The organism is Embleya sp. AB8 (assembly GCF_049739465.1).
Taxonomy (GTDB): domain Bacteria; phylum Actinomycetota; class Actinomycetes; order Streptomycetales; family Streptomycetaceae; genus Embleya.
Window position 1 is genome coordinate 1 of the sequence record NZ_JBMHHY010000032.1, and the last position, 56,218, is coordinate 56,218.

General features: G+C 71.4%; 52 protein-coding genes and 1 pseudogene (1 of these 53 cut by a window edge). 28 read left to right on the plus strand and 25 right to left on the minus strand.

What is annotated here, in order from left to right; translation table 11 throughout:
- Window positions 1-525 precede the first annotated feature (525 nt).
- Window positions 526-1,098 (minus strand): LGFP repeat-containing protein, encoded by a 573-nt coding sequence (locus ABIA38_RS36805; protein ID WP_424643318.1) that lies wholly within the window; start codon window positions 1,096-1,098, stop codon window positions 526-528.
- A 597-nt stretch (window positions 1,099-1,695) separates the two neighbouring features.
- Between ABIA38_RS36805 and ABIA38_RS36810 the strand changes: the two genes are divergently transcribed.
- Window positions 1,696-2,271, plus strand: a complete 576-nt coding sequence (locus tag ABIA38_RS36810) for a hypothetical protein (RefSeq protein ID WP_424643319.1) — start codon at window positions 1,696-1,698, stop codon at window positions 2,269-2,271.
- Window positions 2,272-2,411: 140 nt separating this feature from the next.
- Window positions 2,412-2,822 carry a hypothetical protein gene (locus ABIA38_RS36815; RefSeq protein ID WP_424643320.1) on the plus strand — a complete coding sequence of 137 codons (411 nt, stop codon included), beginning with the start codon at window positions 2,412-2,414 and terminating at the stop codon, window positions 2,820-2,822.
- 127 nt (window positions 2,823-2,949) lie between these two features.
- Here the strand turns inward: ABIA38_RS36815 and ABIA38_RS36820 are convergent, their stop codons facing one another.
- Window positions 2,950-3,222: a hypothetical protein gene (locus ABIA38_RS36820; protein ID WP_424643321.1), complete on the minus strand. Its 273-nt coding sequence runs from the start codon at window positions 3,220-3,222 to the stop codon at window positions 2,950-2,952.
- 169 nt (window positions 3,223-3,391) lie between these two features.
- On the opposite strand from ABIA38_RS36820, the gene ABIA38_RS36825 reads away from it, so the two are divergent.
- Entirely contained in the window at window positions 3,392-5,023 is a 1,632-nt protein-coding gene (locus ABIA38_RS36825; protein WP_424643322.1) for a M4 family metallopeptidase, read from the plus strand.
- 196 nt (window positions 5,024-5,219) lie between these two features.
- Here the strand turns inward: ABIA38_RS36825 and ABIA38_RS36830 are convergent, their stop codons facing one another.
- On the minus strand, window positions 5,220-6,878 hold the full coding sequence (locus ABIA38_RS36830) for an SGNH/GDSL hydrolase family protein (RefSeq protein ID WP_424643323.1): 1,659 nt from the start codon (window positions 6,876-6,878) through the stop codon (window positions 5,220-5,222).
- 368 nt (window positions 6,879-7,246) lie between these two features.
- On the opposite strand from ABIA38_RS36830, the gene ABIA38_RS36835 reads away from it, so the two are divergent.
- On the plus strand, window positions 7,247-8,464 hold the full coding sequence (locus ABIA38_RS36835) for a helix-turn-helix domain-containing protein (protein WP_424643324.1): 1,218 nt from the start codon (window positions 7,247-7,249) through the stop codon (window positions 8,462-8,464).
- A 13-nt stretch (window positions 8,465-8,477) separates the two neighbouring features.
- Here ABIA38_RS36835 and ABIA38_RS36840 read toward each other — a convergent pair whose 3' ends face one another.
- Complete coding sequence (locus ABIA38_RS36840; RefSeq protein ID WP_424643325.1) at window positions 8,478-8,675, minus strand: DUF397 domain-containing protein; 198 nt, start codon at window positions 8,673-8,675, stop codon at window positions 8,478-8,480.
- Window positions 8,676-8,710: 35 nt separating this feature from the next.
- Window positions 8,711-9,454: pseudogene (locus ABIA38_RS36845) on the minus strand (helix-turn-helix domain-containing protein); the annotation flags it as partial.
- A gap of 312 nt (window positions 9,455-9,766) precedes the next feature.
- Here ABIA38_RS36845 and ABIA38_RS36850 point away from each other — a divergent pair.
- From ABIA38_RS36850 to ABIA38_RS36860, 3 genes are read left to right on the plus strand one after another with little or no spacing between them, the layout of a single operon-like run.
- Window positions 9,767-9,928 (plus strand): hypothetical protein, encoded by a 162-nt coding sequence (locus ABIA38_RS36850; protein ID WP_424643326.1) that lies wholly within the window; start codon window positions 9,767-9,769, stop codon window positions 9,926-9,928.
- Window positions 9,916-10,383 (plus strand): hypothetical protein, encoded by a 468-nt coding sequence (locus tag ABIA38_RS36855; protein ID WP_424643327.1) that lies wholly within the window; start codon window positions 9,916-9,918, stop codon window positions 10,381-10,383. The genes ABIA38_RS36850 and ABIA38_RS36855 overlap by 13 nt, the downstream gene beginning before the upstream one ends.
- Window positions 10,380-10,706, plus strand: a complete 327-nt coding sequence (locus ABIA38_RS36860) for a hypothetical protein (protein ID WP_424643328.1) — start codon at window positions 10,380-10,382, stop codon at window positions 10,704-10,706. Before ABIA38_RS36855 ends, ABIA38_RS36860 begins: the two co-directional genes overlap by 4 nt.
- An 85-nt stretch (window positions 10,707-10,791) precedes the next feature.
- Here ABIA38_RS36860 and ABIA38_RS36865 read toward each other — a convergent pair whose 3' ends face one another.
- The 5 genes from ABIA38_RS36865 to ABIA38_RS36885 form a co-directional block, all read right to left on the minus strand.
- Window positions 10,792-12,129 carry a class I SAM-dependent methyltransferase gene (locus ABIA38_RS36865; protein WP_424643329.1) on the minus strand — a complete coding sequence of 446 codons (1,338 nt, stop codon included), beginning with the start codon at window positions 12,127-12,129 and terminating at the stop codon, window positions 10,792-10,794.
- 309 nt (window positions 12,130-12,438) lie between these two features.
- On the minus strand, window positions 12,439-13,245 hold the full coding sequence (locus ABIA38_RS36870) for an amino acid ABC transporter ATP-binding protein (RefSeq protein WP_424643330.1): 807 nt from the start codon (window positions 13,243-13,245) through the stop codon (window positions 12,439-12,441).
- Window positions 13,242-14,156: an amino acid ABC transporter permease gene (locus ABIA38_RS36875; RefSeq protein ID WP_424643331.1), complete on the minus strand. Its 915-nt coding sequence runs from the start codon at window positions 14,154-14,156 to the stop codon at window positions 13,242-13,244. Before ABIA38_RS36875 ends, ABIA38_RS36870 begins: the two co-directional genes overlap by 4 nt.
- A gap of 115 nt (window positions 14,157-14,271) precedes the next feature.
- Window positions 14,272-15,177: an ABC transporter substrate-binding protein gene (locus ABIA38_RS36880; protein ID WP_424643332.1), complete on the minus strand. Its 906-nt coding sequence runs from the start codon at window positions 15,175-15,177 to the stop codon at window positions 14,272-14,274.
- A gap of 263 nt (window positions 15,178-15,440) precedes the next feature.
- Window positions 15,441-16,352 carry a UbiA family prenyltransferase gene (locus tag ABIA38_RS36885; RefSeq protein WP_424643333.1) on the minus strand — a complete coding sequence of 304 codons (912 nt, stop codon included), beginning with the start codon at window positions 16,350-16,352 and terminating at the stop codon, window positions 15,441-15,443.
- A gap of 86 nt (window positions 16,353-16,438) precedes the next feature.
- Here ABIA38_RS36885 and ABIA38_RS36890 point away from each other — a divergent pair, with 86 nt between their 5' ends.
- Genes ABIA38_RS36890 through ABIA38_RS36900 form a run of 3 tightly spaced genes read left to right on the plus strand, consistent with a single transcriptional unit; the run spans window position 16,439 to window position 19,107 of the window.
- On the plus strand, window positions 16,439-17,527 hold the full coding sequence (locus ABIA38_RS36890) for a type III polyketide synthase (RefSeq protein ID WP_424643334.1): 1,089 nt from the start codon (window positions 16,439-16,441) through the stop codon (window positions 17,525-17,527).
- Between the two features lie 6 nt (window positions 17,528-17,533).
- Entirely contained in the window at window positions 17,534-18,097 is a 564-nt protein-coding gene (locus ABIA38_RS36895; protein ID WP_424643335.1) for an isoprenylcysteine carboxyl methyltransferase family protein, read from the plus strand.
- The gene (locus ABIA38_RS36900; RefSeq protein WP_424643336.1) at window positions 18,094-19,107 is read left to right on the plus strand and encodes an NAD(P)/FAD-dependent oxidoreductase; all 1,014 of its coding nucleotides are present in this window, start codon (window positions 18,094-18,096) and stop codon (window positions 19,105-19,107) included. The genes ABIA38_RS36895 and ABIA38_RS36900 overlap by 4 nt, the downstream gene beginning before the upstream one ends.
- A gap of 197 nt (window positions 19,108-19,304) precedes the next feature.
- Here the strand turns inward: ABIA38_RS36900 and ABIA38_RS36905 are convergent, their stop codons facing one another.
- Window positions 19,305-20,819 (minus strand): PLP-dependent aminotransferase family protein, encoded by a 1,515-nt coding sequence (locus ABIA38_RS36905; RefSeq protein WP_424643337.1) that lies wholly within the window; start codon window positions 20,817-20,819, stop codon window positions 19,305-19,307.
- A gap of 47 nt (window positions 20,820-20,866) precedes the next feature.
- Here ABIA38_RS36905 and ABIA38_RS36910 point away from each other — a divergent pair, with 47 nt between their 5' ends.
- Both ABIA38_RS36910 and aspS read left to right on the plus strand, forming a co-directional pair.
- Window positions 20,867-22,312 (plus strand): MFS transporter, encoded by a 1,446-nt coding sequence (locus ABIA38_RS36910; RefSeq protein WP_424643338.1) that lies wholly within the window; start codon window positions 20,867-20,869, stop codon window positions 22,310-22,312.
- 239 nt (window positions 22,313-22,551) lie between these two features.
- Window positions 22,552-23,880: an aspartate--tRNA(Asn) ligase gene (aspS, locus tag ABIA38_RS36915; RefSeq protein ID WP_424643339.1), complete on the plus strand. Its 1,329-nt coding sequence runs from the start codon at window positions 22,552-22,554 to the stop codon at window positions 23,878-23,880.
- 108 nt (window positions 23,881-23,988) lie between these two features.
- On the opposite strand, the gene ABIA38_RS36920 is transcribed toward aspS, so the two are convergent.
- Window positions 23,989-25,500, minus strand: a complete 1,512-nt coding sequence (locus ABIA38_RS36920) for an RNA polymerase sigma factor (RefSeq protein ID WP_424643340.1) — start codon at window positions 25,498-25,500, stop codon at window positions 23,989-23,991.
- 1,214 nt (window positions 25,501-26,714) lie between these two features.
- On the opposite strand from ABIA38_RS36920, the gene ABIA38_RS36925 reads away from it, so the two are divergent.
- Genes ABIA38_RS36925 through ABIA38_RS36935 form a run of 3 tightly spaced genes read left to right on the plus strand, consistent with a single transcriptional unit; the run spans window position 26,715 to window position 29,466 of the window.
- Window positions 26,715-27,596, plus strand: coding sequence for an SIS domain-containing protein (locus tag ABIA38_RS36925; protein ID WP_424643418.1), 882 nt, complete (start codon window positions 26,715-26,717; stop codon window positions 27,594-27,596).
- A 37-nt stretch (window positions 27,597-27,633) separates the two neighbouring features.
- Window positions 27,634-28,566 (plus strand): 1-phosphofructokinase family hexose kinase, encoded by a 933-nt coding sequence (locus ABIA38_RS36930; protein ID WP_424643341.1) that lies wholly within the window; start codon window positions 27,634-27,636, stop codon window positions 28,564-28,566.
- Window positions 28,567-28,608: 42 nt separating this feature from the next.
- On the plus strand, window positions 28,609-29,466 hold the full coding sequence (locus ABIA38_RS36935; protein WP_424643342.1) for a class II fructose-bisphosphate aldolase: 858 nt from the start codon (window positions 28,609-28,611) through the stop codon (window positions 29,464-29,466).
- A 505-nt stretch (window positions 29,467-29,971) separates the two neighbouring features.
- On the opposite strand, the gene ABIA38_RS36940 is transcribed toward ABIA38_RS36935, so the two are convergent.
- The 7 genes from ABIA38_RS36940 to ABIA38_RS36970 form a co-directional block, all read right to left on the minus strand.
- On the minus strand, window positions 29,972-31,351 hold the full coding sequence (locus tag ABIA38_RS36940; protein WP_424643343.1) for a cytochrome P450: 1,380 nt from the start codon (window positions 31,349-31,351) through the stop codon (window positions 29,972-29,974).
- Window positions 31,348-31,968, minus strand: a complete 621-nt coding sequence (locus ABIA38_RS36945) for a GTP-binding protein (RefSeq protein WP_424643344.1) — start codon at window positions 31,966-31,968, stop codon at window positions 31,348-31,350. The genes ABIA38_RS36940 and ABIA38_RS36945 overlap by 4 nt, the downstream gene beginning before the upstream one ends.
- Window positions 31,949-32,281, minus strand: coding sequence for a DUF742 domain-containing protein (locus tag ABIA38_RS36950; protein ID WP_424643345.1), 333 nt, complete (start codon window positions 32,279-32,281; stop codon window positions 31,949-31,951). The genes ABIA38_RS36945 and ABIA38_RS36950 overlap by 20 nt, the downstream gene beginning before the upstream one ends.
- Window positions 32,282-32,295: 14 nt before the next feature.
- On the minus strand, window positions 32,296-32,703 hold the full coding sequence (locus ABIA38_RS36955; protein ID WP_424643346.1) for a roadblock/LC7 domain-containing protein: 408 nt from the start codon (window positions 32,701-32,703) through the stop codon (window positions 32,296-32,298).
- Window positions 32,700-34,169 (minus strand): ATP-binding protein, encoded by a 1,470-nt coding sequence (locus ABIA38_RS36960; RefSeq protein WP_424643347.1) that lies wholly within the window; start codon window positions 34,167-34,169, stop codon window positions 32,700-32,702. The genes ABIA38_RS36955 and ABIA38_RS36960 overlap by 4 nt, the downstream gene beginning before the upstream one ends.
- 367 nt (window positions 34,170-34,536) lie before the next feature.
- Window positions 34,537-35,139, minus strand: coding sequence for a septum formation family protein (locus ABIA38_RS36965; RefSeq protein WP_424643348.1), 603 nt, complete (start codon window positions 35,137-35,139; stop codon window positions 34,537-34,539).
- Window positions 35,140-35,296: 157 nt separating this feature from the next.
- On the minus strand, window positions 35,297-35,911 hold the full coding sequence (locus tag ABIA38_RS36970; protein WP_424643349.1) for a CGNR zinc finger domain-containing protein: 615 nt from the start codon (window positions 35,909-35,911) through the stop codon (window positions 35,297-35,299).
- A 194-nt stretch (window positions 35,912-36,105) separates the two neighbouring features.
- Here ABIA38_RS36970 and ABIA38_RS36975 point away from each other — a divergent pair, with 194 nt between their 5' ends.
- A complete protein-coding gene (locus ABIA38_RS36975) occupies window positions 36,106-36,621 on the plus strand; it encodes a hypothetical protein (RefSeq protein ID WP_424643350.1) in 516 nt (171 codons plus the stop codon).
- Between the two features lie 14 nt (window positions 36,622-36,635).
- Here the strand turns inward: ABIA38_RS36975 and ABIA38_RS36980 are convergent, their stop codons facing one another.
- Entirely contained in the window at window positions 36,636-37,490 is an 855-nt protein-coding gene (locus tag ABIA38_RS36980; protein WP_424643351.1) for an IclR family transcriptional regulator, read from the minus strand.
- Window positions 37,491-37,711: 221 nt separating this feature from the next.
- Between ABIA38_RS36980 and ABIA38_RS36985 the strand changes: the two genes are divergently transcribed.
- From ABIA38_RS36985 to ABIA38_RS37015, 7 genes are all read left to right on the plus strand, one after another.
- Entirely contained in the window at window positions 37,712-37,819 is a 108-nt protein-coding gene (locus ABIA38_RS36985) for a putative leader peptide (RefSeq protein WP_424643352.1), read from the plus strand.
- A 190-nt stretch (window positions 37,820-38,009) separates the two neighbouring features.
- Window positions 38,010-39,167, plus strand: a complete 1,158-nt coding sequence (locus ABIA38_RS36990) for an ABC transporter substrate-binding protein (protein WP_424643353.1) — start codon at window positions 38,010-38,012, stop codon at window positions 39,165-39,167.
- On the plus strand, window positions 39,160-40,209 hold the full coding sequence (locus tag ABIA38_RS36995) for an ABC transporter substrate-binding protein (RefSeq protein ID WP_424643354.1): 1,050 nt from the start codon (window positions 39,160-39,162) through the stop codon (window positions 40,207-40,209). Before ABIA38_RS36990 ends, ABIA38_RS36995 begins: the two co-directional genes overlap by 8 nt.
- Complete coding sequence (locus tag ABIA38_RS37000; RefSeq protein ID WP_424643355.1) at window positions 40,206-41,066, plus strand: ABC transporter permease; 861 nt, start codon at window positions 40,206-40,208, stop codon at window positions 41,064-41,066. The genes ABIA38_RS36995 and ABIA38_RS37000 overlap by 4 nt, the downstream gene beginning before the upstream one ends.
- Window positions 41,063-41,917 carry an ABC transporter ATP-binding protein gene (locus ABIA38_RS37005; RefSeq protein ID WP_424643356.1) on the plus strand — a complete coding sequence of 285 codons (855 nt, stop codon included), beginning with the start codon at window positions 41,063-41,065 and terminating at the stop codon, window positions 41,915-41,917. Before ABIA38_RS37000 ends, ABIA38_RS37005 begins: the two co-directional genes overlap by 4 nt.
- The gene (locus tag ABIA38_RS37010) at window positions 41,918-42,832 is read left to right on the plus strand and encodes an ABC transporter substrate-binding protein (protein WP_424643357.1); all 915 of its coding nucleotides are present in this window, start codon (window positions 41,918-41,920) and stop codon (window positions 42,830-42,832) included. It abuts the gene before it with no gap.
- Window positions 42,829-43,908 (plus strand): LLM class flavin-dependent oxidoreductase, encoded by a 1,080-nt coding sequence (locus ABIA38_RS37015; protein ID WP_424643358.1) that lies wholly within the window; start codon window positions 42,829-42,831, stop codon window positions 43,906-43,908. Before ABIA38_RS37010 ends, ABIA38_RS37015 begins: the two co-directional genes overlap by 4 nt.
- Before the next feature lie 114 nt (window positions 43,909-44,022).
- Here the strand turns inward: ABIA38_RS37015 and ABIA38_RS37020 are convergent, their stop codons facing one another.
- Window positions 44,023-44,817 (minus strand): SDR family oxidoreductase, encoded by a 795-nt coding sequence (locus ABIA38_RS37020; protein ID WP_424643359.1) that lies wholly within the window; start codon window positions 44,815-44,817, stop codon window positions 44,023-44,025.
- Between the two features lie 208 nt (window positions 44,818-45,025).
- Here ABIA38_RS37020 and ABIA38_RS37025 point away from each other — a divergent pair, with 208 nt between their 5' ends.
- The 3 genes from ABIA38_RS37025 to ABIA38_RS37035 all read left to right on the plus strand — a co-directional run bounded on the left by ABIA38_RS37025 (window position 45,026) and on the right by ABIA38_RS37035 (window position 46,633).
- Window positions 45,026-45,589: a TetR/AcrR family transcriptional regulator gene (locus ABIA38_RS37025; protein WP_424643419.1), complete on the plus strand. Its 564-nt coding sequence runs from the start codon at window positions 45,026-45,028 to the stop codon at window positions 45,587-45,589.
- 61 nt (window positions 45,590-45,650) lie between these two features.
- On the plus strand, window positions 45,651-46,349 hold the full coding sequence (locus ABIA38_RS37030) for a glycerophosphodiester phosphodiesterase (RefSeq protein ID WP_424643360.1): 699 nt from the start codon (window positions 45,651-45,653) through the stop codon (window positions 46,347-46,349).
- Window positions 46,350-46,459: 110 nt separating this feature from the next.
- Window positions 46,460-46,633, plus strand: a complete 174-nt coding sequence (locus ABIA38_RS37035; RefSeq protein WP_424643361.1) for a hypothetical protein — start codon at window positions 46,460-46,462, stop codon at window positions 46,631-46,633.
- Between the two features lie 24 nt (window positions 46,634-46,657).
- Here the strand turns inward: ABIA38_RS37035 and ABIA38_RS37040 are convergent, their stop codons facing one another.
- Window positions 46,658-48,298, minus strand: a complete 1,641-nt coding sequence (locus ABIA38_RS37040) for a SulP family inorganic anion transporter (RefSeq protein ID WP_424643362.1) — start codon at window positions 48,296-48,298, stop codon at window positions 46,658-46,660.
- 574 nt (window positions 48,299-48,872) lie between these two features.
- Between ABIA38_RS37040 and ABIA38_RS37045 the strand changes: the two genes are divergently transcribed.
- Both ABIA38_RS37045 and ABIA38_RS37050 read left to right on the plus strand, forming a co-directional pair.
- Entirely contained in the window at window positions 48,873-49,667 is a 795-nt protein-coding gene (locus ABIA38_RS37045; protein ID WP_424643363.1) for an MBL fold metallo-hydrolase, read from the plus strand.
- 101 nt (window positions 49,668-49,768) lie between these two features.
- Complete coding sequence (locus ABIA38_RS37050) at window positions 49,769-51,598, plus strand: serine/threonine-protein kinase (RefSeq protein ID WP_424643364.1); 1,830 nt, start codon at window positions 49,769-49,771, stop codon at window positions 51,596-51,598.
- A 97-nt stretch (window positions 51,599-51,695) separates the two neighbouring features.
- Here ABIA38_RS37050 and ABIA38_RS37055 read toward each other — a convergent pair whose 3' ends face one another.
- The 3 genes in view from ABIA38_RS37055 to ABIA38_RS37065 are tightly spaced (at most 60 nt apart) and all read right to left on the minus strand, a layout consistent with a single transcriptional unit that may run on beyond the window.
- Window positions 51,696-52,871 carry a hypothetical protein gene (locus tag ABIA38_RS37055; RefSeq protein WP_424643365.1) on the minus strand — a complete coding sequence of 392 codons (1,176 nt, stop codon included), beginning with the start codon at window positions 52,869-52,871 and terminating at the stop codon, window positions 51,696-51,698.
- Between the two features lie 60 nt (window positions 52,872-52,931).
- A complete protein-coding gene (locus ABIA38_RS37060) occupies window positions 52,932-55,532 on the minus strand; it encodes a right-handed parallel beta-helix repeat-containing protein (RefSeq protein WP_424643366.1) in 2,601 nt (866 codons plus the stop codon).
- A gap of 17 nt (window positions 55,533-55,549) precedes the next feature.
- On the minus strand, window positions 55,550-56,218 hold the 3' end of the coding sequence (locus ABIA38_RS37065; RefSeq protein WP_424643367.1) for a hypothetical protein. The gene runs 7,260 nt beyond the window's last position; the window shows 669 of its 7,929 coding nt (coding positions 7,261-7,929); its start codon lies beyond the right edge, outside the window; it ends in the stop codon at window positions 55,550-55,552.

A 56,218-nucleotide genomic window follows, 5' to 3' on the forward strand; every position in this document is an offset into this window, starting at 1 on the left:
CAGTGACGGCCACGTAGTGGACGGGCAACAACGGATGCGGAGCACCAAGCAAAGACCCCGGCCCCGGAGGGGACGTGCAACGACGAGGCGGTGGCCACCTGCCACGACCCGGCCCCGCCGAACGGGCCCAGGGCCACCACGCCAGCAGCCCAACACCCCGACGCCCAAGCGGCCGACCGCCCCCGACCGCGAATCGGGGAAGCCGTCCCGGGCAGTGACGGCCACGTAGTGGACGGGCAACAACGGATGCGAAGCACCAAGCAAAACCCCGGCCCCGGAGGGGACGTGCAACGACGAGGCGGTGACAGCCGCCACGACCCGGCCCCGCCGAACGGACCCAGGGCCAACCACGGCACCAGCTCAACAGCACGACGCCAAGCGGACAACGGCCCCCGACCACGAACCAGCCAAGCCGACCAAGGCAGCAACGGCCGCGCGCAGCGGACGTGCGCCGGACCAAGACCCCGCCGCCTCTCGCGGACTCGGGGTCTTGGTCCGGCGTTTCGTCGAAGGTGGTGTTGCGCCTCAGAGCCCTACGTACACCGGGATGGTCCAGCCCTGACGACACGGGCGGCGGAAGCCGATGTCGCAGCCTTCGACCGAGATGCGGTACTGGCCGGGGGTGAGGTTGTACCAGTAGGTGGTGCCGTCGTAGCGCCCGCAGTCACCGCTGCCGCCGCCATGCGCGATGCACTCCTGATCGCCGTTGATGTTGTTGCCGTCGCGCGTGATGTTGATCAGCCAGTCGTTGTAGTTGAACGGGTCGCTGAGTCCCCAGTCGAAGCGAAGACCACTGCCCCAGCGCTGGGCGGAGACCACCATGTTGGTCCCCTGACTGGGCGACCAGGCGATCGTGCCGCGCTCGAACTGCTGGTACAGCCCGTTCCCGACGTTGTAGGCACCGGTGGTGGGGCAGCCGAACGAGCCCCCTTCGCTCCCGAATTGGTTCCATCGTGCCCATAACGGCTGCGGCACCGAGTACCCACATGCCGCAGCGCTGCTCGGCGTGGCCTGCGCCATCGGCGCGGGGGTGGCGAAGACCGTAGCGGCTGCGACTGCCGCGCCAACGGCCATCATCCGGAACGTAGTTCGTGTCATGGTGATTCCTTCCGTCCAAGTGTGCTGCCTGATGCTCGATGCCCTGGCCGCGCGGGCGGGGCAAGGCAACACCACCCGCCGGTACCGACCCAATTCGGAATCTAGCCGCGCCACAGGCTCCGTAACCCAAACCCGGTTCGCAGTAAGCGGAGTGTGTCGATGCCTTGGCCCGCTACCCGGCCACACCCCATCCCGAAGGACGTCGAACGTCATCCCTGCGCGCGACCCCACGACCACCACGCCACGCCCCGCGGAGCGGCGGCAGACCTGTTCCCGCCCGGACGTCAGGGGTCGGACCTCGGATCTCGGACCTCGGACATTGAACATCGGACGTCGGCGGGCAGCCCCACTGTTCGCCCTCGCCAGCCGCCAGCTGGCAGCTGCCGGCCGCCGGCCGCCGGCAACTCGGCGCCGGCCGAAAGCGGCGGCAGACAGGCAACCGCGTTACCACCGACCTTGGTTGGCCGCCTCAGGTCCAGTCTGCGGTGGTAGCCGTCCTGCGACCTGAGCCGTATTCGGATCGTACGTCGTGGGGTGCTCCGTGCCTCGACCCACGGGCGACGCGGGCTGACGGGCGCCGCCGCCAAGATCGTCGGCATGCAGCGAATTTCCTCCCTCCGCACTGTCCCCGACGTCCCCCGCTGGGCCCGCAACGCCGCGTTCGTGGCAGCCCTGACGACCCTGCCGTCCAGCCTGTGGCGGTTGCCGATGGCGTGGGGCTGGATGATGGGGTTCGGCCCCTCCGCGAAGGAGGAGCTTCACGTACCCGGCTGGGGATCGGTGTACATCGTGGCCCTGACCGTGTTCTCCGAGATCTTTGCCTTCCTGACCCTCGGCTTGGTGCAGTCCTGGGGCGAGGTGTGGCCACGCTGGGTACCGCGCCTGCGCGGTCGCCGGATCCCGATCAAGGCGGTGGCGATCCCGGCACTGGTCGGGGCCACGCTGGTCATGGTCTATTCCGCGGGATTGATCCACAACATGTTCGTCAACCCGGCCCCCGATGCCCCCCACGGCCTGGACGTGGTGATCCTCAACGTCTGCTACGCGCCGATCATCCTGTGGGGACCGCTGCTGGTCGCCGTCACCGTGCACTACTGCCACCGCCGCCGGAAGGCGGAGTCCGTCGGCGCGCGGCAGTACGCGGCGGACCGCACGCAACCGCTGACCGCGTAGGCCGCACGACCACCCCGTCCCCGACGCCAGAGCCGCCCGCCCGCCGGGCCGCCCCGTCGGCCAGCGGTCCAGCCGGCCAGTCGGCCGGCGATCGTGTACGTATCCGGGAGTGTCACCCCGGTGTGCAAGGGTCCCCTGTCATGATCTCCGCCGCTGAAGTGATCAGCCGCACCGGTGCGGACGGCGCTATGCCCTTGCTCACCCTCGACGAGTTCTTCGACGGCAACGACAACGAGGAATGCATCGCCCCCAACCAATGGGGCTACGGCCGCCCCCCGCTGTCCGTCCTGGTCGAGCGCCTGCGAGCGATCGAGCAGCATGCGGAAGTCGCTTGGGTACGCGTGCAGTTGCACCCGGAGACGCTGGAGATGGACGAACTCGCCGGGGAAGCCATCGCCATCTGCACCACCATGGCGGCCGACGAGAGCACCTGCAGCGCGTGGATCGAGGGCTTCGAGTCGGACGGCATCATCCCGCAACTGGTGGACGACTACTGCGACATCCCGGAGGTACCGGACGGCGCGACGGTGTGGTCCGTGGTGTGGGATTAGCGTCCGCCGAACAATCGTGGCTCACCAGGCCGGGATCGGATCAGTAGGGCGAACGAGGCGTCGACACGCCGAGGCATGGAGGATGGAGCCCGTACGCACGGACCCGCGCGTACGGGATGTCCCGGCGCTACCGGGAGGTCGTCCGGACGCGGGTGAACAGGCGTCCGGCCAGGTCCGCTCCGACGATCGTGCCGTTGTCGTCGCGGGTGAAGAAGCCGCGCTGGCCCTGGAGTCCGCCGCTGGTGACGATGTACTCGTCGCCGTTACCGGGCAGCAGGCCGAATCCGGCCGCCGGCAGGTCGGCGGGCATCTCGGTGTCGGACGCCGCACGGAGCTCCGGCTTGATGGCGCAGGCGATCGTCAGCCCGGAACCGTCGGTGTCGATGGTGATCGTCATCATCTCGTTGCCGTAGTCCCCGACGACTTCGTGGGCGCGCGCCAGTTGGGGACCGGCCGGGACATTCCTGGGCCATTCGGGTGACTTGTGCTACCGGGCAGGTCGTAGCGGGGCACTGATCGACGTGATCACGTGTCCATGAATCGATCCTGTCGTGCGATGAGGAGTCCCCTTGCGCCACACATCTCCCCAGGCCCCCCGCCGAGGACGCGGCCGGCCCGCCCGAACGGTGGCCGCCCTCGCCATCCTCGCCGCCACGATGCTGATCGGCCTGCAACCCACGAGTGCGGCCACCGCCTCGCCCGTTCCCGCCGTCCCCGGCCAGGGCGCCCTCCCCGTCCCGCTCTCACCCGAGGAACACGCCGCGCTGCTCAAGGAGGCCGCCGAGATCGCCGCCGGCCTCGCCACGGCAATGAACCTGGACCCGCGCGAGGTGCTGCAGCCCGCCGACGCCGGCCAGGACGCCGACGGCACCACCCACTTCCGCTACAACCGCACCTTCGCCGCACTGGCGGTGCTCGGCGGCGATCTGATCGTCCACCGAACCGGGCAGGGCGCCCTCACGGCCACCCGCGCCCGCTCGGCGCCGATCGCCGTCCCCACCACCACACCGGCGATCCCCGCCACCCAGGTCATGGCCACGCTGCACGCACCGGCCCTGCCCCGCCTGGTCGTCTGGGCCGGCGCGGCAACCCCCGTACTGGCCTGGGAATCCGTCCTGGAGGGAACGCAGGACGACGGCACCCCCAGCGAACGGCACATCGTCACCGACGCGACCACGGGCGCGCAGCTGTACGCCTTCGAGGCGGTGCGCTCCGACGTAGGCCAGGGCCAGGGCCAGTACAACGGCACCGTCCCCGTCAGCACCAAGCGGAACTTCCTGCAGTACGAGATGAACGACACCACCCGCGGCAACCACCGGACCTACGACCTGGCACACGCCGAGTCCGGCCAGGGGTCGCTCTTCACCTCCTGGAACGACAAGTGGGGCAACGGCACGCAGAGCGACGCCCGGACGGCCGGCGTCGACGCCCACTACGGTGCGGCCCGGACCTGGGACTACTTCAAGGAGGTGCATGGACGCACCGGCATCCGCGGTGACGGCGTCGGGGCCTACAGCCGGGTCCACGCCGGCGACAACCTCAAGAACGCCTTCTGGGCCAACCGCTGCTTCTGCATGACCTACGGCGACGGTGCCGGCAACGCGAAGCCGCTGACCGAACTGGACGTGGCCGCCCACGAGATGACCCACGGCGTCACCGCCGCGACCGCCGGGCTGGAGTACGCGGCCGAGTCGGGCGGCCTCAACGAGGCCACCAGCGACATCTTCGCCACCGCGGTCTCCTTCCACGCCAACAACGCCCACGACGTCCCGAGCTACCTGCTGGGCAAGCTCCTGGACTTCTTCGGTAACGGTGCCCCGCTGCGCTACATGGATCGGCCCTCGCGGGACGGGCACTCGCCGGACTACTGGTACGCCGGCATCGCCGGGATCGACGTCCACTACTCCTCCGGGCCGGCCAACCACTTCTTCTACCTGCTCGCCGAGGGCAGCGGTGCCAAGACGATCAACGGCATCGCCTACGACAGTCCCACGGTGGACGGCAAGGCCGTGCCGGGCATCGGCCGGCTCAACGCCGAGCGGATCTGGTACCGGGCGCTCACCACCTACATGACCACCACCACCGACTACTCCGGCGCCCGCGCCGCCACCCTCCAGGCAACCACCGACCTCTTCGGCCCCGGCAGCACGACCGCCGCCACGGTCGCCGCAACCTGGGACGCGGTGAACGTCACCGTCTGAGATAGCCGACCGGCCCCCGGCGCGTCACCGGCAGGTCCCCGCCCGACAACATTCGGACGGGGACCTGCCTTCGACGTGCGGCGCTTCGGATGGGTTTCGGGACCGAAGTTCGAAGTGGGTCGGGAGTGGTCACCACCTGCCGCCGCCCGGTCCACAAGCGAATCGACCCCGCGCCCGAATCCGGAGGGCTACCCCCTTACCAGGCCGTGCCGCCGAAGGGTACCCAGAAGTAGTACGTGTCCATGTTCGCCTCCGCCATCGGGAGCTTGTTGTTGCCGCCGCCGGTGAACGCGACCCATCCGGCGTCGTACGGAGCGCCGCCTCCACCCGGTCCGGACGACTGCCCGGAGGGATGACCACCGCCGCGTCCGGGGACCACGGGAGTCGTGATGACGTCCGGCTGAGTCGGCGGCGGGGGTGGCGTCGTCGGCGGAACGGTGGGCGGCGGCAGTCCGGGCTGGTTCGGGTGTGCGGGTTGGGTGAACGGGGTGTTCACCGGGACCTCGTTGAGCGACAGTTCGCCCACGATCAGCGAGGCGTAGAACTTCGCGAGGGCCTGCTGACCCTTGCGGTTGGGGTGGAACGACTGTTCCAACGCGTTGAAGGGCGAATATGTCTGCGCGAAGGCCGTGCCGTCGATGACGAGTTCGTTGACCCAGGGGTCGCGGCTGCCCATGAGATGTCCGTTCAGGGCGTTCTCGACGTTGAGGTAGTCGCATTGAACGCCGTTGGCGGCCAGGATCGCCGACGCTCGCTTGATCGACTGGGCCAACTGGTGGGCGAGGGGTTGGATCTCATTGACCTCGGCGACGCTCAGATACTTGCGGAGGAGGCCCGTCGGCGCGACGTTGGACGCGAGCCCCTGCGCGTACGTGGTCAAGGCCACCAGCGCGTGCGGTGCCTGGAGGTGCGTGTCGCGGACGATCTGGATCAGGCGGGCGGTGACCGTGCTCGGCGGTGAATGCACCACCTGCGGGGGTTGCGGGGTGCCGTCCGCGAACTCCGTGGCGGCATCGCGCTCGGCCAACAGCGGCGCGGAGCGGGCGATCAGGTCCTTGAGCGCCTGAAGATCCTTTCCGGTGAGCGCCTTTTCCATGATCGGCCCGAAATCGACGTCGTTGCCGCCCAGGCCCACCACGACGAGATCGGTGTTCGCGTCGATGCCGGTGCGCTGCGCCGGGTTGTCGCGGTTGTTGTCGTGTTGGGCGTTGTAGAAGTGCGAGGTGGTCGCGCCGGAGGAGGCATTGAAGGTGACGTGGATGGTCACCCCCGGGTTGGCCTTGCGCACGGCGTCGACAGCGAGCAGTGCGGCGGCGTTGGCCGAGCGATGCCGCATGTCCTGCTTGTAGTCCTCCTCGGTCTTGCCCTTCGCGGGCACCCAGACGTATCCGCCGTTCGGCAGGACCAGGAGTTCCTTCGGGGGTACCAGTTCGCCCTTGGCGTTGTAGTAGTCGCCGGCGCCCTCGCCGGACATCCAGGAGTCGCCGACGAAGACGATGTTGAAGACCTTGCCGCCCGGGACGGGAGGCGCCTCGTTCGCGCCGTAGGCGGGACCGCCGGGGCCGGCCGGGTTCTCCACCGAGTTCGTGCCCTCGATGTCGACGAGTTCGCCGATGTCGGGAACCGTGCTTGAGCCCGCCGGGGGCGGCGGCGTGCGCGGCGGGGTGCTCGGGGGCGGGCCCGTCCCGGTTCCGGTGTCGGGGGGCTTGGGGGTGGCCAAGGCCGGTGTTGCCATCGGCAACGCGAACGCGAACGCGAGTGCGGCGGTGGCCATCAGGCCGACGACGCGGCGCCCACCGCCGGCCCGGAGCGGTGGCCGTCGAGGGGGTTCGGCAACTTCGGGGGGTGCTGCCATGGTTCGTGGTCCTCCCTGGGAGCAGGTCGGTCGGAACGACATGTACGACGAGCACGGCGAACGAGGATGCGGTCGCACGTCAGCGACAGCCGGGGGGACGCCGCACGTTCGGACCACGCCAGTCTGTTGCCGTCGTCAATCGGGTGGGAGGGCGCGAACTGCACTGGCGCGGCTGGTCTTTTCGTGCCTTGCTGGGTGCCCGGCGCCAGATTCGCCAACCACCGATGCGCGTGCGGCCGACCGACGAGCGATCGCCCGCCGTGGGCGTCGAGTACGCGTGTGGGGTCTGCGAGGGTTCGTTCGCGGCGGCCCGGCCGGCCCGACGGCGTACCGTGGGGGCAGCGTCCAGCTCGTCGGGAGTCCTGGCCATGCGAGAGAGCATCGGGGACCGCATCGCGCGGTTGCGGCTGCGGAGGGAACATACGCAGGAGTCGCTCGCCGCTGCGGCGGGCGTATCCGTCGATGTGGTCCGCAAGTTGGAGCAGAACCAGCGGCTCACGGCGCGACTGTCCACACTGAACGCGCTGTCAGGTGCGCTCGATGTGGAGACGTCGATGCTGATCGGACAGCCGACCACGTTCGAGAGTGCGGGGGATCGGGATCCGCGCCCGAGTCTGTTGGCGCTTCGGCAGGCGGTGACGCCCGTTTCCGAGCTTCTGGATGACGAAATCGCGGTCGCCGATGGGGAATCGCCATCCGTCGTCGACCTCCGGGATGCGTTGCGGTCGACGGAGGTGATCCGGCGCGAAGGGAAGTTGTCGGAGATCGCCACCGTCCTGCCGCGCCTGATCTCGGACGCCCGTTCGGCGGCACGCGAGCACGCCGGCGCCGATCGTGCCGCCGCGTTCGCGGTCCTGGCGGAGGCGTACCAGGTGGCGGCAACCACCTTGGCCGCGCCGGGGAAGGAGGATGCCGCGTACACGGCGATCGAGCGCGCCGGGGTCGCCGCCCGGAACTCCGATGACCCGCAGCTGGAAGTCATCGGCATGTCGACGCTGTCGTGGATCTTCAGCAAGCAGGGCCGGATAGACGATGCACAGCGGGTGGCCCAGGCGACCGCCGGGAAGATCGAACCGTCGTTGACGAAGACCCCGCTGATCGACGTCGCGTTGTGGGGCATCCTGCTGCTGCGTGCCGCCTCGGCTGCGGTACGGGCGGAACGCAGGGACACCGCCGCCGAGTTGCTACGGCTGGCCAACGCCGCTGCCGCCCGGATCGGCACGGACCGGATGGACTACGCCACGCCGTTCGGGCCCACCAACGCGGGCGTCGCCACGGTCAACGCGTTTGTGGAGATGGACCGGCCCGAGCAGGCACTGACCGAAGCGCGCCGCATCACCGGCCTGGACAACCTGCCGCCCACCTGGCAGGCGCGCCACTATGTCGACCGTGCACTGGCGCACATCGACCTCGCCAACGACGATCACGCAACCCGCGCCATGCTCAAGGCCGAACAGACCGCCCCGGAGTGGATGCGCTACCACGCCACGTCCCACAGAGTCGTTGCGGACATGGTCTCGCGCAAGCGGCGGCCGTCGACGCCGCTACTTGCCCTTGCCGGCCGCTTGCAGCTTGGCGTCGGCTAGGTTCCAGCGTTTGTCAGCTCCGGATGGCGTCGGTCAGGGCTGTCCATGCCGTCGCGTCGATCGTCAGGTGCCCGATGCTCGGGTCCTTCGAGTCGCGTATCGGGACGATGCCCGGGAGATCATCGCGGACCTCGACGCAGTTGCCCCCATCCGAGTTGCTGTAGGTGCTCTTACGCCACGTCGTGGCGTTTGCGTCTCGGGTTCCTTGCATGCTTTCAACTCCTTGATGACTGCCCGGATCATCGCGGCCGACTCTCTCGGGGAGAGGGCGTAGGCACGTAGACGATCGTATGCCGCTTGGTGCTCTGCGACAGTAGCGGAATCCTCGCGCAACTGGCCGGTGTGGCTGCCTTCCAGGTATGCGACGGGCTCACTGTCCGGGAGCGTCAGCAGCGTCAGTGATCCGCCCAACTGCGGGTGGGCTCCGGAGTCGAACGGTAGTACTTGGATCGTGCCGTATTGGGTGTCCACCCGAGGCAAGAGCACTTCGAGTTGCGCGCGCATGACGGCTGGGCCACCGATCACGCGACTGATGGCCGCCTGGTCAAGAATCGCGCCGTAGCGCGGCGGGTGTTCACGAGTGAAGATGCTTTGCCGATTGATGCGTGCGGCAACTTTTCGTTCGATTTCGGCGTCCGACCACCAGGGCACAAATCTACTGAACTGCGCGCGGGCGTACGCAGGGATCTGCAACAACCCGGGCACGGTGTGCGCCGCGTACTCCAGGATCGCCTCCGCCTTCGCCGCCAGTGCCATGAATCCCCGGTAGCGGTCCGGGAATTGGTCGTGCTCCACCATCTGGTAGAGCCGCACGAACAGTCCGTCCGTCTCGAACGCGATATCCAGCTTCGCCGGCATGTCCGGCGGGATGGCGCTCTCGCCGGTCTCGTACCGAGACATCGCGGCCTTGCTGTAGCCCAGGATCGAAGCACACGCCGTCAGCGACATGCCAACGCCCTTGCGCTTGACCCGAATTTCACGCCCGAACATCTGCCGTGGCGAGCCTTGGGGATCGAGGTCTTTCTCTTGATACCGCACGGGTGTTCCACCCTTCCGTTCCACCGCAAATCGGTAACGGTGCCGAGATGCACAGGCTAGCTCTCCCGCCTCATGATGGGGACGCAGAGCGACAAACTGTGTACGGAAGGCGCAAGGGAGAGGTAACTCCTCTTGCTCGGAGCAGGGAGTGGGGCTCAACTTTGGCGAGTCGCCCCACTCCCTGTGTGCCTCTGACAGAAGGGACACGTGTCCACGATGACATATCAATTCGGGTGGACTCAACGCGGTTCGGTGCCTTTTCCGGTGGTGGAACGGGACCGGCAGGACGAGCGGTTGGGTGTGTTGGTTCGGGAGTGGGTCGAGGAACGGGATGCCGAAGTCCCCGGGCCGGTACCGGTTCCGACGTTGTTCGGGCGGCTGCGGCTGCGGCTGCGGTTGCGTAGGTTGTGGCGGTGGGCGCGGTGACGACCCGGCAGCGGATTGTGTGGAGTACGCAGGCGGACATCGACAAAGGCCGCGCGTTCTTTGAGCGTTATCGGCATGCGTGGTGTCGTGACGGTTATTCGGGCCGCGAAGGTGTGCTGATGGACGTGCAGGGGAAGCAGGTTCATCTACGGCTGCGAAGCGGGACCGAATTCACCTGCGATGTAAGGGACTTGGTGATTCTGCGGCTGTCGCCGCCGATTCTGTACCGGCAGGTTCGGTACGTGGGTGGGGGAGACGTGACCGCGCGGCCGGAGGGCACGCTCATCGAACTGTGTGCCGTGGACGGGGGCATGCTGGCGACCGTGCAACCGGCGGACGGGCCCGCCTGGTTCGCGTTGTTGTCGGACCTGGAGCGGGTCGGCTGTTTGTTGGGTGCGGTGGCGGGATGGGCGGATCCGCCATTTGTGCTCGATGGGGGTGATGAGACGGCGTGACGGAATTCCCGTACGACGTGGGCGACTTTGTGTTTGTGTTTCACTCGGACGGTGATCAGATCGGGGCGGGGTTCGTCGTGGCCGTTGATACGTCCGGCGGGCGGGTCACCGTGGATATGCGGAATGGGTGGCGTGCCTCGTTGCCGCTGTCGTTGGTCGGGCCGGCGCCGGCCCGACCACCGGCCGGACCTGGCTCGGACGAAGGCGACAGCGACAGCGACGGCGACGGCGGTTCGCGGGATCTGTGGCAGGAGATTCTGGCCGCGCAACAGGCGTGGCGAGTACGGGCGTTACCCGACGGGGCGTTGGCTCGTTGGCAGTAGGCAGCCCCGGCCCCACAATCGACGCACGACGTGGGGTCGGGGCTGTTCCGCGTTTGTTCGGTCAATCGCTCCCGGTCCTACAGCCCTACAACACCCGCGTCGGCGGCATTCCCGATCGGCCCGATTCCGGGGTCTTCACCGCCAGGATCTGGTTGACGCCGATTCGGTTCTGTTCGAAGGACAGTGCCGAGGCGGCCATGTACAGGCGCCAGACGCGGACTCGGCCCATTGTGGTCAGCTTGGCGGCCTGCGGCTGGGCCGCCTCCAGGTTGGCCACCCAGGCACGCAGCGTGGTCGCGTAGTGCTCCCGCAAGGCCTGGACGTCGCGGACCTCGAAGCCGGCCTCCTCCAGGACCGACACCGTGCTGCCCAGCGGGGCCAGTTCGCCGTCGGGGAACACGTAGCGGTCGATGAACTCGTCGACCTGGTACGCCTCTTCATCCGGCGCCGGGCGGCGGCTGATCTGGTGGTTGAGCAACCGGCCGCCGGGGCGCAGGAGGTCGTACAGGGTGTCGGCGTACTCGCGGTAGCGGACTCGGCCCACGTGTTCGGCCATACCGATCGAGGAGATCGCGTCGTAGGGGCCGTCGGCGTGTTCGCGGTAGTCCTGGACCCTGATCTCGACCCGACCGGTCAGGCCCGCCTCGGAGACACGTTTGCGGGCCAGGTCGGCCTGTTCGCGCGAGAGCGTGATGCCCACCACCTGTACGCCGTAGTGCTCGGCGGCGTGCAGGGCCATCGAACCCCAGCCACAGCCCACGTCCAGCAGCCGCATCCCGGGGCGCAGCGCCAACTTGCGGCAGATCAGGTCGAGTTTGGCCCGCTGGGCATCCTCGAGGGTGGCGTCGGGGCGGTCCCAGTAGGCGCACGAGTAGACCATCGACGGGCCCAGGATCAGCGCGTAGAAGTCGTTGCCCACGTCGTAGTGGTGCCGGATCGCCTCCTGGTCTCGGCGCAGGCTGTGCAGCATGCCATGCCTGCGGCGGACCTCCTCGGCGGGCGCCGGCGGCGGCAGCGGCAGGCCGGTCAGGGTGAGCGCCTCGCCGATCGGGCGCAGCGCGGCGGCGGTACGACGAGCCCGGTCGGCGAGGCGTGCCCGGGCGGCGGCGGTCACCGCCCCGGCCGGAACCCGGCCCGCACCCGGTACCGGTTCATCCCGGTGCAGCGCGACCCCGGTCAGCCGACCCAGAGCCTCGTACAGATCGCCGTCCACGTCCAGGTCGCCGGACACCCAGCCCCGCGCGAAGCCCAGTTCCCCCGGCTTCCAGAGCAGTCGGCGCAGCGCGCGCCGGTTCCGGACGACCAGGGTCGGACCGTCGGGCGGTCCGGCTTCACTGCCGTCCCAGGCCCGGATCCGGATCGGCATGGGGCGGCCGAGCATTCCCTCGGCCAGAGCGGTGAGGCGGTCGGCGGTGTGTGGCATGACGTATTCCTCTGCGGTGTGGTTCCCCCGGACTCCAGAGCCGGGTTGCACCCATGCCCCTACCCCACCGACCCGCAACCCCGAACGGAATTGCTCCGTCCGGGGCGACCCGCCGGCAAGGATGGACCACGACCCTCGCACGACGTCACCACAGGATCACCGCGGGCTCACGACGGGATCACCGCAGGCTCACCACGGCGTCACCACCAGGGGGACTTTCGCGCCGCGCCTCACCGCGCTGCGCCTCGCCTCACCGCGCCTCGCTGCCCCTGACCACGCCTCACCGCGCCTCACCGCACCCCCGCGACCTCACAACACCTTCGACAAGAACGTCCTAGTCCGCTCGTGCTGCGGATTGCTCAGTACCTCGCGCGGCACCCCGGACTCGACGATCAGGCCGTCGTCCATGAACACCAGCGAGTCGCCGGCCTCGCGCGCGAAGCCCATCTCGTGGGTGACCACGATCATCGTCATGCCGTCCACGGCCAGGCCGCGCATCACGTCCAGCACCTCGCCGACCAGTTCGGGGTCGAGCGCGGAGGTCGGCTCGTCGAACAACATCAACTTGGGGTCCATCGCCAGCGCCCGGGCGATCGCCACCCGCTGCTGCTGGCCGCCGGAGAGTTGCGCGGGGTAGGCGTCGGCCTTGTTGGCCAGGCCGACCCGCTCCAGGAGTTGGTGCGCGCGGGCCCGGGCCTCCGGCTTGCCTATTCCCTTGACCTGGACCGGCGCCTCCATGATGTTGCCCGCCGCGGTCATGTGCGGGAACAGGTTGAAGCGCTGGAACACCATGCCGATGTCCCGGCGCTTCAGCGCGACCTCGCTGTCCTTGAGCTCGTAGAGCTTGCCGTCCTTCTCCCGGTAGCCGACCAGATCGCCGTCCACCCACAGTCGGCCGGCGTTGACCTTCTCCAGGTGGTTGATGCAGCGCAGGAACGTGGACTTGCCCGAGCCCGACGGGCCGACGATGCACATCACCTCGCCGGCCGCGACCTCCAAGTCGATGCCCTTGAGCACTTCGAGCGGGCCGAACGACTTGCAGACGTCCTGGGCCCGGACCATCGGCCGGCCGGGGTCCGCCGCGCGGGGGGCGGGCTTGTCGAAAGTGGTACTCATCGGGTCTTGACCCCCGGATGCCGGACGGTGAACACGTTGGCCATGATCCGCTGGAGCGGGGTGGGCGGCAAGGCTCGACTGGACCCGCGCGCGAAGTACCGTTCGAGGTAGTACTGGCCGATGCTGAACACCGTAGTAAGCAGCAGATACCAGAAGCAGGCCGCGAAGAGCAGTTCCATCACGGCGAGGTTGTGCGTGTACACGTCCTTCGCCTTCTGCAGCAGCTCGGGGTAGACCACCGCGCTGGCCAGCGAGGACGTCTTGAGCATGTTGATGAACTCGTTGCCGGTCGGCGGCACGATCACTCGCATCGCCTGCGGGAGCACGATCCGGCGCAGGGTGCGGCCCTTGGACATGCCGAGCGCCTGCGCGGCCTCGGTCTGGCCCTCGTCCACCGACTGGATGCCGGAGCGCACGATCTCCGCCATGTACGCGCCCTCGTTGATGCCGAGGCCGAGCAGCGCCGCCATCAGCGGGGTGATCACGTCGTTGGTGTTCTGGCCGAACATGGTCGGGAAGACCAGCGCGAGGTTGCCCCAGATGAGCAGCTGGACCAGCACCGGCGTACCGCGGAAGAACCAGATGTAGAACGATGCGACGGTCGAGGTGACCGGGTTGCCGGACAGTCGCCCGATCGCCGCGATCACGCCGAGTACGAGCCCGACCGCCATCGAGTAGAGGCTGATCAGCAGCGTGTTGCCGGCGCCCTTCATGATCTGCGCGTCGAACAGGTAGTCGCCGGTCACGTTCCAGTGGATCTTCGCGTTCGCGAACGCGTTGATCAGGAGGCCGACCAGCGCCAGGACCACGACGGCGGCGACCCAACGGCCGTAGTGCGGCACGGGGATCGCTTTGATGGGTTCCCGCTTGACCGGCTCTTTGTCGGCGGCGGGTTGGGCAGGCGTGGTCACGGGCGAGTGACCTCCTCATGCAGCGCGAGTGCGGAAGCGGTCGACGGTGGACCGGTGGGCCGGCCCACCGGGTCCGGCCCGGCCACCTTCGGGCGGCGCGGGCCGGACCCCTGGGTCAGGAGGTGGCGCCGTTGATGGTGACCTCGGTGACGGCGCCCGCCTCGACCTTCCAGTTGGCCAGGACCTTGGCGTACTCGCCGTTCTTGATCAGGGCTTCGAGGGCCGACTTCAGCGCCTGCTGGAGCTGCGTGTTGTCCTTGGCGACGCCGATTCCGTACAGCCCGGCCTCGATCTGGTCGCCGGTGACCTGGAAGTCGTTGCCGCCGCCCGAGGTCTGCGCGTTGTAGGCGGCCACGGGGAAGTCGTTGAGGTCGGCGACCGCGGCGCCGGACTTGAGCTTGAGCAGGGCCTCGCCGTCGTGCTCGTACTTCTGGATGGTGATCGCGCCCTTGCCCGCGTCCTGACACTTCTTGGACTGGGCGGTGGCGACGTCCTCGTTGGTGGTCGCCTGCTGGAGCGCGACCGTCTTGCCGCACAGGTCGTCGAGCGACTTGATGTTCTGCGGATTGCCCTTCTGCACCAGGATCGAGGTACCGGCGCGGAAGTAGTCGACGAACGACAGGCCCTGGCCCTGGCGTTCCTTCTTGTCGGTCATCGCGGACATCACCAGGTCGAAGCGCTTGGAGGTGATCCCGGTGATCAGCGAGTCGAACTGCGAGTTCTTGTACTCGTACTTCACGCCGAGCTGCTTGCTGAGCGCGGCGGCCAGTTCGGGGTCGACGCCGACCGGCTTGCCGTCCTTCATGAACTCGATCGGCGCGTACGCGACCTCGGAACCGATGGTGACCTTGCCGGACTTCTGGATGTCGGGCGGCAACATCTTGAAGAACGGCGCGTTCTCGTCCTTCTTGCCCTGCCCGCTGCTGCCGCCGCTGTCCCCGCAGCCGGTGAGCAGCATCGAGCCCGCGACCAGCGTGGCGGCGGTCGCGAACAGGCGGCGGTGGGTGAGACGTCGGCTCATGTGCGGGTTCCTCCAGATAAGGCGGGACAGAGTGGCCGGCACGGCACGAGGTGGCTCGCGGTGCCCGATCGGCGGGTGAGGTAGGCGAATCCGGGATCGAGCCATGGGCATGAATGATTTCCTGGTGCTCGGAACCTGGACAATGGGACAGAATGTTAAATACGAAGATCCAATTTGACAGGATGTCAAGCAAGGGTCTCGTTATCTCATGCGTTCGGCTGCTTTTCCAGGACATACCGAAACGGCTCTGCTGGGCCATGGGTCTACGCGCATTGGCGGGATGATCGTCGGGTGAGCCGGGCGGTGGATCGTGCGATGCCCGTACCCCGTCGCAACAGCAGACTCACGTCGATCGCGGCGACGGCCACCGATGTGGCGAACGGGACGCGGGGATGCCGCCCGCCGAGCAATGTGCCGGCGGCGGCCAGCGTGGCCGCGCCGACCAGTGCCGCCCGACCCGCCCGATCCGAACACCCGTACGCCAACAGGGCTGTTGCGGCCAGCAGCGGCAGCGGGGTGAGTACCCGGATCCCGGTCGGCCCGAGTCGATGCGGCAGGCCGCGTACGCCGTTGGCCCGATCGTCGGCCAGGTCCGGCAGCGCGTCCGCCAGATGTGCCCCGCAGCCGAGCAGGGCCGAGGCCGCGACGATCCACCACGTGGGCGACGGCCGACCGGGCAGACCGAACGCGACGAACGCGGGCAGGCTGCCGAAGCCGATCGCGTAGGGGACCCAGGACCCGGCGGTGCCCTTGATGCCCAGGTCGTACGCCCACGCGGCGCCCACCCCGAGCAGATGCACGGTGCCGGCCGCGGGCCCCGACGCGTACGACAGCGGTACGCACACCACCAGCGCCGATCGGGCGGCCAGCGCCACCCGTTCGGCCCCGACCAGGCCGGCCGGCACCGGCTTGCCGGTCCGCCCGGCGGCCCGATCGTGGGCCGCGTCCACCGCGTCGTTGCACCACCCGACGGACAACTGACCGCTGAGCACGGCCGCGCCGACCAGCGCGCAGCCCCCGGCATCCCGACCGGCCGCGGCGGCGAGCGCGGTGACCAGGGTGGTGACCGCGACGGTGGGGCCGGGGTGGCAGGCGAGCAGGAGGCCGAGCGCCGGGGCGGATTCGCGGCGGGGCGGGGGCGGAGGAGGGCCGGTCGGGGCGGCGATGTCACTCACGTGGGTGTCCTTTCGACGGTGCGGGCGAGGCGGGGGTGCGGTCCGTGGCTGGGGTGGTCGGTGCGGGGCGTTGGTGCAGTCGGTGCATGGGGGCGGCGCGGGCGGGCAAACAACGTGCCATGACCCGCATCGCCGCAGTCCGTGGCGCACTGCCGCCGCATCGATACCCGCAAGCCGAGATCACCGAAGCGTTCGCGGCCATGTGCCTGCCGGCGGGCGCCGATCGGCGCGTCCTGGAGCGGGTACACGCGGGCGCCCGCGTGGACACCCGCCATCTGGCCCTGCCGCTGGACCACTACGCCAAACTGGACGACTTCGGCGCGGCCAACGACGCCTACCTCGACGTCGCGGTCGAACTCGCCGCCGAGGCGCTCGAATCCGCGCTCGGCGCCGCCGGACTCGGCGCGCGCGACCTCGACCTGATCGTGTTCACCACGGTGACGGGCCTGGCGGTGCCCTCGATCGACGCCCGCCTCGTCGGCCGGCTCGGGCTGCGCCGGGACATCAAGCGGCTACCGGTGTTCGGGCTCGGCTGCGTGGCGGGCGTGGCCGGGATCGCCCGGGTACACGACTACCTGCGGGGCTGGCCCGAGCATGTCGCGGCGCTGGTCTCGGTCGAACTGTGCTCGCTCACCCTCCAGCGCGACGACGCGTCGATCGCCAACCTCGTCGCGGGCGCCCTGTTCGGCGACGGCGCGGCGGCGCTGATCGCGTGCGGCGACGCCCGGACCGGGCCGGGGCACGGGCCGCGGGTGGTCTCCAGCCGCAGTCGGATGTACCCGGACTCGGCCCGGGTGATGGGCTGGGACATCGGCGGCTCGGGCTTTCGCATCGTGCTGGACGCGACGGTGCCGGCCGTCGTGCGCGAGTATCTCGCCGACGACGTCCGCCTGTTCCTCGCCGAACACGACCTGACCACAGCCGACATCACCGCGTGGGTCTGCCACCCGGGCGGTCCGAAGGTCCTCGAAGCGATCGAGGAGGTACTCGAACTCCCCTCCGGAGCCCTCGACTCGACCTGGCGATCGCTCGCCGCGACCGGGAATCTGTCCTCCACCTCGGTGCTCCACGTACTGCGCGACACGATGGCCGCCCGACCCGATCCCGGCACGCCGGGCCTGATGATCGCGATGGGCCCGGGGTTCTGCTCCGAACTCGTCCTCCTGGAGTGGTAGATCGCGATGCACTGGGACCTCGGGCACTTCGGGCACTTCGAGTACGTCCGGTACTCCTGGTATTTCGCACTGGTGGGCCTGGTCGCGCTCGAACGCGTCGCGGAGTTGGTGGTCTCGCGTCGCAATCTGGCCTGGAGCCTGGCGCGCGGCGGAGTGGTCAGCGGACAGCGCCACTACCTGCCGATGGTCGCCCTGCACGTCGGCCTGTTGGCCGGGTGTGTGCTCGAAGTGGGGCTGGGCCGGCGGGACTTCGTACCCTGGTTCGGGTGGACGATGGTCGCCCTCGTGGTTGCCGCCCAGGCGCTGCGCTGGTGGTGCATCACCGCGCTCGGGCCGCGCTGGAATACCCAGGTGGTGGTCGTCCCCGGGTTGCCGCTGGTCCGGCGCGGGCCGTATCGGCTGCCTTGGCTTCGGCATCCGAACTACGTCGCGGTCGCCGTCGAGGGATTGGCACTGCCCCTGGTACACGGCGCCTGGGTCACCGCGGCGGTCTTCACCGTGCTCAACGCCGCGCTGATGGCGGTCCGGATCCGCTGTGAATCGGCCGCGCTGTCGGCGGCGACCGCGTGATCGACCTGCTCGTCGCGGGCGGCGGTCCGGCGGGCCTGGCCACCGCGATCTACGGCGCGCGCGCGGGACTTCGGGTGGTCGTGGTCGAACCCCGGCCGATGCCCGTGGACAAGGCGTGCGGCGAGGGACTGATGCCGACGGGCGTGGCCGCGCTCGGCCGACTCGGCATCACGGTCCCGGGTCGGCCGCTGGCCGGCATCCGGTACGTGGACGCCCGGCACGCGGTCGAGGCGCGCTTTCGGGACGGACCGGGCCTGGGGGTACGGCGCACCACACTGCACGCGGCGCTGTACGAACGGGCCTCGGCACTCGGCGTGGAGCACCGGGTCGGCCGGGTCACCGAGATCCGGCAGCAGGCGGACACGGTATCGGCCGCCGGCCTGACCGCGCGCTGGCTGGCGGCGGCGGACGGGCTGCACTCGCCGATCCGGGCCACGCTCGGTCCGGTACCGCCGGATCGCCGGGCGCGGCGCTATGGGCTGCGCCGGCACTACTCGATCGCGCCGTGGACGGACTTCGTCGAGGTGCACTGGTCGCCGGGCGGCGAGGCGTACGTGACGCCGGTCGGGCCGGAGCTGGTCGGCGTCGCGGTCCTGGGCCCACGAGGGCGCCCGTACGCCGACCAGCTGGCCGCGTTCCCGGCCTTGGCGGCGCGGCTGGCGGGCGCCCCGACGGGGGCAGTACGCGGCGCGGGGCCGTTGCGCCGCCGGGCTCGTAGCCGGGTGGCGGGCCGGGTCCTGCTGGTCGGCGACGCCGCCGGGTACACGGACGCGCTCACGGGCGAGGGCATCGCCCTGGCCCTGGCCACGGCCGAGGCCCTGATCGCCGCGATCACGACGGGCAACCCCGGCGGCTACGAGGCGACTTGGCGCAGCCTGACGCGCCGGCACAGGGTCCTGACCGAGGCGCTTTTGGCCGCGCGGGCCCGTCCCGGCACTGCGCGCCTGATCGTCCCGATGGCCCACCGGCTCCCTGCGGTCTTCACGACGATCGTCAACGCGTTGGCGTAGTCGGGGGGTTGTGTACCCACCCGCTCCACCCGTTGCGTGAACCTCGATGGCTGCGGATTCGGAGGCACCCGGGCGGCCTGGTCCGGCCCCGCGGCCTCCGGCGTGGCCGCGCGGGAGTTGGTGGATTGGCTGCGGTTGCGACTCTGCCCGGCCCGATGCTCGTTCCGCTTGCGAACCGCGTCTCTGCCCGGACCCGCCTACCCGTCCAGGGCCGCCCGCAGTGCTCGGCACAGGGCTGCCAACGCTGCCGGGTACGCGTGGTCCGGGGGAGTGGCGTAGCCGACCACCAATCCGTCTTCCGCAGCGCCCGCCGCGTCCGGGTGTCGGAACGTCGACAGGGCGTCGAGGGCCAACCCCTCCCGCTTCGCGGCCTCGACCGACTTGGCTTCCGTGCCCGCCGGCAGCCGCAGGACCGCGTGCAGGCCCGCCGCGATGCCGGTGGCCGTGGCCTCCGGTACGTGCTCGGCCAGCGCCGTCACCAAGTGGTCGCGGCGGGCTCGGTAGCGCTGCCGCATTCGGCGGATGTGGCGGTCGTAGTGGCCGCCCTCGATGAAGTCGGCCAGGGTGAGTTGGTCGGTCACGCCCGCCCACGCCTCACGCAGGCCCTTGGCGGTCAGGACGTCCTCGACCAGGTGGTCCGGCAGCACCATCCAGCCGAGCCGGATCGCCGGGGACAGGCTCTTGCTGACCGAGTCGATGTAGACCACCCGGTCCGGATCCATCCCCTGGACCGCGCCGACCGGCCGCCGGTCGTAGCGGAACTCGCCGTCGTAGTCGTCCTCCACCACGATCCCGCCCCGCGCCCGGGCCCAGTCGAGCGCGGTGACCCGGCGCTCCGGCGCGAGCGGGACGCCGGTGGGGAACTGGTGCGCCGGGGTCAGCAGCGCCACCCGCGCACCGGACAGCGCGGTCGACTCGCCCGGGTCGGCGCCGTGTTCGTCGACCGCCAGCGGCAAGGTCCGGATCGACGCGGTGGCCAGGATGGACCGGTGGAAGGCCAGCCCGTACGACTCCACCGCGGCCGGCCCGCGCAACACACCGCCGCCGAACAGCAGGCGAAGCGCGTGCGCATAGCCCGAGCAGACCACGATCCGGTCCGGGTGGGTGCGCACCCCACGTACCCGGGCCAGATACTCCGTCAGTGCGACCCGCAACTCCGGCCGCCCGCGCGGATCACCCGGCCCGAACGCCTCGCTCGGCGCCGCGGTCAACGCCCGGCGCGCGGACGCGACCCACGCCGCGCGCGGGAACGACGCCGCGTCCGGCTGGCCCTGGCGCAGGTCGTACACCGGCCCGGCGGCCCGCCGGGCCGGCGTACGGGGGCGCGGCGCGGCCACCGGGGCGGCCCGCCGGGCAACCCGCGTACCGGACCCCTGACGCGCCGTCAGCCAGCCCTCCGCCACCAGCTCCGCGTAGGCGTCCGCGACCGTGTTCCGGGCGATGCCCAGATCGGCCGCGAGCGAGCGGTACGGCGGCAGCGGCGTGTCCGGCGCGAGCCGCCCGGTACGGATCGCCTCCCGGATCGCCCGGATCAACCCGGCCCGCCGACTGCCCGTACCGGCCAGCTCCAGATGCAGATCCCGGCCGCTCCACTCGGCGGCGCCGACCTCGGAGCCGGCCGCGACGCCGACCCCGACCCCGGCACCGACTCCGGCGTCGACCCCGGGATCAGCCTCGGTGCCGGCCTCGGAATTGACCTTGCTTTTCGACATGAAACTGCACCCTATACCGGGTCGCCTGCGCACCTAGATTCGTCGTCATGAGCACCGCACACGCACAACCGACAGCGAGCCGCACGGCCGACACCACCCGCTCCGGGGCCCGACGCGCCGGCCTGATTCTGGCCCTGCTCGCCTTTGCCCAACTGATCATTTCCGTCGACTACAACATCGTCTACGTCGCCCTGCCCGAGATCGGCAGCGGCCTCGGCTTCACCGCGCAGAGCCTGCAATGGGTGATCAGCGCCTACGCCGTCGCGTTCGGCGGCCTGCTGCTCCTCGGCGGTCGGGCCTGCGACCTGTACGGGCCTCGGCGGATGTTCGTCCTCGGCCTCTCGCTCTACGCCGGTTCGTCCCTGGCCGGCGGCCTGGCCGTCGATCCCGGGTTGCTGATCGCGGCCCGGGCGGTGCAGGGCGTGGGCGGCGCCTTCCTCTTCCCGGCGACGCTGACCCTGGTCGGCACGTTGTTCGCCGAGGGCAAGGAACGTAATCGAGCCTTCGCGGTGTGGGGCGCGGCGGGTGGCAGTGGGATGATCGTCGGCTCGCTGCTCGGCGGTGTGTTGACCCAATTCCTGGGCTGGCAGGCGGTCTTCTACGTCAACGTGCCACTGGCCGGCCTCGCCGCCTCGGCCGCGCTCCGGCTGATCCCGGCGGACCTCGCCGCTCGTGGGAACCGTCGGTTCGACCTGGCCGGCGCGCTCACCTCGACCGTGGGCACCATCGCGATCGTGTTCGCGTTCGTCCAGGCTCCCGAGTCGGGCTGGACCTCCGCGCCGATCCTGGCGAGCGTCGGCTTGGGGGTGGTGCTGATCGGCGCGTTCCTGTCCATCGAACGCCGCAGCCCGGACCCGCTGATGCCACTGCGCCTGCTGCGCGGCCGGAACCTGAGCACGGGGATGGCCGTGACGTTCCTGTACATGGCGACGATCGGCACTCTCGCCTACTTCCTCACCGTCTACTTCCAGGTCGTCAAGGGCTACAGCGCGTTGGAGACGGGCCTGGCCTACCTGGTCCCGATGGGCGCGATCACCGTCGGTTCGCTGCTCGGCGGGCGGGCCGCGACCCGGTTCGGTTCGCGTACGGCGATGATCGCGAGCCTGCTGGTGGGCGCGGCGGGCACGGTGGTGGTCGGCCTGTCGATGTCGGCCGACGGGTCCTACCTGTCGATGGTGCCGGGCCTGTTGGTCCTGGGTCTCGGCCAGGGCGCCGGGTACACGCTGATGTTCGGCGCCGCGGCGGTCGGGGTGGCCGGCCACGAACAGGGCATCGCGTCCGGGATGGCCTCCACGGCACAGCAGATCGGCGGCGCGGTGGGGTTGGCGATCCTGGTCGCGGTGGCCAACGGCGACGCGTCCTCGGTGGGGGGTCTGCGCACGGCGGTCCTGCTTGCCGGGGCGGGGGTTGCGGGGACCGCGCTGGTGGCCTTGCGGTTCGGCCGAGCCGGGTCGGTTGTGGCGGGTTCGGCGCCGGTCGTGGCGGCGGGGTGAACCCAGGCGGGCGGTGGTTTTTTTACCCGCCCGCTCCACCCGTTGCGTTCGCCTTTATGGCTGCGGGTTTAGCGGCACCCGGGTGACGTGGTCTGGCCCCGTGGCCTGGTGCCGGGACACCGAATAACCGGATGACACCGGTTTCCGTGCCCCCTACGCTCGCAGTCCCCGCGGGCGGCCGTTTACCGCCCGCCGTACCAGGCGCGAGCAACGCGCCCGCAACCAAGGGAGTTGCCGTCATGACGGGCAGCCATACCCCCCGCACCCTCGTTCGCGACCTGCCCGGGCGGGTCGACGAGACCGTCACCGTCTACGGCTGGGTCGACACCCTCCGGTTGCAACGGCGGATGCAGTTCGTCGTGGTTCGGGACCACACCGGCCAGGTCCAGGTCACCCACTCCCGCGCCGGGGCCGGTGTCGACGACTCGATCGAGGCCGCGTTCGAGCGGGTGACCCTGGAGTCGGCGGTACGGGTCACCGGCAAGGTCGTGGCCAACGAGGTGGTCCGGCTGGGCGGCTTGGAGCTGGTTCCGGAGCGGGTCGAGATCGTGTCGCTCGCCGAGGCCGGGCTGCCGATCGACGCGCATACCGGATCCGACCGGCGGCTGGACTGGCGCTTCCTCGACCTACGTCGGCCCGAGCGGCGGCTGATGTTGGACGTACAGACCACCGTCGAGCAGGCGATGCGCCGGGTCACCGCGGCCGAGGGCTTCACCGAACTGCATACGCCCAAGCTGATGGGCACCGCGTCCGAATCCGGTGCCGAGGTGTTCACCGTGGACTACTTCGGCCGCCCGGCCTATCTGGCCCAATCGCCGCAGTTCTACAAGCAGATGGCGATCGCCGGTGGGATCGACAGGGTCTTCGAGATCGGGCCGGTCTTTCGGGCCGAGCCGTCCTTCACCTCCCGGCACGCCACCGAGTTCACCGGGGTGGATGCCGAACTCGCCTGGATCGACGGGGTCGAGGACGTGATGGCCTTCGAGGAGCGGCTGTTGGTCGCCGTACTGGCCGATGTCCGGGAGGTGCACGGCGCGACCATCGAGCGGCTGTCGGGGGTCGAAGTCACGGTCCCCGAGCGGCCGTTCCCACGGATCACGATGGCCGACGCGCTGGCCCGACTGCGCACCGGCGGCTGGGACCCGACCGGGACCCGGATCGACCTGGACCCCGAGGGGGAGCGGACACTGGGCGCGCTGATCGCCGCCGAGACCGGGCACGAATTCGTCTTCGTGACCGGCTTCCCGGCCGAGATCCGGCCGTTCTACCATCTGCGCCCGGACGACGACCCCACCGTCACGGAGAGCTTCGACCTGCTCTGGAAGGGCGTCGAGATCACCACGGGCGCGCAGCGCGAGCACCGCCACGAGCGGCTGCTGGCGCAGCTGGGGGAGAAGGGGCTGGACGCGGCACCGCTCGCGTCCTACCTGGACTGCTTCCGCTACGGCACCCCGCCGCACGGCGGCCTGGGGTTGGGGCTGGGCCGGTTGTTGATGTTGCTCCTGGAGCTGCCCTCGATCCGCGATGCGACGTTCCTGTTTCGGGGACCGCATCGCCTGGAGCCGTAACCGAGATCCCCCGCGACATCGCGAAGGGCATTGCGCCGGGTACGGACGGAGGCCGCCGGTGGGCGGTCCGTCCGTACCCGGGGTCCTGCTTTGGTGCCGCGGCCGGCACTAGTCCAGGTAGTCGCGCAGGACCTGGGAGCGGGACGGGTGGCGCAGCTTCGACATGGTCTTCGACTCGATCTGGCGGATTCGCTCGCGGGTGACCCCGTAGACCTTGCCGATCTCGTCGAGGGTCTTGGGCTGGCCGTCGGTGAGCCCGAAGCGCATCGAGATCACGCCGGCCTCGCGCTCGGCGAGGGTGTCCAGGACCGAGTGCAGCTGTTCCTGGAGCAGCGTGAAGCTGACCGCGTCGGCCGGCCGGATCGCCTCGGTGTCCTCGATCAGGTCACCGAACTCGCTGTCGCCCTCCTCGCCGAGGGGGGTGTGCAGGGAGATCGGCTCGCGCCCGTACTTCTGTACCTCGACGACCTTTTCCGGGGTCATGTCGAGTTCCTTGGCCAGCTCCTCCGGGGTGGGCTCGCGGCCCAGGTCCTGGAGCATCTGGCGCTGGACGCGGGCCAGCTTGTTGATCACTTCGACCATGTGCACCGGGATGCGGATGGTGCGTGCCTGGTCGGCCATGGCGCGGGTGATCGCCTGGCGGATCCACCACGTGGCATACGTGGAGAACTTGAAGCCCTTCGTGTAGTCGAACTTCTCGACCGCGCGAATGAGACCGACGTTGCCCTCCTGGATCAGGTCCAGGAAGAGCATGCCGCGGCCGGTGTAGCGCTTGGCCAGCGAGACCACCAGACGGAGGTTGGCCTCCAGGAGGTGGTTCTTGGCCCGCTTGCCGTCCTCGGCGACCAGTTCCAGCTCGTGCCGGAACTGGGGGGTCAGGCCGGGCTCGGAGTCCAGCTTCTCCAACGCGAACAGGCCGGCCTCGATCCGCTTGGCGATCGACACCTCCTGCTCGGCGTTGAGCAGCGAGACCTTGCCGATCAGCCGCAGGTAGTCCTTGACCGGGTCCGCGGTGGCACCCGGCGTGGTCACCTGCTGCTGCGGGGCGTCGTCCTCGTCGGTGGTGAGCACGAAGCCGCTGGGACCGACCTCGGGGGCCGCGGCCTCGGCGGGCTCGTCGAACAGGTCTTCTTCGACCAGCGCCTCGTCGCCGTCCTTGGGGGCGGTCGACTCGACGGGGGTCGTCTCGGTGGTGGTCTTCTTGGCCGCGGTCTTCTTCTTGGCTGCGGCCTTCTTCGGCTTCGGAGCAGATTCCACGACGGACTCTCCCGATTCCGTTGCCGCGGGCGTGACTTGCGCGGGCAAGGTCTCTGTGTTCTTGACACGGGTTGAGCGCGTGGATAGCGTCTTCTTGACAGATCGCCGAGTTGTGGCTACGTCTCTCCGTTGGGTCTCTTTGACCGGGTTGACGGTCAACGTCACACCGGCCTCATCGAGGACCTCGTTGAGGCTACGGAGGATGCTCTTCCACTGCGTCGCAGGGATGGCATCGGTTTCGAAGGCTCGGCGTATGTCCTCGCCGGTAATCGATCCTTCGGCACGGCCACGCTCGATGAGCGCCACCAGAGATTCCGATTCGGCGATTCTGTTGGGAAGCGTGCTGGACGAGCTCGGGGTCACAAATAACCTCTCGGTTCACGCGGGCATGCTGCGGCGCCGCAACTACACCGAATCGATGACGGATCCGCGGGACCGGATCCGTCGGCGCTGCCGGCGCCACTCAAGGCATCGCTCCGATCGGTACAAGTGTTACGCCTCCACGAGGGTGACCTGGGTCACGTCGGTCCGCAGCGGCTTCGAGCGGTCGGTTCCCCAGTGTGCGGGACGGCCCCGTGAACTGCGCGATCGTGCCGGTGGGCCCGGGTTTCCGGGCCCGGCACGGCCGTCGGGGCCGGGGATCGAGCCGGCCGAGCGCCGATGACGGGGGCGGATTTCGGGGTGGATGCGGATCGGCGCGGATCCGGGTCGGGTGGTTGGGGTCGGGCATCGGAGTCGGTCGTACGGTCCTGAACCTGTCTTCAGAATGCCCGCCCTCCGCCGCGTTACGCACGGTCCGCACGGCCCCGGCGGGCCCCGGCGGGTCGATGCGGGCCGGTGGACGCCCGGGCCGGCTCGGTGGGGGCGGGCGACCCGCCCGATGGCGCGGCCGGAAAGCGGCGGGCGGTGCATTTCCGGAATCCGATGCGCTCGGTAATGGTGGGGCGGCGGGTCGACGGTGAAATAGCCGGGTTCGGCTTCCCGATTTTGTCGGCTGTCCGGGTGAATGTGCTCAGGGGTCCGGTCGCCGGTTTCGGAGGAGATATCGCGCGCGGCACGCTCGGAAAAGCGCGGAGTGCGATCAATTCGTCGAACGGAAAGTCGATCGGCAATCATCGGCAATCATCGGCAATCACGGATGACACGCCCGGGGGCGAGACGGGTTTTGTGAATATGCCGCGGGCGTCGGCGGGTCCATTTGGCGGAGTGCATTCGCGGGGCGGGATGGGCGGTTGTTGTCGGTGTGCCTCGTGCGTCGATAGTCGATATGCGGGTCGGGGTCGGCACGAATCGATCGCGCGCGGAGTCGGGCGCCCGCGCCGTGCGGTCGTCGGGGCCGTGGCGTCGGGGCCGGGCGTTGGTGGGCGACTCGGGCTGCTCGGGCGGCGGCGACGGGTCGGTGACGGTCGACGCTGGGGGATTTTGCGGACGAACCCGGGTGAGTCGGGCCGGATTGCCGTGCGCGGGATTGCTCATTCGTGCGTGAAACTGCTATCAAATGAATAGTTTCACGCATCTGAGTGCAGCGGTGCGCAACATCGCGCACTGTCCAGGACCCCGGGAGCGCCATGACGACCGTGAGCCACACCTCTGCCGAGATCGCCACCCAGCCCGAACTGTGGGCCCGCGCCGCCGCGCTGGCCGGGGACTGCGCCGGACTGCCGAAGCCCGGTGAGCGGGTCGCGATCGTCGGGTGCGGGACCTCGTGGTTCATCGCGCAGGCATACGCGGTGTTGCGCGAGCGGGCCGGGCTCGGGGTCACCGACGCGTTCGCGGCCTCCGAGTTCCCCGGGGTCCGGGACTACGACCGGGTCGTGGCGTTGACCCGCTCCGGCACCACGACCGAGGTGCTGCGTCTGCTGGCCGAGGTCCGCGGCGCGGTGGCGACGACCGCGATCACCGGCACGCCCGGCACGCCGATCGTCGACGCGGCGGACGAGATCGTGCTGCTCGACTTCGCCGACGAGCGGTCCGTCGTGCAGACCAGGTTCGCCACCACGGCCCTGGCCCTGCTGCGCGCGCATCTGGGCGAGGATCTGGGCGCGGCCGTGCGGGACGCGGAGGTGGCGGTGGCCCGGGCGCCCGAGCCGGCGTTCGTGGCGGCGGAGCAGTTCACCTTCCTCGGCTCGGGGTGGTCGGCCGGGCTCGCGGCGGAGGCCGCGTTGAAGATGCGCGAGGCGGCGGGGGCGTGGACGGAGAGCTACCCGGTGATGGAGTACCGGCACGGGCCGATCAGCATCGCCGCGCCGAACCGGATCACGTGGGTGTTCGGTCCGGTACCGGAGGGGCTGGCCGAGCAGGTGGCGGCGACGGGCGGGACGTTCGTGGCCGGTGTGCTGGATCCGATGGCCGAGCTGATCCGGGTACAGAAGCTCGCCGTCGCGATCGCGGAGAGCCGCGGGTTGAACCCGGACGAGCCGCGCCACCTCACCCGTTCCGTGGTGCTGGACGCGTCGTGAGGGACGTGCTCGGCGCCCGGATCGGTGGGTGGGCGTCGTGATCGTCGCCGTGACGCCGAATCCGGCCTGGGACGTGACCTATCACCTGGAGCGGTTGGCCCACCACCGGGCGAATCGGCCGCTGTCCGTGGCCGGGCGGGCCGGCGGCAAGGGGATCAACGTCGCCCGGGTGTTGCACTCGCTGGGGGTCGCCGTCACGGCGGTGGCTCCGTTGGGGGGTGCCACGGGTGAGCGAATACGGGCCGACCTCGTGGCGGCGGGCCTGGCGTTGACCTCGGTGCCGGTGTCGGGCGAGACGCGGAACACCACGACGATCGTGGAGACCGCGTCGGGCGGCGCGACGTCGCTGAACGAACTCGGCCCGGCGCGGACCACCGAGGACTGGGCCCGACTGGTCGGCGCGGTGGCCGAACTCCTGCCCGCAGCCTCGGTGTTGGTGCTGTCGGGGAGTCTGCCGCCGGGGGTGCCGGTGGATGGGTACGCGGAACTGGTGCGGGCCGCGCGGGCCGCGCGGGTGCCGGTGTTGTTGGATGCCTCGGGGCCGGCCCTGGTCGCCGGTGTCGCGGCCGGGCCGGATGTGGTCAAGCCGAACGCGGACGAACTGCGCGCGGCGACCGGCGAGTCCGATCCGCTGCGGGCGGTGGCCCGGTTGTCGGCGGGGACGCGGGCCGATCTGGCGGTGGTCGCGTCGTTCGGCCCGGATGGGGTGTTGGCCGCTACGGACGTGGGGTGGTGGCGGGCGGTGCCGCCCGATGCGGTGCGGGGGAACGCGACCGGGGCCGGGGACGCGGCGGTCGCGGCCCTGGCTCGTGGGATGGCCGAGGACAGTCCGTGGCCGGAGCGACTGCGGGACGCGGTGGCGCTGTCGGCCGCGGCGGTGGCGGCGCCAGCGGCGGGCGACGTGGCGGGCGAGTTGTACCGGAGTTGGCGACCCCGGGTGCGGGTGGACGCGGTGGAGCCGCCGGGATGAGCGGCGGCCGGGCCGGATTTCCTAGTGGACGGGAGCGGTGGGATGGCGTTGACCTCGACGGGGACATTGACCGACGCGGCGCGGGCGGACGGGGTGGGGGTGGCCGCGTTCAACGTGATCACCCTCGAGCACGCCGAGGCGGTGATCATGGCCGCCGAGGCGGCGGCGCTGCCGGTCGTGCTGGCGATCAGTGAGAACGCGGTGAAGTTTCGGCGCGGGCGGCTCGGACCGCTGGCCGCCGCGTGTCGGGTGCTCGCGGAGGAGGCGGCCGTACCGGTCGCGCTGCACCTGGACCATGTCGAATCGGTCGAGCTGCTGCGGGCTGCCGAGGGGAGCGGGATCGGGTCGGTGATGTTCGACGCGTCGCGGCTGCCCTATGCGCAGAACGTGGCGGCCACGGCGGACGCGGCGGCCTGGGCGCACGAGCGCGGCATCACGCTGGAGGCCGAACTCGGCGAGGTGGGCGGCAAGCCGGGGCATCCCGCGCTCGACGCACACGCGCCGGGTGCGCGGACGGATCCGGCCGAGGCGGCGGCGTACGTTCGGGCCACCGGGGTGGACGCGTTGGCCGTCGCGGTGGGCAGCAGTCACGCGATGCTCGATCGTACGGCCGCGCTCGACCACGACCTGATCGCGCGGTTGCGCGCGGCGGTGGACATACCGCTGGTGCTGCACGGGTCCTCGGGCGTCCCGGACGCCGAGCTGCGGGCGGCGGTGGCCGCCGGCATGACGAAGATCAACGTCGGTACGGCGCTGAACATCGCCTACACGGGAACGCTCCGCGAACACTTGGCCGCAACCCCGAACCGAGCCGACCCACGCCCATCCCTGACCGCCGCCCGCGAGTCGACCGCCACCACGATCACGACCCTCCTGAGGGTGATCACCGCGAAGCCGTGAGCGGGCGCGGCCACGCCCTTGGGCAACGCCCCGACCCGGCCCGGGGGGGTTGGGCCGCGCCCAGGCCCGGACCGGCACGCCCACCCGCGCGGAGGAGCGGGCCGCACCCGCGCGCGCAGCGCCCGAGCGCCGAGGCGCGGGTGCGCCCACGCCCTTGGGCAACGCCCCAACGCGGCGCGGGCGTTGGGCCGCGCCCAGGCCCGGATTGGCACACACCCGCCCGCGCCGAGAAGCGGGCCGCCGCACCCGTCCGCGCCGCGCCCGGGCGCCGAAGCCGCCCCCGGCGCCGGGCCCGGCCAGAGCCCGCTCGCCGCCGCAAACCGCACCGAGCCCGCACGGGACCGCACCGCGCGCGCCCCCACGGGACTGCGCTCGTACCGCGCCCGGACCGCACTGCGCCCGCACGGGATCGCGCCGCGCCCGGATCGGACTGCTCTTGCCCGCAACGTGCTTGTCCGCGCCGCGCCCGCCGGCACCGCGCCGCGCGGCGCGGGTCCTTGCTCGGTCAGCCGAAGATCCAGGTCGCCGCTCGGGACCACCACGTCGTGGGGAGTGGGGCGGTCGGGGGTTTCGGGGGTGCCGGGGGGCGCGGTGGGCGTGGGGGTGGGGTCCATTCGGGGGGGTCGACCACCGGCACCGGGGTGTAGTCGACGGGCAGCGAGGTGAGGTAGCGGGCCCATGTGGCTGCGTGCCAGGCCGGTGGCTCGCCCGGATGGGTCAGGCGGATGTCGGGGAGCCGGGCGTGCAGCGTGTCGAGTGCGGTGTCGGTGATCGCCCGGCCGATCTCCTGTCCGGGGCACGCGTGCGCGCCGCCGCTGAAGGCCAGGTGCGCGCGGTTGTTGTGCACCGGGACGGTGATGTCGGTACGGATCTTCGGGTCGAGGTTGCCCGCCATCACGCCCAGGACGAGCAGGTCCCCGGCCCGGATCCGACGACCGCCCAACTCGGTGTCCACCAGCGCCCAGCGGCCCGGGATGACCCACAACGGCGGTTCGTCCCACAGCACTTGCTCGATCGCCTCGGGCAGGGTCAACCGGGCGCCGGCCAGCGACGCGGCGAACCGGTCGTCGGAGAGCACCACCCGCGCCGTGTTCGCGATCAGCGCGATGGTCAGCTCGTTCGCCGCGACCATGACCAGCCGAAGGTGGTGCAGTACCTCGTCCTCGGTCAGCTGGTTCGGGTGCTCGATCAGCCAGGACGGGAAGTCGGCGCCCGGCTCCGCGCGTTTGCGGTCGGCCAGCTCGCGCAGCGTGTCGAGGATGAACTCGTTGGAGGTCAGCGCACGTTCGTTCTGCATCATCAGGTCCGCACTGGCCTGTACCAGCTGCGGACCCAGCTCGTCGGGCAGCCCGTACAGCTTCGCGATCACCAACATCGGCAACTGTTGCGCGAACTGCGCGACCAGGTCCGCGTGTCCGTCCCCGGCGAATCGGTCGGCCAGTTCGTGGGTCACCTGCTGGACGTGCTTGCGGATGCTGCGCCGGTCGAGCCGGTCCAGGCTCTCGGTGATCACCGAGCGCAGCCGCTGGTGTTCGGCACCGTCGGTGGAGACACAGTCCGGGCGGTATCCCATGATCGGCAGGATCGTCGCGTCCGGCGGGATCCGGCCCTCGCGCCAGTCGCGCCAGTTGCGCGCGTCCCGGGAGAACCGGCTCGGCGTGCGCATGACCTCCAGGTTTTCCCGGTAGCCCAGCACCAGCCAGCCGGGGAAGTCGCCGTCGACCAGGATCGGCGCGACCGCCCCGTGTTCGGCGCGCAGCCGCTCGTACGCGGCGCCCGGGTCCGCGATGGTCTCCGGGCCGTACAACCTCGTGATGCCCTCGGTGGCCGTCGCGCCTGCGTGCGCGGGGCAGCCGGGCGGCGGAGCGGGGGGAGGAGCGGTCATGGCGTCTCCCGGTTCGTGGTGAGCGTGTACAGGTATTCCATGAGGGCCATCAGGACGTCCCGACCGGAGCCGCGCTCGCGGGCGTCGCAGTCGACCATCGGTACGGATTCGTCCAGGTCGAGGGCGACGCGCAGGTCGTCGATGGAGTGCATCGGCGATTCGGGGAAGGTGTTGATCGCCACGACGAACGGCACGGCGCGATCCTCCAGTCGGCCGATCACGTCGAAGCACACCTCGAGGCGTCGGGTGTCGACCAGGACCACGGCGCCGAGCGCGCCCTCGAACAGGCCGTCCCACAGGAACCAGAAGCGTTCCTGCCCGGGGGTGCCGAACAGGTAGAGCACCAACCGCTCGTCGATGCTGATCCGGCCGAAGTCCATCGCCACGGTCGTGGTGGTCTTGTGCTCGACCCCCGCGAGGTCGTCGATGCCGACGCCCGCCTGGGTCATCGTCTCCTCGGTGGTCAGCGGCCGGATCTCGCTGACCGCGCCGACCAGGGTGGTCTTGCCGACCCCGAAGCCGCCGACGACCACGACCTTGACCGCAGTGGCGGCGGTCGCGGGCAGCATGTCCTCGGGGCGCGGGCCCGCGAGGGTCTCAGAGCCGTTGTAGTCCATGCATCACCGCCTTGAGCAGATCGATGTCGGGCAACGACGCGGTCGGGATCGGGGCCCGGGCCTCGAGCTGCCCGTCGGCCACCATGTCGGTGAGGATGAGCGTCAGCATGCTGGTCGGCAGCCGCATGTGGGCGGAGATCTCCGCCATGGACAGCGGCTGTTCGCACATGCGTAGGATCGCGGCCGGCTCCGGTGACATGCCGTGGGTCGGTTCGTGCTCGGCGACGAACAAGGTGACCAGGTCCAACCGCCCCTGGGCCGGCGGCTGTTCGCCGACCAGGTAGAGCCGTTCGGGATGGTCCCCGCGGCGCATGCGTTTGGGCACGATCACGGAAAGGCCCCGTCCCGGCGCGGCGGGCTGGTCAGGTGTTCGCCGATCCGGATCACCAGGTCGCGCATGCGGTGTCCGAGCAGCCCGGTGTCCACCGAGCCGTCCGCGAGCACCGCGAGATAGGCGCCGGCGCCGGCCGCCATCATGTAGAAGTAGCCGCCGTTGACCTCGATCACCACCAGCCGCATCCGCCCGTCCCCCTTGGGGAATTCGGCCGCGATCGCGGCGGCCAGGCTCTGCAGGCCGGCGCACGCGGCGGCCAGCCGGTCGGCGGTGTCGGCGGCGGTGTTGTGCTGTGCCATCCGCAGGCCGTCCGCGGACAGCAGCACGATGTAGCGGGTGAACGGCACGCTCTTGGCCAGATCGGCGAGCATCCAGTCCATGTTCGGTCGGTAGCCGGTCATCGGGATCCCCCCTCGCGCCACGTGTCGTCGCCGGGTTCGGATCGCCGTTCACCGGGCGGCGGTTCGCCGTTGATGCCACTGAGGAACGCGTCCAGGCCGAGGCCGGGCGGGGTTTCGTCGAAGCTGGGCGCGACGGGGGGCAACGACGACTTGCGCGGTCCGCCGCGTGGCGACGCGGCGCGCGGGACGGTGCCCAGGGTGCGCCGGCGGCGTTGCGGCAGACCGTTCGCGCCCACCTCGGTGTTGGTCGCCGCGTCGGCGATCATGTCTTCGAGGGTGGGGAGATTTTCCAGGTGGGACAGGTGCTCCGGCATCGGGTACATCGGCGGCACGTTGGGCGTGATCTGGTACTGCGGGATGACCACGACGGCGCGCACGCCGGAATAGGCGGACGGGCGCAACATCACCTTGAAGTCGTTGTCCCGCGCGAGGCGGGCCACCACGGTCAGGCCCAGGCGCGGCGTCTCGCCCAGGTCGTCGAGGGTGAGCGCGTTGCCCTCCAGGGACAGGATGCGCTCGGCGCGGCGCCGGGCCTCCTCGCTCAGGCCGACGCCGGCGTCCTCGATCTCGACCGCGATGCCGCTCTGTACCTCGGTGGTGCTCAGCTGCACGGTGGTCGAGGGCGGCGAGTATCGGGTGGCGTTGTCCAGGAGTTCGGCGATCGCGTGGATCAGCGGCTCGACGTGCCGGGAGAGCACCGCGACCTCGACGACCGAGTGCAGCTTGACCCGGCGGTAGTCCAGGATGCGCGACATCGCGCCGCGCAACACGCTGTACATGCCGATGTCGTCTTCCCACTGGCGGCCCGGGTGGGAGCCGCCGAGCACCGCGATGCTGTCCGCCATCCGGCCGATCAGCGCGTTGCCGTGGTCCAGGTGCAGCAGGTCGCGGAAGACCACCGGGTCGTCGCCGTGCCGGTCCTCCATGCCCCGCATGTCCTGGGCCTGTTGGTGGATGGTGGCCTGGACCCGCCGGGCGATGTTGACGAACGCGCGCTGGGTGGACTCGCGCAGCTCCTCCTCGGTGCTGACCGCGTCGATCACCGAGCGCAGCACGGTGCGGTGGGCCAGGGCGAACTCGGTCGGCGCGTCACGTTCGGGGGCGACCTTGCGGAGCACCTCGGGGACGGCTTCGCCCATCTGCAGGCGGCCGATGGCCTCCGGGACCAACTCCTCGGCCAGCTTGAGGGTCTCCGCCTCCTGTGCGGCGAGCCGGCGGCGCAGGCCGACCTGCTGCTCCTTGAGTCGTACCTGCAGTTGCGCGATGGTGCGTCCGCGGCGGCTCGTCTCGGCGGCGCACACGGCGACGGCGACGGTCGCGATGGCACCGCACAGGGCCACCGCGGGGCGGGCCTGGGCGGAGACCGCGGCCACGGCCGCAGCCGCACACGCGGCGGTCACGAGGAGGGGGAGGACCCACGCGAGGGCCGGCCGTCGGCCTCCGGGGGACGATCCAGCGAGAACCATCGGCATCCTCGAAAAGTCGGAAGGAGTCGTGCGGGTGTGCTGCGGACCGCACGGCGGATCCGGTCCGTCGGCGGGCTGCGCGGGCCGTCCCGTGCGGTGGGGGTTGGTGTCCCGTCGGGCAGGGGAAGGACCGTCGCGGGCGCCAGGCTACGCGGATGGGTGGGGCGGATCGGGCGTGTGGCGTACTTGCCGCTCGAACGGGTGAATCGATGGAGAACGGGACATCCGTCGGGTCGAAAGCGGTAGAGGGGCGGCCGGGTTCGGGCCCGGTTTCCGCAGTGTCGGGGCAACATGAAGCCGCCGACCCCGCCCGGTGGTTCGGGGGGATCGGCGGCCGTCGTCCAGGGGTGTCGCGGACCGGCGCGGGCTACTTGAGCGGCGCGGTGAGCGGGGTGTGGTCCGTGCGCTTGAGCAGGCAGGTCAGGTCGCGGTCGTTCTTGTTGAGCCAGCTGCCGGCGGTCGGGCGCAGGGTGAGCTTGGAGAACTGGATGTCGGTGTTGCGGCCCGCCGCGCCGGCGGTCAGCTCGGTGCACTTCTTGGCGGTGTCCTCCTGGGAGGTCAAGCTGGTCGGCGACATGTTGGCGGGCAGGGTGTACTCGCCGACCACCTCGGCCTCGTGCGGGGTCGTGCACGGGACGGTGAGGATGTCCTCGCCCTTCTCGTTGATGCAGTCACCCCTGTGCAGCTTGACCATCTTGACCTGGCCGGAGCGGGTGGACGGGATGCCGGTCGGGCCGGCCCCGCCGGTGGCTTTGCCCGCCGACGGGTCGAGCTTCGCCGGGAGGGTGGGCGCCGGTGGCATGGTGATCACCGGCGGCTTGGATCCGGCGGAACTGCCCTTGTCGTCCTTCTTGTCGTCGCTCTTGCCGAGGCAGCCGGTGAGCAACATCGAGCCGACCAGGATCGCCGCGGCGGCGGCGGACGAGCGGGTACCGGCGCCACGCGGGCCCGAGCGGACGGAGGACGACACACCGGGGATCCGGGAAACGCGCATGGGAGATCGGAGCCTTTCGCAGGGGATTCGCCCAGAGTCTGTCGGAGCCTGCGGTTCCGGTCTTCAGGGGTTTCCCTTATCTGCGCCGTACCTCCGGCGATTGCCGCGAATCGCCGCCAATCGCCCTCGACGGTTACATCGGGGGCGTGCCCTTGGTGCGCTGGTAGTGCCGGGCCACCCGGGCCCGGTTGCCGCAGCCGGCCGAGCACCATTCGCGGCGGGGGTTGTTCCGGACGAAGTGCAGCATGCAGCCCGGACCGTGACAGGGCCTCAGCTCGGCCCGATCCGGGCCGGCGAGCAGCTCGATCGTGGCGCCGGCCAGTTCGGCCAGCGCGGTGGCGATCGGCGCGGCCCCGCTGCGGGTGGCCGCGGTGGGGGTGCCCGCGCCGGCCCAGGTCAGCTCGCGCCAGTGCGGCGCCGCGCGGGTGTGCGCGTTGAGCTGCTCGACGACCTCGGCGGGTGGCACGGTGTCGGTGATCGCGGCGGTGAGCAGTGCGGCGACGCACGCGCGCAGCTCGTGGGCCGCGGCGAGGTCGCGCGCGTCCGCCGCGAGCAGCGCGGACTCGCTCGGCGCGGTGGTCAGGCGCGGGGCGATGTCGCGCAGCCAGGCGGCCAGATGCTCGGGCTCGGCCAGCCCCTCCTGCGGCACGCCGCGTACCGCGTAGCGGGTGTTGGTCAGCTCCACCGGGAGCGGCTCGCCGAGCAGGGGTGCGCCGCCGGTGCCGAGATCCGCGATTCTTGTGCTCACCGGACTAATGCTACCGGGCGTGGATATCCATGTGGATGGTGGGCGGGTGGTGCTTTTGTGCCGTTATGGGAGTAGGTGGAGGGTGAGGTTAGCCCTACCAAGAGATGGATGTGGGCACCATGGGGAATGTGTTGCGCGATCTCTAGGTTGGTACCGGCGGGCCGACCGGGCCCGTAGGGGCCGAGGAGAGTCACGTGAACAACCGCAGCCGGGGCGCAGGCCAGGACACCACCCAGCCGTCGACGCCCGGCACGGTCGCCTCCTTCACCCGCTTCGTGATCTTCGGCGGTGGCACGGGACTGGCCTCCAGCGCCGCGCTGGTCGCCCTCTCCGGCCACCTCACCATCGTGCTCGCCAATGCGCTGGTCACCGTGATCGGCACGATAGCGGCCACCGAATTGCACAGCCGATTCGCCTTCCGGGCCGGCCGGGCCGGCCTCACGGCGCACTTCCAGGCGGGCGGTTCGGCGTTCGTGGCCTACCTGTTCACCACGGCGGCGATGCTCGGGCTGCACGCGGTGCAGCACGCGCCGAGCATCATGGTCGAACAGGGCACCTACCTCACCGCGTCGGGCCTGGCCGGTCTGGCCCGATTCGTCTTCCTGCGGCTCGCGGTGTTCGCCCGACCCGAGCCGGCCGGGCCGGCGCCGGTGGTCACCGGCACGCGGACCCGGGTCCTGGGTCGAAACGCGCTGGTCGCGGCGGCCTGACGGCGCCTGTTCGCCTATTCGCCGGGCAGGCCGGACTCGCGCAACCGGCGGCGGTGCGGCGGGAGCAGCAATACCTCCAGCGCGTCGGCGCAGGCCTGGGCCCGGTCGCGAAACCACGCGATGCGCTCGTCGGTCATCACGGCGGGGGTGGATCGTACGGCGAGCGCGGCGTGCGCGTGGCCGGCCCGGTTCAGGATCGGCACGGCCAGGGTGCGTACCCCGGGTACCGACTCGCCGTCGTTGAGCGCGTAGCCGATCGCGCGCGCCGCGTCGAGTTGGGCGCGCAGCGCGACCGGGTCGACGATCGTACGTTCGGTCTGCGGGGCGAGCGGGAGCAGTGGTTCCAGGCCGCCGTCCGCCGGGTCGGCCCAGGCCAGCAACACCTTGCCGAGCGCGGTGGAGTGCAGCGGTCGGCGCAGCCCCAGGCCGGTGCCGGGCTGGACCGAACTGCCGACCAGGACCAGTGCGTGCCGGCCGCTGCGGATGGCCAGGTCGGAGGTTGCCGAGGTACGCCGGGACAACTGCTCCAACTCCGGCGCCGCGTGGTGCAGACCGCGCTGGTGGTAGGCCAGCAGGCCCAGCTCGGCGACCACCGGGCCGAGCCGGTAGCGACTGGTGCGGTCGTCCTGGTCGAGGAATCCGGCCCCCACCAGGGTGCGGGCCAGGCGGTGCGCGGTGGACACGGACAGGCCCATCCGGCGGGCGATGTCGGACGCGCTCAGGTCGCTGCCGGTGGCGCGGAAGCAGTGCAGGATGCCCAGGGCACGCTGCACGGCCTGCGCGCCCGACGGCGCCGCGGTGGCGCGTGAGTCGCTCGTCGCGCCCGGCGCGTTCGTCTCCACCGAGACCTCCGGAATCTCCACTGGCATCCCCAACTCACCGTTCGACAGGCGGTTTTCACCATACGGCAAGCGGGTGGACGACTCGGCGCCACGGGATGCCCCGATGGGCGAGCCTGGATCCCACATCGTGGGAAGGTTTGATCGGGTGGGGCGGATCGTGCCAGGATCCACCCGATGCACCATTTGGTGCGCCGGCGCCCTTCCGTGCCGGTGCGCCGATGCCCGACGATGCCGAGAGGGAGGCCCGCGTGTCCGCAGTCGCGTTGTACACCGCGCCGCTCTCCACCGCCCGGGCGCTGCTCACGAGCCGTCGGCACATCGACCTCGCGCGCGTTTCCAGCGCCGGCTGTCGCTGACCCACCCCCACCTGCGCGCCCGGCGCCCTGCGCCTTCGGTAGGCCGCTGCTCGATCGGGTGATCCGCGCCATGCGCCCCGATCCCGATGCCGCTGTCGCGTAGGTTCTCGCCACCCTTCTGTGTTCATTCCGCTGCCCGGACCGGTTCGGTCCCGGGGCGATCCGCTACGAACGCGAACGGAAGTACGCCATGACCGCCGTGACCGGCGCACGCCCCGACGAGCTGTGGTTCACCCGCTGTCCCGTCCCCACCGCCACCGGCATCGCGGCCGATCTGGGCCTGCTCGGCGCGGAGTTCGCGGCCGAGGGGATCACCGTGCGCTCGCTCCAGGACGTCTCGGCCGATGTCGCCGCCGATCACCACTACACCCACGCCCTGCCCGGATTGTTTCGCGAGGGCGGCAATGTGCCCGCGTTGTGGGCCCGTTCGCGCGGTGAGGCGACCCGGCTGGTCGGGCTGACCTGGATCGAGGAGCGCCAGGCGATCCTGGTCCGGGCGGACAGCACGATCGCCGCCCCCGAGCAGTTGCCCGGTCTGCGACTGGCGATACCCCGGCACGAGATCACGATCGACTTCTGGCGGGCGATGGCCCTGCACGGCTTCGCCGGCGCACTGTCCCTGGCCGGCGCCGGATTGGCCGACGCCCGGCTGGTCGAGGTGCCGGCGGCGCGCGGGATCGGGCAGTGGGAGGCCGAGTTGGCCGCCCTCGGGCGGGGCGACGTGGACGCGGTCTACGTCAAGGGCGCGCTCGCGGTCGAGGCGGCGGCCCGGCACGGCGCGGTCGTGGCGGTCGACCTGGACGCGGCGACGGACCCGAAGGCCCGGATCAACAACGGGACGCCGCGACCGATCACCGTGCATCGGGACCTGCTCGACCAGCACCCGGAGTTGGTCGCCCGCTTCCTCGCGGTCCTGGTCGAGGCGGCCGACTGGGCCCCCGGACATCCCGCCGAGGTGGCCCGGATCCTGGGCGCGGAGACCGGCGCGGGCGCGTTCGGGGTGGCCGGCGCGTACCGCGAACTCGGCCCGGACACGCTGCGCATCGACCTGTCCGCGACCCGCCTGGACCTGCTCGCGCGCCAGGAGCGCTTCCTGTTCGAACAGGGCTTCCTGGCCGGGCCGGTGGACGTACCTGCCTGGGCGGACCCCGAGCCGCTGCGCCGGGCCCGCGAACTTGCCGACGCCCGGGCCGTAGCGGCGGCCGGCGTGCCGCTGCATCTCCGGGCCCGGGGTGCGGACCGGGTCGGCGGCGCGCCCACCCACCCCACCCACCCCGACGACCGCGCCCCGCACGCACCTTCGCCGGAATCGTTGCGCATATCCACCGTGGAGGCACCTCATGAGTAGCCGGTCCCCTCGTCGTCCCCGCCTGGTGTCCGTCGTCGCGTTCGCGAGCGCGGCGCTGATCGTGCTGACCGGCTGCGGCTCCTCGGCGAAGGACACGAAGGACGCCAAGACGTCGGCGGCGGGCGACGGCAAAGCCGGGGTCACCCTGCGCATCCCCGACCCGGGCAACAACGGCGTGCTGGCGCGCGGCAAGAAGGACGGCTCGCTGGACGCGGCGCTGGCCAAGGTCAACGCCAAGGTCGCCTGGACCGGCAGCGCGGGTCCGTTCGCGCCCGCCGCGCAGGCGATCAACGCCGGCCAACTCGACGCCGCGCTCGGCTCGATCACCTCGGCCGTGGCCGCGCTCGGCCAGAAGCCGAGCTTCAAGTTGTTCGGCGCCACCGCCCCCGACCTGGCGGGCGAGGGCATCCTGGTGAAGAGCGACTCGAAGATCCACTCGATCCAGGACCTGGTCGGCAAGAAGGTGGCCTGCTCGCAGGGCGGCACCAGCGAGTACCTGCTGCTGGCCGCGCTCCGGCAGGCGGGGATCCCGGCCGACAAGGTCGAGCGGGTCTATCTGCGGGCCGACCAGACCGCACCCGTGTTCAGCGCCGGTCAGGTCGACGCGTGGGCGACCTGGGCCACCTACTCGGTGCCCGCGCTGGCCTCCGGCAACGCCCGGTTCCTGGCCGACGGCCGGGCACTCGGCTCGGACAACTACTCGGTGTGGGCGGTGCGCAATGCGTTCGCGGACAAACACCCCGACGTGATCAAGGCGTTCTACGCCTACCTGCACGACGCCGGCACCAGGGAACTCGCCGACCCCGCCGCGTACATCAACGTCTTCACCGACTCCGGCCCCACCGCGTACGGCGCCGAACCCAAGCGCATCCAGATCGACTTCACCAGGCAGGGCGCGACCGTCGAGCCGATCAGGCCCGCCGACGTGGACCGCTTCGGCAAGGTCGCCCGGTTCTTCCTGGAGCAGAAGGTCACCCCGGCCCTGGTCGACGTCAAGCCGCATCTGCTGGATGTCGACTCCCTGCCGGGAGCGGCGGGATGAGCGCGCCCACAGCGGTGCACGCCGAACCGAGCGCGCGCGAGTATCCCGGTCTGGTCACCCCGCGTCCGCGCATCCCCCGGCCCCGGCCGCGCTTCCTCGGTCCCGCACTGCGCGCGATCGGCCCGCTCGCGCTGCTCGGCGGGTGGACGTGGGCCGCGCACAGCGGCGCGCTGAGCCCGGACCTGCTCGGCTCGCCCGCGGACGTGTTCCGCGCCGCTCGCGAGATGTGGGACAACGGCCAACTCCCGGACGCGCTGCGGGTATCCCTCGGCCGAGCCGGGCTGGGCCTGGTCTTCGGACTGACCATCGGACTGACCCTGGGCGTACTCACCGGGTTCTCCCGACTCGGCGAGGAACTGCTCGATTCCTCCGTGCAGTTGTTGCGCACGGTGCCCTTCCTCGCGCTGGTCCCGCTGTTCATGGTGTGGTTCGGGATCGGCGAGTCGGCCCGGGTGATCCTGATCGCGGTCGCCACCGCGTTTCCGATGTACGTCTCCGCCTCCGGCGGGGTGCGCAACGTGGATCGTAAGGTGGTCGAGGCGATGCGCAGCTTCGGGGTGGGCCGGATCGCCCTGGTCCGCGAGGTGGTCCTGCCGGGCGCGCTGCCCGCACTGCTCTCCGGGCTGCGCCTGTCCATGACACTGAGCGTGATCGCGCTGATCGCGGCCGAGGAGATCAACTCCACGGCCGGGATCGGCTATCTGATGAGCCAGGCGCAGAGCTTCTCGCGGACCGACATCCTGACCGTCTGCATCCTGGTCTACGCGGTCCTCGGGCTGTTCGCGGACGTGCTCGTGCGGATCCTGGAGCGGGTTCTGATGCCGTGGCGCGGCCAGGGTCAGGGGGCGGGCCGATGAGCGCCGACATCGCGGTACACCTGGCCGGCCTGCGGCGGGTGTTCGGCCCCCGCGCCGTCCTGGACGGGGTCGATCTGGACATCGCGCGCGGCGAGTTCGTCGCGCTGCTCGGCGCGAGCGGCACCGGCAAGACCACGCTGCTGCGGATCCTCGGCGCGCTCGATCGTTGCGACGGCGGCATGGTGCTGGTCCCCGAGGCCCGCACGATCGTCTTTCAGGAGCCGCGATTGGTGCCGTCCAAGCGGGTGTTGGCCAATGTCGTGGTCGGGCTGCCCAGGGGTCGGGCCACCCGCGAGATCGGCCTGCGGGCACTGACCGAGGTCGGCCTGGAGGGGCACGCCCAGGCGTGGCCGGCGACGTTGTCCGGCGGCGAGGCACAGCGGGTCGCGCTCGCCCGGGCACTGGTCCGCGAACCGGAACTGCTGCTCCTGGACGAGCCGTTCGCGGCGCTGGACGCGCTCACCCGGATGCGGATGCAGGACCTGGTCGGCGAGTTGTGCCGGGTGCATCGGCCCGCCGTGCTCCTGGTCACGCACGACGTCGAGGAGGCGATCCGGCTCGCCGACCGGGTCGCGGTGTTGCGGGACGGGAATCTGGTCACCGACGAGATCGTCGCCGTGGACCGCCCGCGCGACCCCACCGACCCGGCGTTCGCGGCGCTGCGTCGGCGGTTGCTCGCCGATCTGGGCGTCCGTACGCCGGAGCCGCAAGCCTCGGCCGAGGTGTCCGCGGCCCCTGGTGCCTCGGTCGACTCGGTTCCCTGTGTTTCTCCCGCGTCTCCCGCGTCTTCCGCCTCTCCTGCGTCACCCGCGCCGTCCGTTACCGTCTCGTCCTCGTCCGGAGTGATCTGAATGACCGTCACCATCGGTGTCCACGGCAGCAACCCGTCGTTGTACCTGCTCGCCCGCCTCGGCATTCTGGAGCGCACCCTCGAACCGCTCGGGGAACGTGTGGAGTGGGTGCCCGTCGAGGGCACGCGGGTGGGCGAGTTGCTCGGCGACGGCACCATCGACTTCGGCGGGACCGGCTCGACGCCGCCGATCGTCGGGCAGGCGCAGGGCCACGACCTGGTCTATGTCGCGGTGTCCGAGCCGCGCCCCGAGCACGGCGCATTGCTGGTCGCCGACGAGGGTCCGGTACGCACGCCGGCGGACCTGCGGGGCGGCACGGTCGTGCTGAGCATCGGGTCCTGGCAGACCCACTTCGTGGCGAAGGCGCTGAACGACGTGGGCCTGTCCTACCGCGACGACATCACCCCGGTCCGGCCCGCGGCCGGGCAGGACCAGGCCGCCCGGCTGCGTTCCGGCGAGATCGCCGGCTGGGTCGCCCAGGGCCCCGAACTGGCCGCCGCGCGGCGTGAACCCGGTCTTCGGGTGTTGCACCGGGTCGGCGAGGTGATCACCGACCGGTCGGTGTTCTTCGCGAGCCGCGCGTTCGTGACCGAACACCCCGAGCTGGTCGCCGTGGTGGTGGCCGCGCTGCGCGAGGCCGACGAGTGGGCGGCGGCGAACGTGGCGGAGGCGGCCCGGCTGCACGCGGCCGAACTGCCCGGCTCGGCGGCGGACTGGGCCGAGGCGCTGGGCGTGCTGCCGTGGCGCCTGGAGCCGGTACCGGCGTCGTTCATCGCCGAACAGCAGGAGGCCGCCGACATCTTCGCGCTCAACGGGTTCATCGAACGACCCGTCGTGGTGGCGGACGCCCAGGCCGAAGCGCTGACCCCGCTGGTCGCCGGGGTGCTCGCGCGGGCGGGCGGTGGTAGCCGATGAGCACCGAGGTGTTGTGGTACGTGATCCCGCGTGAGGGGCCGTATCCGTGGGAGCCCGCCGGTCGGCGACCGGTCGACCTCGCCTACCTCCAGCAACTGGCGGGCGCGGTGGACCGGTTGGGGTTCAGCGGCGCGCTGCTGGCGACGGACCTGTACGACGTGTGGTCGCTCGGCAGCGTCGTGGCCGCGGCGGCGCCGACCTTTCGACCGCTGCTGGCCGTACATCCGGGGCTGATCGCACCGACCCTGCTGGCCAAGATGGCGCTCAGCTTCGAAGCGCTGTTCGGCGCGGGGCGGTTGCGCTTCAATGTGGTCAACGGCTCGACCGAGGGGCTGCGCGAGTACGGGCTGCACCTCGAACACGACGAGCGGTACGAACTCAGCGCCGAATACTGGCAGATCGTCAAGCGGCTGACCGCCGGCGAGGTGTTCGACCACAAGGGCAAGTTCTACGACCTGCGGCAGGCGGGCGCCGGGCTGCGCGAGTTGCGGCGGGACGGTGGACATGTGCCGATGTGGTTCGGCGGTTCGTCGCCGGCCGGCATCGAGATGGCCGCCGAGCATGTGGACGTCTACCTGACCTGGGGCGAACCGCCGCACCTGCTCCGGGAGAAGCTGGACCGGGTGCGCGAACGGGCGGCCGCGTACGGGCGTTCGGTGCGGATCGGTCTGCGGTTGCACCTGATCGTGCGGGAGACCGAGAACGAGGCGTGGGCGGCGGCCGATCGGCTCCTGGAGGTGACCAGCCACGCGACCTACGCGCGGCAGTTGGGCCAGGCGGCGGACGCGGACGGGGTGGGCTGGGAGCGGCAGTTCCGCCAGCACGGCGGCCGGGTGCCGGCCCGGGCCCGGGAGTTGGAGGTCCACCCGAACCTCTGGCCCGGGATGGGGCTGTTCCGGCCCGGGCCGGGCACGGCCGTGGTGGGCAGCACGGCCCAGGTGATCGAGCGGTTGCAGGAGTTCGAGGCGATGGGCGTGGATACGTTCATCCTGTCCGGCAATCCGCTGTTGGAGGAGGCGTACCGGATCGGCGAGACGGTGTTGCCGGCGCTCGGGGTGCGGCCTCGGGTGGGGTGAATCGGCCTTCATCAGGCGGAAGTTGGCGGCGGGGCGGGGCCTTCCTCGGGGAGGGCACCGCCCCGCGAGCCGTTGCCGACGCTCCGGTGGTCCGGCAGTCCGGCGGTCGGACGGTCAGACGGTCTTGAGGGCGCCGCCGTCGACGAGGTGGTCCGTGCCGGTGACCGCGGCGGCGAGTGGGGAGGCCAGGTAGGCGACCGCGGTCGCCACCTCGGCGGGCTCGACGAAGCGGCCGGTGACCATGCCGGCCGCGCCGGGGAGGACGTCGAGCAGTTGCTCGTGGGACAGGCCCATCCGGGCGGCGAGTTGGGCACCGTAGCCGTCCGCCGCGGTCCACATCGCGGTCCGCACCGGGCCGGGGGAGACCGTGTTGACCCGGACCCCCTGCGGGCCGAACTCCTCGGCGAGCGCCTTGCCGAACGCGGTCAGCGCGGCCTTGGCGGTGGTGTAGGTCACCGGCCCGGTGTGCGGTGCCCGGGCGCCGAGCGAGGAGATGTTCACGATCGCGCCGCCGCCGCCGGCGGCGAGGAGCGCGGGGAGCGCGGCGCGCGTGGTGCGCACGGCGGCCAGGAAGTTCAGTTCGAACGCGGCGAGCCACTGCTCGTCGGTGAAGCTCAGGAAGCCGCCGGTCTGGTCGTCGCCGGAGTCGCCGCCGCCGACGTTGTTGACCAGGATGTCGAGCCGGCCGAACTCGGCGGCGGCACGTTCGGCCACCCGGGCCGAGCCGTCGGGTCCGGCCAGGTCGACGGCCATGGTCAGGGCGCCGGTCGCGGCCAGCTCGGGGGTGATGGTGCGAGCCGCGGCCAGGACCCGGACCCCCTCGGCGACGAGCGTGCTGACGACCGCGAGGCCGATGCCTCGGCTCGCGCCGGTGACGAGGGCGGTCCGGTCGGTGAGGCGCAGGTCCATGGAAGCTCCCGAGTGGGTGTCGTTGGATCGTGAGTTCGATTGAAGTGGCATCACAATGCTTCTCTTTGCCAGAGAAATGCTGCTCTGCTGATGCTCTTAATCTAGAAGATGCGTCATGTGTGTTGCAAGTTGAAGCTGAGTGGCGACTTTGACGTACGGTTGTGCCGTGACTTCCAAAACAGGCGAAACCAGCGGCCGGGCCCGACCCATGCGGGCGGACGCGGAGCGGACCGCGCGCGCGATCCTGGAGGCGGCCGAGCGGGTGTTGAGCGCCGACCCCTCGGCCACGATGGAGGAGATCGCGACGGCGGCCGGCGTGGCCCGGACCACGGTGCACCGACGGTTCGCCACCCGCGACGCGTTGATCGTGGCGATGACCGGGTGGGCCACCCGGCAGTTCCACGAGGCGGTGGTGTCCGGGCGTTCGGACACCACGCCGCCGGCGGTGGCGCTGTACCAGGTCACCGCGAATGTGCTGCGGGTCAAGATCGAGTGGGGCTTCGCGATGAACGCGCTGCGCACCGACGATCCGGAGGTGGCGCACGTGCACACCGATGTGCTCGACCGGTGCGATCGCCTCTTCCAGCGGGCCCGGGACGCCGGGCTGTTGCGGCCGGACGTGGACCTGGACTGGACCCGCCGCGTCTACTACGCGCTGATCCACGAGGCCGCGCGCGAGGATCGGGGCGAGGACGCGGACGTGCTCGCGACCCGGGTGGTGGACACCCTGCTGCGCGGATTCGGCGCGCCGGACGGGGCCGCGGCGCGCTGACCTGCGGGCGCCCGGCGTCCGTGTACGGTGTGCCCGCCGGTCCCCGATCGAGAGGCTTGTCGTGACCCTGGCCGTGGCCCACCGAGGCGACCCCCGGCGTTATCGGGAGAACACCCTGCCGTCACTGGCGAGTGCGCTGGAACGAGGTGCCGACCTGGTCGAGATCGACCTGGAGATCACCCGGGACGGCCATCTGGTGTTGCTGCACGACGCGACATTGCGCCGGTTGTGGTGGCGCAACGCACATGTCCGGGACCTGACGTTGGCTCAGGTCCGGGAGATCGGGCGACGCGGCAAGTATCGGGTGCCCAGCTTCGACGAGGCGTTGGAGCTGATCAAGGACACCGGGGGCGGGCTGATGGTCGACTTCGGCGAGATCGAACTGGCGGAGCCCGCGGTCGACGCGGTGGCCCGGCACGGGGTCAACGAGCAGATCCTGTACGTCGGCGGGCCGGTCGCGATGGGCCGGGTGCGGGAGCATTCGGCGGACGCGCACATCGGACTCAGCGGCGACTCGTTCGCCCGGGTCCCGGGTGCGGATGTACTGCGTGGGCTGCGGCCGGAGTACATCAATCTGCGCTGGCGGGCGTACGACGCGGCGTCGGTGGCGCGGTGCCACGCCGAGGGGTACGGGGTGAGTGCCTGGACCGTGGATTCGCCCCGGGTGATGCGGCGGCTGGTGGACATGGGTGTCGACATGATCATCAGCAATCGGATCGGGCGACTCCTTGGAGTGCTGGCGGCGGCCGGCCGGGGCTGAGCGGGGTGGGCGCGGTGGGGGCGTCGGCGGCGGTTACCTTGGTTGGGCGCCTCGCTGGTGTTTCGGCCGGGCACGCCGCCTTGTTCGACACCCCGATTCGAGGATCCGTGATGACCGAACCGACCCCGGAGCCCGCGCCGCCGCCCGCGGTGGTGCCGCAGCGGCCTCGGGAGACCCAGAAGCAGACCGAGAAGGGGATCCTGATCTGGCTCTGCTTCTTCCTGTTCGTGACACACATCATCGGCGGCATCTTCTGGTTCGCCTTTCACTACCTGGGCAAGTAGGCCGCTGCCTGGGCAAGTAGGCCACTACCTCGGCAGGTAGTCGCCGTCGGGCCGAACCAGGCTGCGGGCGTGGGCGATCGCGGCGCGCGTGTCGGGGAGCACCGGGTGGTCCCGGCGCGACCGTTCGGCGATGCCGAGGGCGGTCAGCACGTGCTCGTGGTCCGGTTTGACGCCGGAAAGCAGCACGGTGACGCCGCGGTGCTCCAGTTCGGTGATCGCCTCGCCCAGTACGGCGGCGCCGGTCGCGTCGATCGCGGTGACCCGGGACATCCGCAGAACCACCACCTGGACGCCGTCGACCTCGGACAGGCGGGTCAACAGGCGGTGTGCGGCCGGGAAGAAGAGGGGGCCGTCGAGGCGGAACACGGCGACGTGTTCGGTCGGGGCGGCGGGTTCGGCCTTCTCGGCGTCATCAGCGGGTTTGTCGGCGTTTTCGACGTGCTCGGCTGCGGGGAGTGGTAGCGGCTCCAGGCGGGCCGAGTGGGTGACCTGGCGCAGCGCCAGGACGCCGGCCAGGGCGATCCCGATCACCACGGCGGTGACCAGGTCGACGGCGACGGTGACCACGAAGGTGACGGCGAGTACGGCGGCGTCGGCGCGGGTGGACCGGGCCAGCGCGGTGAGCGTGGCGACCTGGACCATCCGGACGCAGGTGGCGAGCAGGACGCCGGCGAGTGCGGGCAGCGGGATGCGGGCGACCAGGCCGGCCGCGCTGAAGACGATCCCGGCGAGCACGACGGCGTGGGTGAGCGCGGCCAACCGGGAGGACGCGCCGGCGCGGACGTTGACCGCGGTGCGGGCGATGGCCGCCGTGGCCGGTACGCCGCCGAACAGCGGGGTGGCCAGATTGGCCAGGCCCTGGCCGAAGAGTTCGCGATCGGGGTCGTGTCGTTGGCCGGTGGTCATGCCGTCGGCCACGCTTGCGCACAGGAGGGATTCGAGGCCGGCGAGGGCGGCCACGGCCAGCGCCGAGGGCAGGAGGGCGACCAGCATCGAGGGGTCGAGGAAGGCCAGGGAAGGGGCGGGCAGGCCGCTGGGTAACTCGCCGATCCGGGCCACGTCGAGGCCGGGCAGGGCCTCGGCCAGCAGGGTCGCGGCGGCGACCGCGAGCAGGGAGAACGGTACGCCCGGCCGCCGGCGGGCGCCGACCAGGAGCAGTACGGCCACGCCGAGGGCCATCACGGGGGCGTCGGCGTCGGGGTGTTCGAGGAACCGGACGCCGGCGTGCGCGGCGACCTGCCACACCTTCTCGCCCTCGCCGGCCGCGCCCAACGCGGCGGGCACCTGCTGGAGGGCGATGACCACCGCGATGCCGGCGGTGAAGCCCTCGACGACGGGGAGCGGCAGGTACTTCGCGGCCCGGCCCAGACGGAGTACCGCGACCAGGACAAGCAACAGGCCGGCCAGCAGACCCACCATCAACACGCCGTCGGTGCCGTGCCGTTGCACCACCGGGACCAGGACCACGGTCATCGCCCCGGTCGGCCCGGACACCTGGAGGTTGGACCCGCCGAACACCGCCGCCAGGGCACCCGCGACCACGGCGGTCACCAACCCGGCCTGCGCCCCGACGCCGGACGCCACCCCGAACGCCAGCGCCAGCGGCAACGCGACCACCGCGACGGTCAATCCGGCCACCAGATCCCGCCCCGGCGCACGCCGCATCGCGATCAGATCCGAGGCCCCCGGCAACAACCCGCCGACCCGACCGGATCCCCATCCCCACGATCGACCCCGTCCGCCTCGCCAACGCCTGAACAACGCGCCCATCAACGCCCCCTGACCCCTCGTCACCCGAGCCGACCCACGCCCGCGGCCCTCGCCCATTCGATGCCCGTGCGATGCGTGCGATGGCGCGCCCGAGGCCGGCCCCGGATCACCCACCGGCGCAAGCGCGCACACAAACGGCAGCCATATCTCCCAAATCGGGATCAGCAGCTACCAAGGCCACCCTAACAACATCCGATGATAAAAATGACTGATAGTCCTACATCCATCACACACCGCGTTGATCGGGGCAACTCGGCCCACCCGCCCTGCTGTTCGACCGGCGAACGACAGGGCGGGCGGCAGAGGATGGGGGTAGTAGGGGGAGTCGGCGGTCGATGGGGGCGGGCCCGCCTGCACGTGCGCCGTCGGGCGCGCGGCCGGGCGGGTCGCCGCCGGGAATACCGGGTCGGTGTGGTTGGTTGGCCGGTGGTCGGGTGGCTTTCGGTACGACGACTCGGGTGGTGTGCGAATGAAGGTTGGGGACATCGAGGTGATCCCGGTCCGGGACGGGGTGGGCGTGGAGGTCGCCGCCGAGATTCTGGGCCGGCCCGGGGTCGCGGATCCGTGGGCCTGTCATGCCGAACACCTGGGCGCCGACGGGACGTTGGAGTTGCCGCTCGGTGGATTCTGCGTTCGTACCGGTGACCGGGTGGTGCTCGTGGACGCGGGGATCGGCGCCGGGGAGTACGGCACGTACGTGGGTGGGAACCTGCTCGCCTCGTTGCACGCGCACGGCATCACGCCCGGCGACGTGACCGACGTCGTCTTCACCCACCTGCACTTCGACCACGTCGGCTGGGCCAGCCAGGACGGCCGCGTCGTCTTTCCCAACGCCACCCACCGGGCGCATCGGGCCGACTGGGAGTACTTCGTCACCGGCCCCACCGCGACGGCCGCCGCGATCGACAAACTCACCCCGATCGAGCCCCAGTTGGCACTGTTCGACACCGATTTCACCGTCGCGCCGGGCCTGGACGCGCGGCACGTCCCCGGCCATACCCCCGGGACGACGATCTACGTGGTCTCGGCCGGCGGACAGCGGGCGCTGCTGCTCGGCGATGTCGCGCACTCGGTGGTACAGCTGTCCGAACGGGACTGGCAGGTGATCTGGGACATCGACCCGGTGGCCGCCTCCGCGGTGCGCAACCGGATCGCCGACGAGGTGGCCGACACCGAGGACCTGGTCGCCGCCGCCCACTTCCCGGACCTGCGCTTCGGGCGGGTGATCAGCACCGACGGGCCTCGGCGGTTCGTCGCGGTGTAGAGCCGCGCCGGGTATCGCCGCTTCGGCTCCGGGTGAGGGATACACCCACGATCCGGCCGCCGGCTCCCGTCGTGGGAGTGCGGATTTGTAGGGTGTGCCGCATGACCCCGGGCATACCTGGCAGACGCGTGATCGACGGCCGTTTCGAGCTGCTTGAGCGGCTCGGTGGTGGCGGCATGGGCCTGGTCTGGCGGGCGCGCGACCTGGCACTGGAACGTGAGGTCGCGCTCAAGGAGGTCCGGCCGCCGGACCCCGCGCTGCTCGAGGAGGCGCCGACCGCCGCGCGCATGTTGCGCGAGCGGGTGCTGCGCGAGGCCAGGTCGCTGGCCCGGCTGAACCACCCCAACGTGGTGACGATCCATCACATCGTGGATGCCGCCGAGGTGCCGCATCCGTGGCTGGTGATGGAACTGGTCCCCGGCGGCTCGCTGCACGACCGGTTGGCGGCCGGGCCGATCCCGCCGGCGGAGGCCGCCGCGATCGGCCGCGGCGTACTGTCCGCGCTCACCGCCGCGCACGCCGCCGGCATCCACCACCGCGACGTCAAGCCGGGCAATGTGCTGCTGCGCGCCGACGGCAGCCCGGTGCTGACCGACTTCGGCATCGCCGCGCTGCGCGAGTCCACCAGCCTGACCGCGACCGGCGACCTGATCGGTTCGCCGGAATACATCGCGCCGGAGCGGATTCGCGGCGAAGAGGACAACGCGGCATCCGACCTGTGGTCGCTCGGGATGATGTTGTACGTCGCCGTGGAGGGCGAACATCCGCTGCGCCGGGCGACCAGTCTGGCAACGCTGGCCGCGGTGTTGACCGAGACGATGCCGCCGCCGACGCGCGCCGGGGCCCTGCGGCCGGCGCTGGACGCGCTGCTGGTGCGGGACCCGGTGGCCCGGCCGGACGCGGCTCGGCTGGACCGGCTGCTCGCCGAGGCGGCGGGTGATCCCACGGCCCGGCCCACTTCGCAGCACACCACATCGACCCTGCCGGTCGCGGAGGCACTGGCCTGGCAGCCGGCCGACCTGGGTGGGGGGAAGGCGGCCGACGGCGGGCGGGCCGTCGACGGCGGGCCGGCCTGGTCGGGGGCGGATCGGATCGCGGCGGAATCGGCGTCCGGCGTGTGGCCGGCGTCGGCGCCGTCGGCGTCGTCGGCGGATCGGGAGGAAGCCGCGTCCGCGTCGACGCCGCCTCCGCCGTCCTCGCCGTATGGTCCGCTGTACACCCCGCCCGCCCCCGAGTCGGCGGCCCGCCAACGTGCCCAGCGGAATCGGGTCATCGGCGCATCGGTGATCGCCACGGCCCTGGTCGGCACGGTGGTCACGCTCGTGCTGGTGTCCCAGGTCCGGGTGCACAGCGACGAGCGCGACTCGACCGCGGCCGACCGACCGGCCTCGCTCGGCCCGACCGGCGCGCCGGTCGGGCCGAAGCCGCCGCCCGTGGACGCCACCGCGAGCGGATCGGCGACGACCACGCCGACGAAGCCCGCCGCCGACGCGGTGAACCTGCTCACCCCGGCGGGCATCCGTGACCTGATCGACAAGATGGCGCCGACGCTCGGCGGGACCAGGGTCAAGGCACTGGACGTGTACGACACGCACGCCTCGATCAACGCGCCGGTCGCCGGCAACGCCCGCCTGTACGACCGCTTCACCTACCGCGATGGGGTCACCGAGAAGAGTTCGGGCTCCGGCAGCACCGACCGGGACGACAAGACGATCGACCTCACGAAGATCAACTGGGACGCACTGCCGGCCCTGATCGCCAGAGCCGACAAGGAACTCGGCATCACCACGCCCAAGAGCCATTACCTGATCGTGGACCTCGGCCTGATCGACCGGGTGGCGTCGCTGAAGATCTACGTCGGCGACAACTACGGGTCCGGCTATCTGCGGGCCGACCTGGACGGCAAGGTGGTCAAGCTGTACCCGCGCTGAGCGGCGGGCCGGCGGCGCCGGGACCGGCCCGCCCGGCCCGTCCGGCCCGGATCGGCCGAGCCGAACCGGGCCGGGCAGGCCACGTCGCCGACGTCGTTCAGCGGTCGTAGCAGAGGAGCCTGGCCTGGGCGGCGGCCAGGTGGGCGTAGGTCTTGGTGGGGCCGTTCCAGTCCTCGCCTCGGTTGACCATGCGCAGCACCACCTTGCCGTCCTTGGCCGGGAGGGTCACGCCCTGGATCCAGGCGCCTCGGTGGGCGGTCTGGTCGACGGTGAAGGTGGAGCGCACCGAGGCCGAGCCGTTGTCGGTGTCGAGCACCTGGTAGAAGGCGGGCTTGCCGGCCGCGTCGCGCCAGGTGGAGCCGCCGGGGACGTAGACCTGGACCGAGCAACTCTTGGCCGCCGCACCGGCGTTCCACGACCAGACGGCGGCCGCGCTGCTGTCGTCCTTGGTCTTGGAGCCGGACATCGGGATCGCCCAGAAGTCGTTGCCGCAGCCGGCCGAGCCCAGGCCGCCGCTGCCCACCTTGTACCAGCCGTCCTTGCCGTCGCTGTATTGACCCTGGATCCGGAAGCCGGTACCCGAATTGGCGCAACCCTGGCCGGCATAGCCGGTGTAGACCAGTTGCGGACCGGCGGCCGGGGCGATCGGCTGCCTGCCGCTCGTGGGCGGGGCCACGGGTGGTTGGCCGGATTGCCGGGGTGGCGTCGGGGTGTTGCCGCCGGCTCCGCCCGCCCCGCCCGGGGTCGAGCCGCCGCCCCCGCCCGCGCCGCCGCCGGCCGCTCCACCGGCACCACCGCCGACCGCCCCGCCGCCTCCCGGCGCGGCGCCCGAACTGCCGCCCGCCGCACCGCCGTTGTAGGCGAGCGAGCCGCCCGAGCCGGTGCCCGTGGCGTAGTCGACCGGTCGGCCGCCGGGCGGGCCCTGCGGCACGGGGGAGCCGTCGGGGCCGACCGGGACACCCTCGACCGGGGCCGGTTCGGCGCTGCCCGGCGTGCCCCACCCGGCGGGTGAGCCGGGCAGTGCGGCCTCCTTCGCGACGTGCGCGAGGTCGCGGCGCGGCGCTGTACCGGCGCTAGGCGCGGCAAGCAGCGGGACCAGCACGAGCACACCGGTGGTCAGTGCGGCGGCGCCACCGATGGTGCCCCAGACCCGCAGGCCGGGTACCGGGCCGCGGGCACCGCTGCCGGGGCGACGCGCGAAGGCGGCCGCGAAGCCGGACTGGTCGTCCGGCGAACTGCCGTTGTGTGGTGGGGTGTTGCCTTTGGTGGACACGGAGGCTCCAGGGATCGGGGACGGGGAAGGGGAGGGGGTGGCACGGGGCGGGAACGGGGGTCACGCGCCGGCGCCGGCGAGCGACGCGGGCAGGTCCGCGACCTCCAGGGCGATCAGCTGGGCCGCGTCGGGGTTGTCGAGTTCGGCGACCCGGCCGGCCTGACGTTCCGTCATCTCCTGGAACGCCTGCCGGGCCGAGCGCCCGTTGCCGAAGCCGCCGCCGCGGGTCATCCCGGCGAACAGCGCGAGCAACTCGGCGCGGGCGGCCGGGCTCAGCTCGTAGCGGTGTCGTTCGGCCTGATGCTCGACGATGCCCACCAGCTGTTCGGCGTCGTAGTCCTCGAACAGCAGGGTCCGGGTGAACCGGGAGGCCAGTCCCGGGTTGGAGGCCACGAAGCGGTCCATGTCGTCGGGATAGCCGGCCGCGATCACCACGACGTCGTCGCGGTGATCCTCCATCAGCTTCACCAGCGTGGCGATCGCCTCGGCGCCGAAGTCGTTGCCGCCGGACAACGGGGAGAGCGAGTAGGCCTCGTCGATGAACAACACGCCGCCGATCGCCCGGTTGAACGCGGCGGCGGTCTTCGGCCCGGTGTGCCCGACATACTCGCCGACCAGCGCACTGCGATCGACCTCGACCAGGTGGCCGTGCCCGAGCAGGCCGAGCGCCTTGAGCAGCCGACCGTACAGCCGGGCCACCGTGGTCTTCCCGGTGCCGGGGTTGCCCGCGAAGACCAGATGCCGGCTCAGCGGTGGCGCGGGCAACCCGGCCTCCACCCGCAGTCGCACCGTCTGCATCAGCTTGGCCATCGACGCGACGTCGCGCTTCACCCGGTCCAGGCCCACCAGTTCGCCCAGTTCGGCCATCAGGTCGGGCAGGCTCTCCTCGACCACCTCGGGCCGATCCGGAACCAGCGACCCAGCGGGAACAGCGGGCGCAGCGGGTGCCGTGCCCGCCATCGCCGCCGTGGCCGGCTGCCCCGCGGCCGGGGCGCCGCCGAGTGCGGGGTCGCAGTCGTCGAACCTCGGCGCGGCCTCCGGTTCGGTGCTCAGGTCGTCCGTACAGTCGCGCAACCGGCAGCGGTGGAACAGCGGATCGGCGCCGGCGCCCACGTGCAGCGCGGCATAGCCGGCGCCGATCACATCGCAGCCCGTGAAGGTGCCGCCGGCCCGCTCGGCCACGTACAGCCCGTTCTTGCCCGGCCGTTCGATCCGCACCCCGTGCACCGTGGGCCGGGCGCCGGTCCACACCACCAGGCCCGAGCCGGTGCAGTCCTCGATCGAGCCGCCGGTCAGCTCGGCCCGCGAGTCCGCGTCGAAGACGATGCCCGCCGCGCCCGCGCCGGTGACCCGGTTGCCGGTCAACTCGGCGACGCCCTCGCCGCTCACCTCGATGCCGGTGCGCCCGGCCGCGCGAACCGTACAGCCGGATACGCGCGATCCGGTCGGCGAGCCGATCCCGATCCCGGTCGTGGTGTCCGCGACCAGGCAGCCGGACAGCGCGGCGGAGGAGCGGCCGGTGACCGCGATCCCGGTCAGCGCGGCGGCCGAGACCGTACAGTCGGTCAACTCGGCGCGCGCGGTGTCCGCGGTGTGCACGCCGTGTTCGGGGGTGCCCTGCACTCGGCAGTCGGCCAGTTTGAGCACGGCGGTGCCGGCGGCGTGTACCGCGCCGAACCCGGAGTCCAGGATCCGGCAGTCGGTCAGGTCGGCGCCCGCGGCCTCGGTCAGCAACACCCCGTTGGTTGCCGAGCGGCGTACCGCGCAACCCTGCGCGACCACCCGGGCGGTGCCGTCGAGGACGATGCCGGCCGCGGCCGCGTCCAGGATCCGACAGTCCGTCAACTCGGCCCGGGCACTGCCGCCGAGCCGGATGCCGGCCGCGCCCGGCGCGCTGACCCGGCTCTCGCTCGCGGCGGCCGAGGAGGCGTCCTCCAACAGCAGGCCCACCCGTCCGCAACCGTGCAGTACCGAATCGCTCAGCCGCAATACGGCCCGCCCGCGCACCCGGATTCCGGAGCCCGAGGTGGCGGCCAGGCGCAGTCGCGCGATGCCCACGCGCGCGCTGCCCGAGACGACGATCCCGGTGCCCTCGATCGTGCTCACCTCGACGTCCTCGACCCGGGCCCGGGCGTCGCCCGATACGTGCAGCCCGGCAAGTCGGGCGCCGACCACCCGAGTTCCGGTCAGGAGCAGCGCCGAGGTGGTGCCGGCGGCGGTCGGGGACACCTCGAAGTCCGGGTCGGCGCCCGCCTCTTCGTCCCGGTCCGGCCCGCCGCGTACCTCGATCCGGCCGCCGCCCACCGTGCAGTCGGCGACGATCAGACCGGCGCCCGGGCCCACGCTGATCGCCGGCGTGTCGGTGCCCGCGCCGTGCACGCTCAGTCCGCGCACCGCGCAGTCCGCCGCGTCCACGGTGAGCGCCGGACCCGAATCGGTCGCGGTCAGTACGACCTCGCCGCCGCCCGGTTCCGGACGCAGCGTCACCGACCGGTCCAGCAGCAGGGATTCGGTGTAGTGGCCGGCCTCGATCAGCACGGTCGCGCCGGGCGCGGCGGCCCGGACCGCGTCCGCGATCCGGCGATGCGCGCCCCGGCCGCGCGCGGCCACTCGGACCTCGGTCGCGGGGTGGCCGCCCGTTCGGGGGTCGACGCTCGACATGTGTGTGCTACGCATCCTTACCTGCCGGTGCCGCTGCCGCCGCCGCTGTACCAGAACGGGTCGATACCGGCCCGCACCTTGGGCAACAGCCAGCCGTTGAAGAGTTTTTCGCCGATCTTGAAGCCGATGTTGAGCAGGAACTCGGCGGCCCCCTGGCGGTGGAAGAACCGGCCGCCCGCGCCGCTGAGGAAGCCGATTCGGGCCAGTGACACACTGCCGGTGCTGATCACCCCGGACAACGACGCGATCGCACCGTCCCCGAGCGCCGCCCAGCCGGAGAGCTTGTGGGTGAGGCCGTCGGCGCCCTTGACCCCGAACACGCTCGCGTTGATGCTGCCGTTGACCAGACCGGCCAGCAGGCCCACGCCCGCGCTGTAGCCGAAGTCGTAGGTGCCGCTGCGCCAGCGGATCGCCGTCTCGTTGCCGGCCCACTCGTTGGCCCACGTCTTGTCGTGGTTGTTCGGCCGGCGATTCCAGTGCTTGCCGCCGTCGATGTTGCCGTAGCCGCTCTTGTAGTTGCCGAGTCGGCGGAACCCGTCGTACTTGTTCTCGTGCACGAAGGCGCCCACGCCGCCCTTGATCACCCCGCCGACGGCCGCGTTCAGCGCGGCCTTGCCCCAGTCGGTGTCGGACAGGCTCTTGCCCTGGGCCCTGGCGTTGATGTCGGCGACGATGATGTTCGCGGT

Bases quoted from the DNA above. Each gene is read 5' to 3' on its own strand.
- ABIA38_RS36805 (WP_424643318.1), bottom strand. From the start codon at position 1,098: ATGACACGAACTACGTTCCGGATGATGGCCGTTGGCGCGGCAGTCGCA.
- ABIA38_RS36810 (WP_424643319.1), top strand. From the start codon at position 1,696: ATGCAGCGAATTTCCTCCCTCCGCACTGTCCCCGACGTCCCCCGCTGG.
- ABIA38_RS36815 (WP_424643320.1), top strand. From the start codon at position 2,412: ATGATCTCCGCCGCTGAAGTGATCAGCCGCACCGGTGCGGACGGCGCT.
- ABIA38_RS36820 (WP_424643321.1), bottom strand. From the start codon at position 3,222: ATGATGACGATCACCATCGACACCGACGGTTCCGGGCTGACGATCGCC.
- ABIA38_RS36830 (WP_424643323.1), bottom strand. From the start codon at position 6,878: ATGGCAGCACCCCCCGAAGTTGCCGAACCCCCTCGACGGCCACCGCTC.
- ABIA38_RS36835 (WP_424643324.1), top strand. From the start codon at position 7,247: ATGCGAGAGAGCATCGGGGACCGCATCGCGCGGTTGCGGCTGCGGAGG.
- ABIA38_RS36840 (WP_424643325.1), bottom strand. From the start codon at position 8,675: ATGCAAGGAACCCGAGACGCAAACGCCACGACGTGGCGTAAGAGCACC.
- ABIA38_RS36865 (WP_424643329.1), bottom strand. From the start codon at position 12,129: ATGCCACACACCGCCGACCGCCTCACCGCTCTGGCCGAGGGAATGCTC.
- ABIA38_RS36870 (WP_424643330.1), bottom strand. From the start codon at position 13,245: ATGAGTACCACTTTCGACAAGCCCGCCCCCCGCGCGGCGGACCCCGGC.
- ABIA38_RS36880 (WP_424643332.1), bottom strand. From the start codon at position 15,177: ATGAGCCGACGTCTCACCCACCGCCGCCTGTTCGCGACCGCCGCCACG.
- ABIA38_RS36890 (WP_424643334.1), top strand. From the start codon at position 16,439: ATGGGGGCGGCGCGGGCGGGCAAACAACGTGCCATGACCCGCATCGCC.
- ABIA38_RS36895 (WP_424643335.1), top strand. From the start codon at position 17,534: ATGCACTGGGACCTCGGGCACTTCGGGCACTTCGAGTACGTCCGGTAC.
- ABIA38_RS36905 (WP_424643337.1), bottom strand. From the start codon at position 20,819: ATGTCGAAAAGCAAGGTCAATTCCGAGGCCGGCACCGAGGCTGATCCC.
- ABIA38_RS36910 (WP_424643338.1), top strand. From the start codon at position 20,867: ATGAGCACCGCACACGCACAACCGACAGCGAGCCGCACGGCCGACACC.
- aspS (WP_424643339.1), top strand. From the start codon at position 22,552: ATGACGGGCAGCCATACCCCCCGCACCCTCGTTCGCGACCTGCCCGGG.
- ABIA38_RS36935 (WP_424643342.1), top strand. From the start codon at position 28,609: ATGGCGTTGACCTCGACGGGGACATTGACCGACGCGGCGCGGGCGGAC.
- ABIA38_RS36940 (WP_424643343.1), bottom strand. From the start codon at position 31,351: ATGACCGCTCCTCCCCCCGCTCCGCCGCCCGGCTGCCCCGCGCACGCA.
- ABIA38_RS36945 (WP_424643344.1), bottom strand. From the start codon at position 31,968: ATGGACTACAACGGCTCTGAGACCCTCGCGGGCCCGCGCCCCGAGGAC.
- ABIA38_RS36950 (WP_424643345.1), bottom strand. From the start codon at position 32,281: ATGCGCCGCGGGGACCATCCCGAACGGCTCTACCTGGTCGGCGAACAG.
- ABIA38_RS36955 (WP_424643346.1), bottom strand. From the start codon at position 32,703: ATGACCGGCTACCGACCGAACATGGACTGGATGCTCGCCGATCTGGCC.
- ABIA38_RS36960 (WP_424643347.1), bottom strand. From the start codon at position 34,169: ATGGTTCTCGCTGGATCGTCCCCCGGAGGCCGACGGCCGGCCCTCGCG.
- ABIA38_RS36980 (WP_424643351.1), bottom strand. From the start codon at position 37,490: ATGCCAGTGGAGATTCCGGAGGTCTCGGTGGAGACGAACGCGCCGGGC.
- ABIA38_RS36990 (WP_424643353.1), top strand. From the start codon at position 38,010: ATGACCGCCGTGACCGGCGCACGCCCCGACGAGCTGTGGTTCACCCGC.
- ABIA38_RS36995 (WP_424643354.1), top strand. From the start codon at position 39,160: ATGAGTAGCCGGTCCCCTCGTCGTCCCCGCCTGGTGTCCGTCGTCGCG.
- ABIA38_RS37000 (WP_424643355.1), top strand. From the start codon at position 40,206: ATGAGCGCGCCCACAGCGGTGCACGCCGAACCGAGCGCGCGCGAGTAT.
- ABIA38_RS37005 (WP_424643356.1), top strand. From the start codon at position 41,063: ATGAGCGCCGACATCGCGGTACACCTGGCCGGCCTGCGGCGGGTGTTC.
- ABIA38_RS37010 (WP_424643357.1), top strand. From the start codon at position 41,918: ATGACCGTCACCATCGGTGTCCACGGCAGCAACCCGTCGTTGTACCTG.
- ABIA38_RS37015 (WP_424643358.1), top strand. From the start codon at position 42,829: ATGAGCACCGAGGTGTTGTGGTACGTGATCCCGCGTGAGGGGCCGTAT.
- ABIA38_RS37020 (WP_424643359.1), bottom strand. From the start codon at position 44,817: ATGGACCTGCGCCTCACCGACCGGACCGCCCTCGTCACCGGCGCGAGC.
- ABIA38_RS37025 (WP_424643419.1), top strand. From the start codon at position 45,026: ATGCGGGCGGACGCGGAGCGGACCGCGCGCGCGATCCTGGAGGCGGCC.
- ABIA38_RS37035 (WP_424643361.1), top strand. From the start codon at position 46,460: ATGACCGAACCGACCCCGGAGCCCGCGCCGCCGCCCGCGGTGGTGCCG.
- ABIA38_RS37040 (WP_424643362.1), bottom strand. From the start codon at position 48,298: ATGCGGCGTGCGCCGGGGCGGGATCTGGTGGCCGGATTGACCGTCGCG.
- ABIA38_RS37045 (WP_424643363.1), top strand. From the start codon at position 48,873: ATGAAGGTTGGGGACATCGAGGTGATCCCGGTCCGGGACGGGGTGGGC.
- ABIA38_RS37050 (WP_424643364.1), top strand. From the start codon at position 49,769: ATGACCCCGGGCATACCTGGCAGACGCGTGATCGACGGCCGTTTCGAG.
- ABIA38_RS37060 (WP_424643366.1), bottom strand. From the start codon at position 55,532: ATGTCGAGCGTCGACCCCCGAACGGGCGGCCACCCCGCGACCGAGGTC.